Raw genomic sequence first — 55,295 nt, forward strand, 5'->3', positions numbered from 1 at the left:
AAATGAGGTCATCGAGTGTCCGTAGCGTTTCCTCGATCGGTGTGACGGGATCGTTGGCGTGCAACTGGTAGAGGTCGATGTAGTCAAGCTGCAAACGGTCCAGGCTCGCCTCGACCGAATCCATGATGTGTCCGCGCGAGGCGCCCCGGTCGTTCGGGCCAAGGCCGGATGGGTTGAATACCTTCGTGGCGATGACGACATCCTTGCGCGCCACACCGAGGTTCTTCAATGACTGGCCCAGCATGCGTTCGGAATGGCCATGCGTATAGACATCCGCCGTATCGAAGAAATTGACCCCTGCGGCGATGCATTGTTCAACGATGCCATCCGCCGTCGGCTGGTCCATCCCAGCGATATCGTGATACAGGCCTGCCTGTCCTGCGGGGCCAAAGGTCATCGTGCCGAGACATAACTCGGACACGAAGAGCCCGGTGTTACCCAATTGCTTGTAGCGCATCATCGTCTCCTTATTGCGGAGCAGCCTTGCTTGCTGCAGAAGAGTCCAGTATGCGCTGCGAGATTTATGTTATAAAGTACGCCAATAAAAACTCATTGTTACCAAAATAAATCACAATGCAAAATCTTGATTCACTGACGATCTTTGTTCGCATTGCAGAAATGGGCAGCTTCACGCGCGCGGCGGCGAGTCTCGGCATTCAGAAGGGACGGGCATCGAACGTCGTGCGCGAACTGGAGCAACAGGTCGGTGCACGCCTGCTGCACCGCTCAACCCGAACGGTGCAGTTAACGGAGGACGGGCGCAGCTTTTACCTGCGTGCGCGTGCTTTGCTTGCAGATGCCGAGGAGCTCAGTGCGATGTTTGTTGGAGGCGAGGCACCTCTCAGCGGCCGTCTGCGCATCGATTTGCCAACCGAATTCGCGCGCTCCACTGTCTTGCCTGCGCTGCCATCCTTCATGGATGCTTATCCGGACCTCGAGCTGGAAATATCCAGCACCGACCGGCGCGTCGATCTGATTTCCGAAGGCATGGATTGCGTATTGCGCGTTGGCGGAATCGTCGACGAGACGCTGGTTGCGCGCACACTTGGTGCGTTAAGGATGGTCAATGCGGCCAGTCCTGCCTACCTGAAGCGGTATGGTGTGCCCAGGACGCTGGAAGACCTGTCTACTCAGAAACACCGCATGGTTCACTATTGCCCGACATTGGGCAGCCGGCCGTTCGGCTGGGAGTATCCTACAGGTGAAACCTACGCGGTACTGGCACTTGCCGGATCTCTCAGCGTCAATAACGTGCAGACCTATCATGGCGCCGGGCTGGCTGGGCTCGGGCTCATCCAGGCAGGGCTGTTAAGCCTGAAGCCTTTCCTTCTCAGTGGTGAGCTAATCGAAGTTCTCCCGGACTTGCGCCCGAAATCCTTGCCCGTATCTATCGTGGTAGCACACCGACATAACCTGTCGCGCCGGGTCCGTATCTTCATCGAGTGGCTTGAAAACATCCTGTTGCCTTATCTGGACCGTTAGGTGTTGCGACGGCACTGTCAACTTGACGAATCCAAGAGACGAGTTCCGAGGATCCAAGCCCGACTGCCTGGGTTTGGTCAACGAAATTGATGCGATTACAGGATGTTGTCTACGCCGGTGACCTCATTCCACAGAGAAAATGCGTGAGCACGTACGTGCCGGTACCGCGGCGTAGCTCTTCAGCTTGTCGGTGACCAACACCCGTGGGGCGTATCGCAGGCCCTTGAGAAGCTTGCGGAAAAAGCGTTTCGCCGCCTGCTTGTTACGCCGGCTTTGCATGAGAATGTCGAGCACATGGCCATCCCGATCGATTGCGCGCCACAGGTAATGGTGCCTGCCCTTGATGGTTGGCACCACCTCGTCGAGATGCCATTTGTCCCCACGCTGCGGCTGACGCCGGTGCAGTTCGTTGGCATATCGCGGTCCGAACTTCAACGTCCATTGGCGGATCGTCTCGTAGGTAACAATGATGCCGCGACTGGCCACCAGTTCCTCGATGTCGCGAAAACTTAGCGAGAACCGGAAGTAGAGCCACACTACGTGAGTGATGATCTCGGGAGGGTAGCGAAAGCCACGGTAAATTTGAGAATTTTTTGTCCCGTTACTTTACAAAATTTTGCGGGCTGCCGTTAAGTTGACAGTACCGGCTTGCCAAAGCATGTTCGAAATTTCATCTGTAAAAGCCAGGGACTAGCAACGTCCTCCCATGCCGATCAAGTAGCCCACTGCTTTGACACTTGATCCTGCGCTGTGGAAAAAACATCCCAACTGCTGTTGGGCGGCGCTTGATCCGCCGCCTCCACAAGGGCTTCTGCGAGATTGCCACGCTTTATGGTGCTTCCCATGCTTAGGCGGTGCCGGGGTTGGGTCACCATGGTCGGACGTACATCCTCGCCGTCCAATAACCGGGCTGCCCGACAGATCACGAATTCAATCCCACTTATGGCTAAAGCCTGCTCACGTTCCAGGACGTTGGCGCGCATACCGGGCTTCATTGCGTTCAACAGCCACCACACCCATGATCCCTTGTCTGCACCAATTACCGACAAAAGAACGAAACGCTTCACGCCGTTGGCTTTGGCGGCAGCGACTGCATTCGATGCGCCTTCAACCATGACTTTCCGCACCTGATCTCGCTGCAAACCCTTGCCATGTATATCAACGGTGAAGAAAACCGCATCGAAGCCGCCTTCGAGCGCGCGATGCATCTCCGCAGCATCGGTCACGTCGGCAGCCCAAGGTTCAACCAGGTCTTGCGCAGCTTTTGGGGTCCTTGCGATAGCGCGGACGACATCGCCACGGAGAGCCAGGCGTTCGACGATCTCGCGTCCGACACCGCTACTGGCGCCAATCACTGCATAGCGTTTCATGGCGTCACCTTCGATGTCGATGCCAGAGATGCAACAGCAGCAGCGTGCACGCCCGGTGCCGCCAAGAGAATGTCCTCGCTCCCGAAGTGCCACGGCCTCCCTCGCGTATCGGTAACGACGCCGCCTGCCTCGGCAACAAGCAAAACGCCAGCGGCCAATCCGGACCGGACCTGGGTGTATTGCCAGAAGGCGTCCATGCGTCCGCTCGCCACCTCGGCGATCTCGAAGGTCGCAGGCACTGCCATCCGCACGAGTAATGCCGCATTCAGCATTGTTTGCACTGATGCCGATATGGCCTCATGGACTGCTGCCCCCTCACCGGGTCGAGCTTGCCCTGTACCGACCAACGCTGCGCGCAGGTCGCGCTTGTTGGAGACGAGCATTTTCTCCCCATTGCAGCATGCTCCGTCGCCCTGTATCGCTGTGTAAAGCCGATCCCGCAGTGGTTCATACACGACTGCAAGAACCGGCACGCCGTCGCGTACCAGCGCGGCAGTGACGCCCCATACGGCGCCGCCGTGCACATGGTTGACATTGCCTTCCACGGGGTCGGCTACCCACCACTCGCCTGGGGGTAACGCGCCGCCGGCTTCCTCATCGTCAATCCAGCCGCTATCCGGGCGAATGGCAAGAAGAGCGGCACGTAGAGCGTTTTCGACCGAAGCGTCGTTGGCGTCGATTGCTGAAATTAATGTCGGGAAGTCCTGGCGGGCGGCGCCGGCGCTTGAAAAACGCTTTACCAAGATGTGGCCGGCCGCTTTTACGGCGTTAATCACGCCGGGCAACAAGGACTGAAGTTCGTTCTGGTTCATGATGAAAAATCCTTTGCGTTTGGAGAGAAGATGCATCAATAATATGAGCATTCGCTCACTTTTAATACTCGCATTTTCCGTCATGCCGCCATTGCCCACTCCATCCCATCTCTTGCCTCGTAAAACGCCCCGCCAGCAACGTTCAGCCGCTACCGTCGCGGCCATCTTGGAAGCTGCTGCTCACATTCTTGAAGTGGGGGGCTTTGACGGTTACACGACAAATGCCGTCGCGGCGCGTGCTGGTGTCAGCATTGGATCGGTCTACCAGTATTTTCCCAATCGGGATTCGGTTACGCGCGCGCTCATTGAACGTCGCTCGGAAGCACTGCTGGGAGCCATCTTGCTAATCGACCCTGCAGCTAAAGGGCGGGATGGAATTAAGCACGTAGTTCGCATCGCGGTCGCGCAGCAACTGCGGCAAGCCGGCCTTGCGCGCCTGCTTGACCTCGAAGAAGCGCGCATGCCGCCAAGCGACCTAATGCGCAGCCAAGGCACGCGCGCGGCAGAAGTGATTCGTACCTACCTAATTCAGGCTGGTATCCCTGACTTGCAATTCAACACGGTGGTGGGCGACGTCATGGCAATAACGCTGGGTATGGTCGATGCGGCAGGTAGACGCGGCGAAACTGACGAAGATGTGCTGACCACCCGCGTCGTACGGGCTGTGACTGGTTATCTCGATGGAACATCGGACTGATTTTGTAAAGCTGGCGCCTATTTAATCACTTATAGCGGGAGACGTCAGGTGACCCAAATTGCCGCTGGAGCCCAAACACCTCACCGTGAAAAGTGAAATGAAGCAAACGTAATGCTCACGTGCCTGTTTGCGAGATCAATGGGTGCTTTGGGTCAAAAGCGGGTTCTGTCGCGTTGCTGATCAGGGGGCGAAATTTTTCCAGCATTGCACATTGCCCATCAAACTGGACGGACCATTCCTGCCAGCGCAGAAAATTGGCCGGCGAACGACATTGCATCGACGCCGTCGATTGCGAACTGGCCCTTGCGGATCATATGTATAAGTTCGATGCCGGCGAGCACCGAGCTGGCGGAGCGGAACGATTGATGGCGCGATGGTCCTGCTCGACGATGTTGTTGAGGTATTTAACCTGGCGCACCAAGATTGACACGTCGCGCCGGGCGTTGCTCGCATCGATCGCCGCCTTGTTGGCGCTACTCTTGTCCATCGCGACCTTGTCCGGATCGCCGTTCGCCGCCATGGCCTCATCGAAGAAGCGCTGCGCCGCGGCCATGTCGCGCTTCGCCGTCAGCAGGAAGTCGACGGTATTGCCCTGCTTGGCCAGCTGTCGCCGACGGGACGCTTGTGTTTGCGGGCCATCTTCTCGATGTGCGGCAGAAATCGGACCGACCATCGATTGATCGATGAATGGTCGACCAACACGCCGCGCTCCTGCATCATTTCTTCCAAGTGGCGGTAGCTCAGCGGGTATGCCACGTACCAGCGAATGCAGACCAGGATCACCTCGATCGGAAAGCGCACTCCTTTGAAGTTGAGCATATCGGTTCATCCAAGGTTCGGGCGCCGTAGTTTACTTGATCCGCCATCGACGGTTTGCTAATGCGACAGAACCTGCACCGGGGCAGGCTGACGCGGTGCGATCTCGTCCAGTGTGATCTCGCCAAAGCGTTTAACAAAGGCAGCTTCTGCATCAGCCATCGTAGCCACCATAACGGCATTGACGTTCTTCTCCACCAGACAGTCCGAATGGCGGCTGCGATTGCCTATGGCGAAAAGGTTGGGGCGGCCGAGGGCCTCATAGATAGCTAGCAGCGTGATCTGGTGTAACGGACGCGTCAGTTGCCACCCTCCGCCATGTCCCTTGCCGGAGCGAACCAAGTTCGCATTGCGCAGCCCTGCCATGGTGCGCCGAAACACGGCCGGATTGGTACCCATGCTCCGCGCCAGCACCTCGGAAGTGAGCGGCTCGTCGACTTGGCCCATGTGCAGGAGGACGTGCAGTACGTCAGAGAGTCGAGTGTCTCTGTTCATCGTGTGACCTTTAATTTGACTATGCTTGCTTTGCTACGGTGGACGTTGACATGAAATGCCTCGACACGTATCATTAAAAGATACATGACTTGCCACTCGTCATTTAGGTCTTGCTATTCAGCGCCGCAGAAACAAGAGATTATAAAATAGGAGATTATAGTGCGATACGACACGATCATCATCGGGGGCAGTTTCGCTGGGCTGTCGGCCGCCCTCTATCTTGGGCGCGCGAGTCGCTCAGTGTGCGTTCTTGACACGCGCGCGCCCCGCAACCGCTTCGCCAGCGCTTCACACGGTGTGTTTGCCCAGGATGGCAGCGATCCCATGACCATGCTCGCGACCATGCGCGCCCAGGTGGCAGCCTACCCGACAGTACGTTTCGTCGACGAGGCGGCCGTGGACGCGGTGCATGTAAACAACGCTTTCAGCGTCACGTTGACGAAAGGTGAGGTCGTGTCGGGCACCACGCTGCTACTTGCGTTCGGGATTACAGACATCCTGCCCGATCTTCCAGGAGTGGCCGAGCGCTGGGGTAAATCCGTGATTCACTGCCCCTATTGCCATGGCTATGAATTCAACGGGAAACGGCTTGGCGTGCTAAACCTATCGCCTATGTCGGTTCATCAGGCTTCTTTGATTCCTGAATGGGGGCCGACGACTTTCTTTCTCAATGGAGGCGCGATTGAGCAGGACGCGGCTGCGGATCTCGTGCGGCGGGGTGTCACGATCGAACCCGCGCCCATTGAATGTCTAGTGGGGGAGGGCGCGGCGCCGTTTGCAATCAGGCTCAGCAACGGCAATGAGCAACCGCTGGACGCGCTCTTCATCGGCCCACCTTATCGCTTTAGCAGCGACATCGCCGAACGGCTCGGCTGTGCAATCGAAGCTGGGCAGTTGGGATCCTCTGTCACCGTGGACGAGATGAAAGCAACAAATGTCGCCGGCGTCTTCGCCGCTGGCGACATCACACGCTCGGGCCACACTGTTACTTTTGCGTGTGCCGACGGGGTCATGGCCGCACTGGCCATCCATCGCTCGTTAATTTTATGAGGGAACATATAATGACCGGCAAACCTTCGCCCTATGCTAACTCGGGCGCTATCGCGTCCTATACGGATGATGCTCCTCGCAAAGTGCCAGGACTGGTAGATCTCCATCGCATGACGATGTTGCTGCTTGCCGAACAAGCTCCCAATGCAGCACATATTCTTGTCGTCGGCGCCGGAGGCGGAATGGAAACCAAAGCATTGGCCGAAGCGCAACCGGGTTGGCGCTTTACCGGTGTGGATCCTTCGCCGGCTATGCTGAACCTGGCGCGCCAGACGGTAATGCCATTCGCGGACCGGATCGATCTGTTGGACGGGACCGTTGATCAGGCGCCGGCCGGCCCCTTCGACGGCGCAGTATGCCTGCTCACACTCCACCACATCGATCGAAGCGAGCGGCTGAATACGTTGCGTGAAATCCGCCACCGTCTGAAACCTGGCGCTAGCATCGTGATTGCTGGTCACTCGGCACCCGGCCCTGATCCTAGCCGGTGGATGAAGCTCTCTGTTGCGTTCGGCCATCGAGCCGGCTTCGACTGGGCGAGGGCCACAGACACAGGCAGGATGATGACTGAAAGCCTGTCGCTACTCGCTCCCCCCGAGGAAGAAGAGCTGTTGCGTGAGGCCGGTTTTGTAGATGTCGCTTTGTTCTATGCCGCCTTTTCCTTTCGTGGCTGGGTGGGGATCGCCGGTCACCAGAAACCTGACTAAGGGCGTTCGGCACCGACCACGGACTGCGGTGGTCAAGTAATTCCGGACACAACGATAGGTTCACGTTCTGCCATTTTCTTTTCGTAGACAGAGGGCGGCAGATTGCCCAATGCTGAATTGATGCGCTTGCAGTTATAGAAGCCGACGATGTAGTCGGTGATGTCGGCTTTGGCCTCGGCGTGGTTAGCGTATTGACGCTGCCAGACCCGTTCCATCTTGAGGTTCAAGAAGAAGCGTTCAACGACGGCGTTGTCCCAGCAGTTACCTTTGCGGCTCATGCTGCAGACGAAGCCGTGGCTGGCCAGCAGGTCCTGGTAAAGCTCGCTGGCATATTGACTGCCCCGGTCGGAATGGATGATCAGTCCAGTTGCCGGCCGGCGCTGTTGGATGGCCATCGTCAACGCATCGCAGACCAGCTTGGCTGGCATGCTTGGCACCATAGACCAGCCCACCACTTTGCGCGCGTACAGGTCCAGCACGGTTGCCAGATACAGCCAACCGGCACCGGTACGGATGTACGTGACGTCGCTGACGTACGCCAGGTTCGGCGCGCTCGGATTGAACTGCCGGTTCAGCACGTTGACGGCCACTGGCAGGTCGTGCTTGCTGTCCGTTGTATGGACCAACTTGCGCTTCCAGACCGGCTTCAAAGCCTGCTGGCGCATCAAATTGCGCACCTTGTAGCGCGCCCAAGGGAGAACTGCGTCCGGATGGTGAGAAATTGATCAAACCATCCTCTTAAAACCGCTCATTCACGGACTCTTACATTGCCCATTTTATTTGCGCTTGCAGTAGAGTGTTAAGTTGCACTGAAAATTGACCCACTTTCCCCACGAATTTGCAACGGAATCTGACCCACGTTAGTAGCACAATTCCACCTGTCTTATCGGCAGGAGATCGGAGTGATCAACGTGGCTCTACTCGGTATCATTCGACGCTGGCACCTTCGTGACCAGATCCCAATACGAGAAATCGCCAGGCGACTGGATATCTCTCGCAATACCGTCCGACGCTATCTGCGATCGGAAACCACTGAGCCCTCCTATGCGGAGCGGCGATCAGTTAGCGGATTAGACAAATACTCGGTGCAGCTATCCGGGTGGCTCAAGGCCGAGACGACTAAGCCGCGTAAGCAGCGGCGCAATTTGAAGCAGATCCATGAGGACCTGAAAGAGCTGGGCTATGCAGGGTCATACGACCGCGTAGCAGCGTTTGCCAGGCAGTGGAAGGCGGGTCAAACAGAGTGGGTCAATTCTGCGAGCAAACGAACACATCACCACCACCTGCAGCGGCGTCTCATCCAAGAAGTGCAGTAACTGTGATATCCGGTCAGGTATCATCACCATGGGGGCACGTGCCACTATCTCCGGAGCATAAGAAATGAAGGTCTACCTCGATGACGAGCGGAACACACCTGAAGGATGGACTCGAGTGTACTGGCCTGATGAGGCGGTATCACTATTGACCTCCGGTGCGGTTGTCGAGATCAGCCTCGACCATGATCTTGGCGATGATGAACGAGGCACCGGGTATGACGTTATCTTGTGGATAGAGGAAGCGGTCGCGTTGCGCGGCTTTAATCCTCCAATTATCGTCGTTCATTCGGCCAACAGCTCAGCACGTCAAAAGATGGAGGCTGGAATCGCGGCGATCCGGCGGATGGTTATCGAGCGTAAAGTCAGTTGACGGCCAGAGAATGAATTTGGCACGGGAAATTCAGCTTCTATATCCGACAGAGCCGGATTGGTCCGAAGTTGATAACGAGACGCTCGCTACGCTTGTGGAGGACTTTGTGTCTGAGCCTTGCAGCGCAACAACGGCGCTCGGACTGTTGGCAACGCGGCAGGATGTACGTGCAAAGGAACTGGCTAAGTGGTTGCTTGTTCACGAGCAAGCCGACCAATTGCTTAAGGCGGCAGCGCACGATGTACTCGACGGCGAGTGAGGTGTTATTTTGTGTTCGAATCAATCACAAGGTCTGCTTAGGGGTGCGGATTAAAGCGGACATGGACGCTACGGGACTCTAGCTTTGGCTTAGGCTGAGATGTGGGTTTTGGTATTGGTAGTTTCGCAGTGGTGTACTGTGCAAGCTGTACTAGCCTAGCCACTCTCGTTCATCCCAAAGTTCACCGCTGATTAAAAAGTACGACTTGGCCTGCGGGTAGGGCGGCGCCTCCTGTGGCGCGCCGAGTTTACTGATCCAAGTTCGGCCAGTCTCCGTTGGCTTGATGAAAAACTCGTCGTCTGCGACGATGGCGAACATCTTGCTATCGCAATACACACCGTACTCGCCCAACATATTTTTCGCGCTGAGGCTGCCAGCGCCCGCCATCTAGTCGAGCAGAAAATCCACCGTGCCTTGCTGTGATGCCATCATCTTCCGCCGACTGAAAAAATAGTGTAGCGCAAGCCTGATGCCGTGGCACTCATTTTTCCTGCGGCACACCAGATAGCATACTGGCCAGGATGGGCACGGCACAGCTACACTACGTCCATTTATTATTTTGCACAGCATATTTAATCAGAGCGTTAGGGCGGCGCTCGAAATGAACATCCCTAACTTAGGTCGTGGTTTGACATAATATAAATTATGCGAAATTATGTCTATTATTGTGAAATCCTCATTTTTCCAGCTTCCCCAGTCGCATATGCGATTTTGCCACTTTTCACACCGCTTGTTCAGCCCAGCCCCACAGTGTGCGGACCACGCTGCGTTCTCGCTGCATACCGCTGCGTGCTTGTCCGCCAGCGAGTCTCGTGTACCATTGCCGCCCATGATCAACTCTTGCCCTGCTTGGCGCCATCATGACTTCTTCCACTTCCAGCAAACTCGCCCGTCTTGCGCAGGCGCCGGACTTTGAAACCTTGATCGAGGCTGCCGGCGATCTGATTTATACGCTCGATCTGGAAGGACGCTTTACTTTCTTCAACCAGGCCGTCGAGCGCGTTCTCGGCTATTCTGCGGCAGAGATGATGGGTCGGCCGTTCACGGAGCTGCTGACGCCAACCGGCGCGGCCGTGGCGTCGCGGCATTACCAACAAGGTTTGGCTGGCCAGGAACATACGCCGTTTTTCGAGGTCGAGGCGCGGCACCGCAATGGCGCCATCGTGCACCTGGAGATACGCGCCGGCATGCTGATGCGCGACGGCGTGCTGGTTGGACGGCAAGGTATTGCGCGCGATATCAATGAAATCAAGGCGTTGCAGACGATTGTGTATGAAAAGTCTCAACGCATGACCTTGCTGGAAGAACGCACGCGCATCGCCATGGGCATGTATGCCCGCATTGCCGAACTGGTCTATGACGATCTGGGTCCCGCCCATGGCGGCAAGCCGCCCGGCGCCAGCGACGCGGGTTTGCGCGAAATCCAGAGCACCCTGAACCGCGTGGCAGCCGAGAAACATGGTTTGAATGCGGCTGACCTGACCATCTTGCAGCTGCTGGCTGAAGGCCGCTCGAATGGGGAAATTGCGCAAGTCGTCTGTCGCAGCCCGCATACGGTCAAGGATAGCGTCAAGAAGATCATGCAGAAACTGGGCGCCAAGCGGCGCGCCGAGGCTGTGGCCTGCGCCTTGAAGCTGGGCCTGCTGACGGCCGACAGTTGATGTTCTCCGTACATCCACGATGAACTTTCCTCGATGAACCACCCGATTGGGGGTGCTTTCCCCCTGTCGGTGGTCTGGCCGGCAGACGCTGCCCGGCTGATAATCGTTCCCAGTGCCAAGCCCGGCACTCCAAAAACATCATAAAAACAGGAGACAAGCATGACCCAGGCGCATCCACGCACCGCTGTTTCACCGCCCTTTTTACGTCATCCACCGCGCTTGCTGCGACTTGCCGGCACGCTGGCCATCGCCGCGTCCTTGTCCGCTTGCGCCAGCAAGCCTGGTCCATGGCCGTCGCGCGCCCTGCCGCCAGAAGCCGCCGTGACGGTGGATGCCACGCAATTTTTGTCCAATAAGCAACTGGTCGACTGGCAACTGGACCTCGATGAGCGTCATCTGCGCGCAACCGGCTCGCCCCGGCATGAAGCGTACATCGACGCGCTGCATGAACGCCTGCTGCGCGCCGGTGTCAAACAGCTGCGTTTCGAACCCGTCAGCTTCCAGCAGTGGTCGGTGGAACCGGGCCGCTGGAATTTGGAAGTGGACGATGGTGAACGTACTGGCGTGCTCGCGTCGGCCGGCTACATTCCGTATTCGGGCGTGACGCCGCCTTCCGGCATTACGGGACGCATCGTCTACCTGGCCCCCGGCGCCATGCCCGATGCCAGTCTGGCGGGCAAGCTGGTCCTGGTTGACCTGCCGAAAGTGGCGTTGACGGGCAAGTTTTTCCACCAGTCGGCCGTGCATGTGCACGACCCGGAGAACGTCATGGGGCCGGATGCGCCGTATGCGCGTCCGTTTCAGATGCTGGGGCCATTCGTCACCCTGCTGGAACGCTTGCAGGCGGCGGGCGCGGCCGGCGTGATCGCCATCATCGATGCACCCGCCTCGGCGGCGCACGGCCTGTATGCACCCTATGACCGCGAAGTGCGCCAGCTGCCCGGCGTGTTTGTCGATCGCGACATGGGCAAGCGCCTGCGCGAGCGGGTCTTGGCGGGCACGGCGCCGGTGATCAAACTGACCATGGATGCCGAGGTGCGGCAGGTGCAGACGCGCAACCTGATTGGTATCATCCCCGGCAAGTCCGAGGAATTTACGGTGATCAACAGCCACACGGATGGCACGAATGGCCTCGAAGACAATGGCCCGAATGCCATCGTCGATATCGCCCAATACCTGACGCGCTTGCCGCAGGACAGCCTGCCGCGCAGCATCATGCTGATGCTGTCGAGCGGGCACTTCGCCGGTGGCGTAGGCATCGAGCATTTTCTTGACAGCCACAAGGATGATGGCTTGACCCGGCGCATCGCCTCGATTGTGACCATCGAGCACCTTGGCGCGCTGGAATGGCTACCTGACAGCAATGGTTTTGTGCGTCCCACGGGAAAGTTCGAGCCGGCCGGCATGTTTTCCCCGCGCACGCCCGCCTTGATGGATGCCGCGTATGCCATGTTGAAACACGCGAATGCGGCCCCTGCGTTCGTGATGCCGCCCACCAATCCCAAGGGTGACGGCAGTCCGAACGACGCTGTCTGGCCTGGCGAAGGCCAGTATTTCTGGGGCTTGCAGCGCATTCCAACAATCAACTACATCACCGGGCCGACCTATTTGTTGAACTATGGCATGCCGACGACGGACAAGGTCGATTTCCAGCGCCTGCACCGCGAAACCGTGGCATTTACCCAGCTGCTGCTGGATCTGTCGCGCGTGCCGTACGATGAACTGCGCAAGGAAACCACGGCCGCGCCGTGATGCATTGACCTGACTGGGCGCCGCCTGGCGTCCTCCTCCCTTCCCCGCCCTGCTCCCGGCGCCGGTTTTTCCTGCGCTGCGGACTCGTGCACCCGTTTTACGTGTTTTGGAGACGATATTGAGTCATTCCGCCGCCCTGATGGGCAACATGATGAGCCAGCCGCTGCTCATTTCCAGCATTCTGCAACATGCCGCACGCCATTACGGCGCCAATGAAATCGTTTCGCGCCGAGTCGAAGGCGATATGCACCGCTACACCTACCGCGATTGCCATGCGCGGGCGCAACAGCTGGCCAACGCCCTGCAAGCCCTGGGCGTGGACGCTGGCCAGCGCGTCGCCACCCTGGCCTGGAACGGCTATCGCCACCTGGAACTGTATTACGGCGTGTCCGGCAGCGGCAGGGTCATCCATACGCTGAATCCCCGCCTGCATGCCGACCAGATCGCCTATCTGCTGAACCATGCGGAAGACCAATATGTGTTCTTCGACATGACCTTCCTGCCGCTGGTGGAAGCGGTGGCGCCCCACTGCCCTGCCGTCAAGGGCTATGTGATGTTGTGCGGCAGCACCCACATGCCGCCGTCCAGCAGCCTAGACAATCTGCTGTGCTATGAGGAATTGCTTGATGCGCAAGCGGCGCAATATGACTGGCCCGCGCTCGACGAGCACGCGGCGTCCAGCCTGTGCTACACCTCGGGCACCACCGGCCATCCGAAAGGCGTGCTGTACACCCACCGTTCCACCGTGCTGCATGCGTACGCGGCCGCCCTGCCCGACGCCTTGAACATGTCGGCGCGCGAAGTGGCTTTGCCTGTCGTGCCCATGTTCCACGTAAATGCCTGGGGCATGCCGTATGCGGCGCCATTGACGGGCGCCAAGCTGGTGTTGCCGGGTGCGGCCATGGATGGCGCTTCGCTGTATGAACTGTTTGAGCAGGAAGGGGTGACGTTCGCCGCTGGCGTGCCCACCGTCTGGCTGGGCCTGATGAATTACGTCACGCAGCAGCAACTGCGCTTCTCCACCTTCCAGCGCACCATCATCGGTGGCGCCGCCTGTCCGCCCGCCTTGATGGGGCTGATGCGCAGCGCGCATGGCATCGACGTGGTGCATGGCTGGGGCATGACGGAACTGTCGCCGCTGGGCACCACCAGCACCCTGCAAGCCCGGCACCTGGCGCTGGCGCCAGAAGCACAGCAGAAAATCCTGGAAAAACAAGGGCATGCGGTGTTCGGCATCGACATGAAGATCGTCGATGCCGACGGTGGCGAGCTGCCGTGGGACGGCGTGGCGCGCGGCGACCTGCTGGTGCGCGGCCACTGGGTCATGCAGCACTATTACCGCCACGACAACGACGATGCGCTGCAGGATGGCTGGTTCGCCACGGGCGACGTGGCCTCCATCGACGCGGATGGCTATATGCAGATCACGGACCGCAGCAAGGATGTGATCAAGTCGGGCGGTGAATGGATCGGCTCGATCGACCTGGAAAACACCGCCATGGCGCACCCGGCCGTGGCCATGGCCGCCTGCATCGGCGTGCCTCACCCCAAATGGGATGAGCGGCCCTTGCTGCTGGTGGTGCTGAAACCCGGCGCCAGCCTGGAGCGTGCGCAAATGCTGGCTTTTTACGAAGGCAAGATCGCCAAATGGTGGACGCCGGACGATGTGCTGTTCATCGACAGCCTGCCCATCGGTGCCACCGGCAAGATTCTCAAGAACGCGCTGCGGGCCAGTTACCGCGGCTATCAACTGCCTGGCGTCGCCTGACCCCATGCAAGAATAATAATAGCAGGAGACAACAACATGAACAAAATTACCACTCCGGCCTTGCTGCTGGTCGCCTGCTCGCTGGCGGGCGCCGCCCATGGCCAGTCCGGCATCACTGTGTATGGCATCGTCGACGCGGCCGTCACGGCCACCGACCAGGGCGGTCCCGGGTCGGCCAAAGTCATGTCGCTCAGTTCAGGCATCATGAGCGGTTCCCTGTTCGGCTTGCAGGGCAAGGAAGAGCTTGGTGGCGGCATGCGCGCCATTTTCCAGCTGGAAGCGAGCTACGAATCGGACACGGGCGCCATGAAAACGTACTACGGCAATCCATCCACGGCCACGCCAGTCGCCACGGGTGGCGCGCCCGTCACTGGCCTGTTCAACCGGCGCGCCTTTGTGGGGCTGGAAGGCGGCTTCGGCAGTTTGACGCTGGGGCGCGACTACACACCCATCTATTTTACGGTGCTGGACGGCGACAGCCTGAAATTCGGTTCCTACGGCAACATGCAATCCGTGGTGTTGTTGTCTGGCACGGGTTCCGACCGCTTCGGCCGCGCCAGCAATGCCCTGTTCTATACGGCGCCCCGCATCGGCACACTGCAGGCGCGGCTTATGGCCAGCCTGGGCTCGGAAAGCGGCGGCGCGCCGGGCAGCCCACCCCGCGACGCCAACCGCATGTGGGGCGTGTCGCTGAGCCATGCTGCAGGGGGGCTGTTCGTCTCGGGCGCGTACCAGCGCATCGCCCTGCCGCTGGTGGCCGGCACACCGTTGACCTTTACGGGCCTGACGGGCATACGCAGCGATACGAGCGTGGCGGCCAAGTATGTGCTGGACGACTATACGCTGAGCGGCGGCTACTTCCGTACCCTGCTGCCCATGCCGCGCGGCGACGGCGACGCGCTGTGGCTGGGCGGCGCCGTGCGCATGGGCGTGGGAATGCTATCGCTGAACCTGCAGCGCCTGCGCCAGCAAGCCTTGCAGGGCGCTACGAAACAGGGTACGGGCCTGGGCGTCGCCTATATGTATACGCTGTCGAAGCGCACTACCCTGTATGCCTCGTATGGCCAGATGAACAATAACGGTGCGGCCGCGTTTTCCGTGCTTTCCGGCGATACGGCCGTGGCGCCGGCCGGCGCCGGCGCCCTGGTACGCGCCCTGGCGCTGGGGACGCGACACCTGTTCTGAAGCCGTTTCGGGTGACCATACCAGCGGCTTGCAAATACGTCACTGGTATGGTTCAACATGATTGTCCTTGGCTGTGATGGTGCAATTGGTATTGTGATCTTGCGCAAAGAATAAAACCAGTTGACTACCACCTGCAATGCTTGCACTCTGAAAAATCGGACGGTGTCCAGCCGCCCGCCATGAAAAATACACAAGGAGATGCGATGCACCGGACAGTCATGAATAGCCTCATCATTACCCTCTTCGGCGGGACCCTGGCCGCCTGCGGCGGCGGCGGCGGTGGCGACGGCGCCAGCGGGGGCGCGAGCCAGCTGTTGGCCGGCGCCGCCGAAGCGGTGGCCTGCTACACGCCGTGGAGCAGTGGCACCGCCTACAACGGCGGCGGCCAGGCCAGCTACAACAACATCAATTACACGGCCAACTGGTGGACACAAGGCAATAATCCAGCGACCAGCAGCGGCGGCGCCGGCAGCGGCCAGCCCTGGACGGTGGTGGGAGACTGCGGCACGCCGACTCCAACACCGACTCCGACACCCACGCCTACCCCAACTCCTACGCCGACTCCCACCCCGACGCCGACGCCCACTCCTACCCCGACTCCGACTCCGACTCCGACTCCGACGCCTACTCCGACACCGACACCGACACCCACCGGCCTGGCCAGGCACGCGCTGATCGGCTACTGGCACAACTTCACCAATCCCAGCGGCGCCACCTACCCGATCAGCCAGGTCAGCGATGACTGGGATGTGATCGTCGTCTCGTTCGGCGACAATGCGGGCGGCGGCAATGTCAGCCTGACCATCGACCCGGGTGCGGGCACGGAAGCGCAATTCATCGCCGACGTGGCCGCCAAACGGGCCAAGGGCAAGAAAGTCATCCTGTCGCTGGGCGGGCAAAACGGTTCCGTTTCCGTTGGGAACACGGCCGAAGCAACGAATTTCACGAACAGCCTGTACGCCATCATCACCAAATATGGCTTCGACGGCATCGACCTGGACCTGGAAAATGGCGTGGCGCAAGGCGCGGCCATCCAGACCTATCTGCCGATCGCCGTGAAAAACCTGAAAACCAAGGTCGGCAGCAGCTTTTATCTGTCGATGGCACCGGAATGGGTGTACGTGGAAGGGGGATACACGAGCTACGGCAGCATCTGGGGTGCTTACATTCCCATCATCAATGCCTTGCGCAGCGAGCTGACGGTGCTGCACCCGCAGTACTACAACAACGGCGACATCTACACGCCGTATGCCACGGGCGCCATCAAGGCGGGTTCGGCCGACCAGCTGGTGGCCACGGCGCGCATGCTGATCGAGGGATTCAATTATGGCGGCAATACCTTTGCTGGCCTGCGTCCGGACCAGGTGGGCTTCGGCGTGCCGTCGGGTCGCAGCTCGGCCGGCTCGGGTTTCACGACGAATGCCGACGTCAGCAATGCTCTGAATTGCCTGACGCGTCTGCTCAACTGCGGCACCATCAAGCCGTTGCAGGCGTATCCGGACTTCCGCGGCGTGATGACATGGTCGATCAACTGGGACCGCCACGACAACTATAATTTCTCCGTGCCGACCAAGAATGTGCTGAAGACCCTGCCGTAACCGCCTTGGCCCGACTGCGCATGCGAGCTTGGCCGCTCACATGCGCAGCAGCGCCGCGCCCAGCAAGCGTATCTGCAGCGCTATGCCCTGGCGCAACGTCTCCCCTCCCCCTTGCGTGTGCTTGATGCCATCCATGCTGGCCACCAGCAAGGCGGCCACTTGCGCGGCAGTCGCGTCCACCCGCCGCAGCGCGATATCGCCCGCCGCTTCGGCCTGTTCCAGCGCGCCAGCCAATGACGCCACCAGCGTCGCCCGCGCGCTCAAGGTGATGTCGGCGGCCAGGGTCATGTTGGCGTCGAACAACTCCTGCCCGTGGGCGCTGGCTGAAATTTCCGCCATCAAGCCTTGCTGGAATGCCAGCAGCGCCGTTTCGATGCGCGTGAACACGGGGCCGGGTTCGGCCAGCGCTGCTGCCACTTGCACCATGACGCTGGCATGCGCCCGTTCGGAGCCAGCGCGAAACACGTCTTCCTTGTTCTTGAAGTGTAAATACAGCGCGGCGCGCGACATATTGGCCGCCTGCGCGATGTCGAGCATGGAGGTCTTGCGGTAGCCGTAACGGCAAAACACGGCCAGCGCCGCATCGAGTATTCGCTGGGTTTTCAGGGTGTGGAGTGACATGCTTGTATGTTGACACTATGGATATATAGTGTCAATATGACTTTTGGACAAAAACCGTCAAAGTGTCAATCACCTACTCGAACAGGACTGCCATGAACGATTTTAATGCCGCACTGACCGAAGAACAGCAGATGGACCTGCTGCGCCACACTGAACGCAGCCGTCTGCACGCCCTCGTGGCCGCCGATACGCAGGCGGCGCGCGCCCTGCATGCCGATGACTTCCAGCTCATTACTCCCATCGGCAGCATGCTGTCGCGGGAAGAATACCTGGGTGCCATCGCCTCTGGTCACATGCGCTATGTAAGCTGGGAACCGGAAGCGATCAGCGTGCGCCTGTACGGCACGGCCGCCGTCCTGCGTTACTCGGCGCACCTGGAAATCGTCTTCGGTGGCCACGCCGTGCCGCGCGCCCGCTACTGGCATATGGATAGTTACGAATGGCGCGATGGGCGCTGGCAAGCCGTCTGGTCGCAGGCGACGGCAATACGCTGACCTGTGCAAATGCGGCAACATCCAGCCGCTGTGGGCCTGCCCGGACTTGCGCGGCGCTCGTGGCGCCATCGCGGCCCGGCCCCGCAGGGCGTCGCCGGTGCCCGGGAAAGCGTGCTTCATGCCTGCCGCTATTGCGGGCCGCGTGGCTTTGCCCTATTCTGCTGCTCTTATGGCAATTCCTTGGGGCGTCACATTCATGTTCACACTGCGCTCCGCTATCGATGGCCTGCGAACCTGCCTGTCCGCGCGACGCTTGTGCGTGGCCGGGCTGGCTGCGCTATTCGAATTCGCCCTGTTTACCCTGTCATGGGAAGACCCGCTAGGGTACCTGGCGATGGCGGTCTTCCTGCCGGCGCTGGCGGCGTTGCTGGCGTATGGCCTGTTCGAGCGCTGGCCGCGCCGCTTGCCCGGCTGGCTGCCCCACTGGGTGTTGCAGGTGGTGGGCGTGGCGCTGGCGATCGTGCTGACCCTGGCCAGCCTGTATCTGATCAATACCCAGGCCGGTGCGCCGCCGTTCTGGCAGGTGCCGGAGCGGTTGCAGAGCTATATCTCGCTCGCTTTCCTGGGACTGTTGCTCGGCCCATGGACGGCGATGGCCGCGCTGCTGCGCCAGCGCGACGCCCGCGTGCGCGAAGCCGAGCGCAGGCGCGGCGAGCTGGAACGCCAGGCCCGCGATGCGCGCGTGTGGCTGCTGCAGGCCCAGGTCCAGCCGCATTTCCTGTTCAATACGCTGGCCAGCCTGCAAGCCCTGCTCGATGCGGGGTCCAGCCATGCGGCGCCCGTGCTGGCGCATCTGGTCACGTATCTGCGGGCCGCCGTGCCGCGCCTGAGCGAAGCGGCCACCCGCCTGGAACAGGAACTGGAAATGGTGCGCGCCTATCTGGTGCTGATGCAGATGCGCATGCCTGACCGCTTGCAGTTCGGCATAAACGTCGCGCCCGGCTGCGAAAGACTGCAGTGCCCGCCCATGACCCTGATGACCCTGGTCGAGAACGCGGTGCGCCATGGCATCGATCCCTGCATGGATGGCGGGCGCATCGATGTGCTCATTACCGAGGCGCATGGCCGTTGCCATATCGAGGTCAGCGATACCGGAGCTGGCCTGCAAGCGGGCAGCCCCGGCCTGGGCACGGGACTTGGCAGCCTGCGCGAGCGCCTGGCGTTGATGTTTGGCGGCGAAGCGGCCTTGCGCATCAGCGAACTTGCCCCCCACGGTTTCCGTGTTTCCATAGAATGCCCCGCATGGCCATGACACTGACCGCCCTGATTGCCGACGATGAACCCTTGCTGCGCGCCAGCCTGCGGCGCCAGCTGGCCGAGTGCTGGCCGGAGCTGCTGGTCGTGGCCGAAGCGCGCAACGGACCTGAGGCGCTCGCGCTGTTCGAGCGGCACCAGCCGGCGGTCTGCTTCCTCGACGTGCACATGCCGGGCCTGTCCGGCGTGGACGTGGCCAGCCAGATCGGTCGCCGTGCCCACCTGGTCTTTGTCACCGCCTATGACCAGTACGCGGTGCAGGCCTTCGAACAGGGCGCGCTCGACTACCTGGTCAAGCCGGTGCAATTGGCCCGCCTGGCCGGCACCGTGACGCGCTTGCGCGAACGCCTGGCGGCGATCCAGCCCGGCGCGGCCAGCGAGACGCTGTTGCGGCAACTGGCGGCTTACCTGCAGGCCACGCCGGCACCTGCGCCGCAACCAGCGCCAGCTGCGCTGCGCTGGCTGCGCGCCAGCGTGGGCCCGGCCGTGCGGCTGATACCGGTCGATGATGTCGATTACCTGAAGTCCGACGACAAGTACACGCTGGTTGCCTGGCGCGACGGCGGCAAGCCCGCCGAAGCGCTGCTGCGCAATTCCCTCAAGGAATTGCTGGTGCAGCTCGATCCAGAGCAGTTCCAGCAAATCCACCGGGCCGTGGTGGTCAACCTGCATGCCGTGCGCCAGGTCGTGCGCGGCGCGCACGAGACGGCCGAAGTGACCTTGAAGCACCGGCCGGAAGTGCTGCCGGTCAGCCGCTCCTTCCTCCACCTGTTCAAGGCGGAATAGTCCCCGGGCGCGGCACGGCCGCGTCACTCATCGTGCATAGGCGCACTTCGGCCCCCTGGGCGCGTGAGGCGTCGGATCGGCCTTGCCGCGGCGCGCCCGTGTGCCGACACTGCGTTGGCTGGTCCTGCCTCGGCAGGCTGAATCCCACTCCGACAAAGGTGTATCGATGAACCAAACAATATCCGCCGTCACGCGGCAAGCCGCTCCCCTGTTTACCTCGCCGCTGCAGCATGGCGCCGCCGTCCCGCTGGGGCGGTGGCTGGGACTGGGCTTGCTGTTCATTTTCAGCCTGGGCATCTGGTCGAATTTCTGGCTGCAGGAGCAAGTATTTGCCGCGCCGGGCTTCCTCTTGCGGGCGGCAGGCATGCCGCTGCAGGTGGGACTGATCGTCATGCTCGGGCTGCTCATGGCCTTGCTCGGGCTGGCCATCGCGGCAGCCCTGCGCGGCCTGTATGGCGAGCAGCACCCCCTGCTGAGCCGTTGCTACGTGGCGCTGCTGGCGGCGGCGCTGGCAACGAGCCTGTTCGAAAGCACGCTGGTGCTGGCCATGCGCAGCCTGAGCGTCGCCTTCCTCGCCTCGGGCGCCGACGCCAATGCCTATGAGCCGGCGCGCGTCCTGCTGGCGGGACTGCGCAACGGCGTGCACTTTCCGGACAAACTGCTGGGCGGTCTCGGCGTGACCCTGATGTATCTGCTGCTGTACCGCGCCCGGGCGATCCCGCGCCTGCTGGCCCTGGCTGGCATGCTGGCCGGCGTGCTGCAGTGGATCGCCGTCGCGCGCGAACTGTTTGGTCTGGACGTGATGCACGCCTTGCTGATTCCGCTGGGCCTGGTGTACCCGCTGACCGGCCTTTGGCTCTTGCTGCGGGGCCTGCCGGCGGCGGATGAGTCGTTATCGCGGCAGCAGCAATGAGATACAGACTATTAATAGTCTGTATCTATTGATTCGGTTGAAATATTTTACTTCCTTTTGTAAATGAGAATCGTTACTATCTGAATCAAGGATAAGCGAATTCAACAGAAAGGAGCCTCCCTTGTTCACCGCCATCAAAACATTCAGCCAGGTCTGCACGCACATGTCGATCGCCTTCGGCCTCGCCTATTTACTGACGGGGTCGCTCGCGCTCGGTGGCTTGGCCGCCATCATCGAACCGATCATCAATGTGGGCTTGCTGCCATGGCATGAAAAAGCCTGGCACGCGATCCGCCGCCGCTACGCCGCCAGCCGCGTGGGCTTTGCCGCCCTGGCCGGCGAAAAGCTGAGCCAGACGGCCCTGCACATGGGCGTGGCGTTCGGCGTCATGTACTGGGCCACGGGTTCCATGGCCTTCGGCGGCTTGCTGGCCGTGGTGGAGCCGATCTGCAACGTGATCGTCCTGCCCTTCCACGACCGGCTGTGGGAAAAAGCCCGCTTGCGCCTGGAAAACCGGGGCGCGGCGCCGCTGGCTACGTTGCCTACCTGATATTTTTCACCCAAGAACAAGGACTGGGGTCGGACCCGGCGGGTCCGACCCCGGCTTTTTGCCGCTGGCCCAAGCCGGTATAGTGGCTGGTTTCAGCCACCTGCAAGGCATGTTTGTTCCTTGCCTGCCCACACGGGCGGCCGCCTTGGAAGCCACGGCGCCGCCCGCTCCAGCTGACCCGCCAGGCGCAGCAGCGTTCCATCCTGAGCATAGCCCGCCATGAATTGCATGCCGATCGGCAACCCTGCATTCGACATGGCCAGCGGCACGGACATGGCCGGCAAGCCCGCCACGTTGGCCAGCGGCGTGTACGGCGAGTGCTCGAACAGGCGCGCCGTCCAGCCCAGCCCATCAAGCTGTGCCTCGTCTTTGCCATAACGGCCCAGTTGCCATGGCACATCCGGCATGGTGGGTGTCAGCAAGACGTCGTACTGCTCAAACAGGGCGCCGGCGTGGCGCGTGACAGTGTTGCGCACGTCGAGCGCGGCGACGAAATCGACGGCCGACACCGTCTGCCCGTACCGGTAGCAGGCCAAAGTGGCCGGCTCCAGCGTATCGAGCGACACGCCGCGCCCGCTTTCCTGCGCCAGGGCAGCTATCCACGGCACCAGGTTGGCGCACCAGATGCCGGCATTCGCGTGCACGAAGGCTGGCCACGACACGCCCAGCGCGGGTGCTACTTCTTCCACGTGGTGGCCCAGGCTTTCCAGCAGGCGCACGGTGTCTTGCAGGGCGATATCGACAGCAGCCACGGGATGGGCGCCATTGCTGGCGGCGCGCTGTACGCCGATGCGCAGCTTGCCCGGCGCCACGTCCACCTGCGACAGCCAGGTGAAATTGGGCGCATGCGTCACATACGGTTCACCTGCCATCACGCCCTGCACGCAGTCGAGCAAGGCGGCGCTGTCGCGCACCGTGCGGCTCACGCCCAGTTGCACGCCCAGGCCGCTGAAGATCTCATCCATGGCGGGGCCATTCGAGACGCGGCCCCGGCTCGGTTTCAGGCCGAACAGGCCCGTCGAGGCGGCCGGCACGCGGATGGAACCGGCCGCGTCCGTCGCATGCGCCAGGGGTACGATGCCGGCGGCCACGGCCGCCGCCGCGCCGCCGCTGGAGCCGCCCGCGCTCAAGCTGACGTTCCACGGGTTGCGCGTGGCGCCATATAAAACGGGTTCCGTGGTGGTGGCAAAGGCCATTTCCGGCGTGCTGGTGCGGCCAAAGGTTGTCAGCCCGGCGGCGCGGAACTGCGTCATCAGGTGGGAATCGAGCGTAGCGACATGGCCGGCGCCCAGGCGGCTGCCCGCTTCGCTGCGCTGGCCCGCTATGGTGACGGCCACGTCCTTGATCAAAAACGGTACGCCGGCAAACGGCGCCGTATGGTCCAGGGTGGAAAAATCGGCCGGCCACAGCTCGACCACGGCATTGATCTGCGGGTTGACGGCGGCGCAGGCGCGTTGGGCGGCGTCGTGCAGCTCGGCCGCCGAGACGGCGCCAGTGCGCAGCAGCTGGGCCAGTCCCAAGCCATCAAAGCTTGTATATTCATGGAGTTGCATCAGTTAGCTCCTGTAAAAGATGAAGAGTGGGGATCACAGGAACAACTGTAGGGCTTGCGCTATCATAGTGGAAATGAATAGTTGATATACAAGGTATAGCCATGAACAATTTGCACAAGCTGGACTTGAACCTGCTGCTGACCCTGAACGCGCTGTTGATTGAACGCAACGTCACGCGGGCGGCGGCGCGGCTGCACCTGAGCCAGCCTTCCGTCAGCGTGCAATTGGGCAAGCTGCGCACGGCCTTCGACGATCCGCTGCTCTTGCCCGGTCCGCGCGGCATGCTGCCCACGGCGCGCGCGCTGGCGCTGTTTGCACCCTTGCAAGCCGTGCTGGCCCAGCTGGAGCAAGTCTTGCAGCCGGAATCGGCCTTCGATCCGGCCACGGCCGAAGTGCGCTGGAACCTGGCAGCGGCCGACGCCGCCGAATATGCGATCTTGCTGCCCATGCTGACCGCCCTGCGCGCGCAGGCGCCCCTGTCGCGCATGGCGGTGTTCGAAGCCGTGCCGGCGCGCATGGCGCACGACCTGGAAAGCGGCCAGGTTGACCTGGGCTTTTTGGCGCAGGAAGAAGCGCCGCCTGGTTTGCGCCACCGCACCCTGTTTACCGAGCACTACGTGCTGGCGGGCCGGCGCGACCACCCGCTGCTGCAGGCACCGCCCGACCTCGACCAGTTTTGCGCGCTGGAATTCATCGTCGTCTCGCCGAACGGCGGCGGTTTCCGCAGCAATGTCGACACGGCCCTGGAACAGCTGGGGCGCACGCGCAAGGTGGTGCTGTCCGTGCCGCATTTCCTGATCGTGCCGTCGTTGCTGGCCGCATCCGACATGGTGGCCCTGCTGCCGTCGCGCCTGCTGAAGAATGCGCTGGGCGCGCTGCGCACGTGGGAGCCGCCCGTCACCTTGCCCGATTACGAGATGGCCATGGTCTGGCACGAACGCATGCACCTGGACGCGGCGCACCGCTGGCTGCGCGAGCGCATCATGGCCAGCTTGCAGGCTGCCGTACACGATTTTCCAGTGTAAAACACTAGGGAAGATTACCTAGTCGATCGAAAGAAGCTCCCAATTTTCGCCGTGGTGACGAATGCGTAAGCTGACGCGTAATAATTAAGGGTCACCATGAACGCCATTTCTAGCCTGCATCGCGGTTCGCGCCGCCCTCCCGCCTTCTTCTTTTCCAGATGGCTACTGCTTCTGGGCATGCTGGCTTGCTGCGCCAGCGCCTGGGCCGCGCCCAGCAACATGCCCACGGCGTCGGCCGAACTGATCAAGCGCGGCGAATATGTCGCCCGCCTGGGCGACTGCGTGGCCTGCCACACCAGCCCGAACGGCGCCGCCATGGCCGGCGGCCTGGAACTGAAAACGCCGTTCGGCACCATTTACAGCACGAATATCACGCCCGATACGAAGACCGGCTTGGGCAGTTACTCGTTCGCGCAATTCGACCGCGCCATGCGCAAGGGCGTGGCGGCCGATGGCCACAATCTGTATCCGGCCATGCCCTACCCTTCCTACGCCAAGATCACGCCCGACGACATGCAGGCGCTGTACGCCTATTTGCAGCGCGGCGTGGCGCCCGTGGCGCAGCAAAACCGCGAAACGGACATGAAATGGCCGTTCAGCATGCGCTGGGGCTTGTCGCTGTGGAACGCCGTCTTCCTCGACGATGCGCCGTTCAAGCCCGACAGCGCCAAGTCTGCCATGTGGAACCGGGGCAGCTACATCGCCCAGGGTCTCGGTCATTGCGGCTCCTGCCACACGCCGCGCGGCGTGGCCTTCCAGGAAAAAACCATGGGCCAGGATGGCGGCAGCGGCAAGCTCTACCTGTCCGGTTTTACTTTTGACGGCTGGCATGCGGTGAACTTGCGCAATCTGTGGACGCCGGGCGACATCGTGCAATTGCTCAAGACAGGCCGCAACAGCTTCGGCACGGCGGCCGGCAGCATGACGGAAGTCATCACGCACAGCACGCAATACTTCACGGATGGCGACCTCGATGCGCTGGCCCATTACCTGCATGGCTTGCCGGCCAAGGACGGGGCAGCAGCGCCAGCAAGGAAAACGGCGCCCGTCGTGGCCGCCAGCAACGACGCCTTGTACAACACGCGCGGCGGCCTTGGCTACCTGCAGTTTTGCGCCACCTGCCACCGCCGCGACGGCCGTGGCGTGGAAAACATCTTCCCGCCGCTGGCGCAAAACGACTCGGTACAATCGAAAGATGCCACTTCCGTCATTCATATTGCGCTGACGGGCTGGCAGTCGGCCGTCACGCAGCACTCGCCCCGTTCCTTCGGCATGCCGTCGTATGACCGCCTGTCGGACACGGAACTGGCGGAAATCCTCACCTTTGTGCGCGGCAAGTGGGGTAATCAGGGTGCGCCCGTGACCACGGCGCAAATCGCCAAAGTGCGCAAGGAGCTCAAGCTCAAGGCGCCGGATGCGGGCGGCTTCGTCACGCCCCGCTTCGCCGCCCTGACGGCCGATCCGAATGCCAATCAATTGATTCACGGCATGCAGTTGATGACGGAAACGCGTGCCCGCCTGCCGCACAACGTGGGCAACGACCTCAATTGCAGCAGCTGCCACCTGAATGGCGGCACCGTGGCCAACGGTTCGCCCTTCCTCGGCATCTCCGCATTCTTTCCGGCGGAAGCGCCGCGCGCCGGCAAGGTGATTAACTTGGGCGAGCGTATCAACGGCTGCTTCCGCCGCTCCATGCACGGCAAGCCGCTGCCCGTGGACGGTCCCGACCTGCAGGCGATGGTCGCCTACATCGACTGGATGAAGGGCGCCACGCAAGCGAACGACAAGGTGGCGGGACGCGGCGTGGCGAAGATAGCCCGCAACCTGCTGCCCGATCCCGTGCATGGCAAAAAAGTGTATGCGGAGCAATGCGCCGTCTGCCATGGCGCGAATGGCGAGGGCATCAAGGGCGCCAACGGCGTGGTGGCTTTCCCGCCGCTGTGGGGCGAGCGTTCCTTCAATATCGGCGCCGGCATGGCCCGCACTTATACGGCGGCGGGCTTCGTCAAGGCCAACATGGTGATGGGCCATGGCCAGAAATTCCCGCTGGGACAAGGCAACCTGTCCGACCAGGACGCCGTCGACGTGGCCGAGTATTTTACGCACATGCCGCGTCCGGACTTCCCCGACAAGGTCAAGGATTGGCCGAAGGGCGGCAAGCCCAGGGATGCGCGCTACTGAAGCGCGTGTTTCTCGGGCGGCGTCCCTTCTTGACGCCGCCCGCCTGTGCTACGCTGCTCGCTTCATCACACAGGAGCGACGCATGCAGACCGACAGTGACCACGCGGACCCCTCCGACACCTGGCTGGGCAAGCTGGGGCCGGGCCTGATCACGGGCGCGGCCGACGACGACCCCAGCGGCATCGCCACGTATTCGCAGGCTGGCGCCCAGTTCGGCTTCGGCATGCTGTGGACCGTGTGCCTGACCTTCCCGCTGATGCTGGGCATCCAGGTCATCAGCGCCAAGATTGGCAGGGTCAGCGGCCATGGGCTGGCGACGAATATCCGCCGCCATTATCCGAAATCCTTGCTGTATGCCATCGTCGGCTTGCTGCTGCTGGCCAATGTCATCAATATCGCCGCCGACGTGGCCGCCATGGGCGATGCCTTGACGCTGATTATTGGCGGCCCCACGCACCTATACGCCGTGGGCTTCGGCTTGCTGTCCCTGCTGCTGCAAGTGTTCATTCCGTATCAACAGTATGTGCGTATCCTGAAATGGCTGACCCTGGGCTTGCTGGCCTATGTTGCCACCGTGCTGACCGTGCACATTCCCTGGGGCGAAGTGGCGCTGCGCACCGTCTGGCCCCAGTTCGCCTGGTCGGCCGCCTCGGTGACCATGATCGTGGCCGTGTTCGGCACGACGATCAGTCCCTATCTGTTTTTCTGGCAAGCATCGCAGGAAGTGGAAGACTTGCAAGCCGATTCCAGCGCGCAAGCCCTGCGCCGCACGCCCGAGCAGGCGCCCCGGCAATTCCAGCGCATCAAGATGGACACGGCCATCGGCATGGGCTTTTCCAACCTGGTGGCCTTCTTCATCATGCTGACCACGGCCGTGACCCTGGGCGCGCAAGGCATCACGCATATCGATACCTCGGCGCAAGCCGCCTCCGCCCTGCGTCCCATCGCGGGCGAGTTCGCGTTTGCCCTGTTCAGCCTGGGCATCATCGGCACGGGCTTGCTGGCCATTCCCGTGCTGGCCGGCTCGGCCGCCTACGCCATGGCGGGTGCCTTTCACTGGAAAAACAGCCTGGAACTGGCGCCCAGGGCTGCCAAGAAGTTCTACGGCATCATCGTCACGGCCACCGTGATCGGCGCCGCCCTGTGCTTTTCGCCGCTCGACCCCATCAAGGCCCTGTACTGGAGCGCCGTCATCAATGGCGTCATTTCCGTGCCCATCATGGCCCTGATGATGCTGATGGCGTCGCGTCCCGCCATCATGGGCAGCTTGACCATTTCGCGCCGCCTGCGGGCGCTGGGCTGGCTATCGACCATCGTCATGGCGACAGCCGTACTGGCCATGTTCGCCAGCATGGCCTTCTGAATCCTACGCCGCCTTCGGCTTGAGCATGCCTTCCACGATGCCCAGCACGGTCTGGCGCGGCAACAAGCGCGGCAGCCAGGCCAGCAGCCGGTTCGGCCGGCCCGCCACGTGGCTGCTGCGGCCACGGTCCAGCGCCAGCAGCGCTTCATCGACGACGTCCTGCGGCGCCATGCGCTTGCCCACGGCCGCTTCGGGCGCGGCTACCACGTCGAAAAAGGCCGTTGCCGTGGCACCCGGGCACAGGGCCAGCACCCGCACGCCGCGCTGGCGGTTTTCCGCCCACAGCGCTTCCGAAAACGACAGCACGAAAGCCTTGCTGGCGCCATAGACCGCCATGTAGGGATCGGGCTGCAGGGCCGCCGTGGAGGCCACGTTGATGATGGCGCCCCGCCCTTGCGCCAGCATGTGCGGCAAGGCGCAGTGCGTCAGTTCCATCAGGGCCGTGCAATTGACGGTCACCTCGGCCGCCTGGCGCGCGAGCGGGATGGTATCGAACCTGCCATGCGTGGCGAAACCCGCGTTATTGATCAGTACGTCGGGCGGCATGTCCAGCGCGCAGGCCTGTGCATGGGCTTGTGCAGCGGCGCCGGGCAGGCTCAAGTCGGCCACCAGCGCATGCGCGCGGATGCCGTGGCGTTGGGAAAGTTCCTTGGCCAGGCTGTCGAGCACGGCGCCCGAGCGCGCCAGCAGCAGCAAATGCGCGCCGCGCGCGGCCAGGGTTTCCGCAAAGACGCGGCCGATGCCGGACGAGGCGCCCGTGATCAGCACGGTTTGATTGGTATAGTTGAAGGCGGTCATGGCAATTGAGTCGTAGTGAAGAGAATTTCACTGTAAACTGTGGTCTTTAGTCCACGGTCAATAGAAAAACTATGCGCATCGGAGAAATCACCCGCCTGACGGGCGTCAGCAAGGACACGGTGCGCTTCTACGAGCGCCAGGGGCTGCTGGACGAAGCGCCGAAGCTGGGCATGACGAACAACTATAAAGAGTACTCGGCGCAAGCCTTGCGCCGGATCGAGTTGATCGGCCACGCCAAGGCGCTGGGTTTTACCCTGAAAGAAATCGCTGAAGTCATTGCCGTCTGGCAGGAAAATGCGCTCGATGCGGCCACCAAGCGGGTCATGCTGGAAACGAAAATCGCGCAGATCGACGACAAGGCCCGCTCGATGGCCGTGCTGCGCGCCGGACTCGTCGATGCGCTGGCGAAGGTGGAGACGGGCTGCGAGGATGGCGTCGCGGTCACAAGAAACTTACAAGGATAATCAATGACCTATTACACGCAATACCGCCATCTGGCGCTCGAGGGCGGCAAGCCTGCCCCCACGGCGCAGCAGATCGCCGCCATCGAAACCTTGCTGGAAGCACCGTTGCCGCCCGCCTTCCTGGCTTTCTTGCAAGTGGCCAACGGCGCCTGGTTCGACTACACCACGGATGTGCCAGACGGCAATGGCGGCGTGGAAAAAATGGGTTTCAATACCTTCTTCAGCGCCGACGAGGGCGATTTCTGCGATGAAACCCTGGTGGGCGAGATCCGCGCCGCGCGCCAGCATACGGATATGCCGGTGCGCATCCTGCCCTTCGCCCGCGATGGCGGCAATTCCATGGTCTATCTGGACTTGACGGAAGACGGCGGCGGCCGCGTGCTGGCCTATGTACAGGAGTTGCCGGAGTGGACGGGCAAGCGCGCCCACGGTTTCATCGAACTGGCGCCCTCTTTCGATGCCTGGCTGGACAGCCTGTATATCGACCGCGACACGGTGCTCGACGAACTCGAACACAGCGTCTCGGAACCCTCGCACCTGGATGCGATGGAGGAGTGGCTCGACATCGGCATGCCCGCCTGGCGCCGCGATGCCGGCATCGCCGCCCTATTTGCGCTGAAACAAGTCGAATTGTGCGCTAACGAACAGGACTAGTCCTACGGGAATCATCGTGCCTGTCCTATGGGTGTGCGCAGGCTGCGGGCTTAACATTGCCATCAGCTTGCAGAAAAAACCACGCATGCACTCATGATATGAAAGGAATCCCATGCGCATCTCCACCACCAGTTCCCGCACGCCCTCCTTGAAAAGCGTGGCCATCGGCGCCGCCGTGGCGCTCTTGAGCGGCATCGCCATCAACAGCATTGCCGCAGCCGCACCGGGCGCGTACGACAAGCAATTCCTCGGCAAGGCCGCCGACGCGGGCAGCACGGAAATTGCCGCCAGCAAAGTGGCGCAAAGCAAGAGCAGCAATCCCGAGGTGAAGAAATTCGCCGACGCCATGCTTGCCGATCACACGAAAGTGGCGGACGAGCTGAAACAGCTGGCCAGCAGCAAGCAGATCGAAGTCAGCGACCAGCCCGGCGCCCGGCACAAGGCGCAGATCGACAAGCTGGGCCGCCTGGAAGGCCAGCAGTTCGACAAGGAATATGCGGCCAGCATCGGCGTGGCCACGCACAAGGAGGCCGTGAAACTGTTTACGGATGCCAGCCAGAAGGCCAGTGATCCCGACATCAAGGCCTTTGCCGTCAAGACCTTGCCAGCGTTGCAACATCATCTGGACATGGCGAACGCCTTGCAGGCGGCATTGGCGAAATAGACAGCAGTACGCGGGTAAATGCTTGCTGTACGTGCTGTACAGCAAGCATTTCCGCTCTTGACATACAATGCGGCAACTTCGTTTTCGGCCATGCCATGACCTCATGCAGCTACTCAAGAAAACCGGCCTGATCGCCGCCGCCCTCCTGTTCCTCATCCTGCTGGCAGGCTGGCTCTTCATCAAGGTGGCGGCCGCCCGCAACGCCACCGTGTACGCGCAGCAATGGAACGACCAGCGCACGTGCGTGATCAAGACCTATGTGCCGCACTACGGCAACGGCGTGCCGCACAATATCGTGCGCGCCCTCAGCACTTCCAGCTTCTTCCGCGTGTTCCACAAGGATGGCTCCTTACTGGAAAGCACGGAATGGGTGCTGGACATGCATGAAGACGGCATCCTCGACCATGCCCGCTGGGGCCAGAACCAGACCCGCGCCATCTATCCGACGGACATGGGCTACGAAGGCTGGACCTTGCCGGAATGCGCGTGATCCGCGAGCCTTGATGCCGAAACCTGCACCATCAGGCCTGCGCAGCCCCTGGGGCGATATGCCATATGAACCCACGCTATACCATTTCCTGGGCCCCTTCGACGTGTATGACCGCGAACACACGCTGGGCTTGGAACTGGACGCCTGGGACATGAACGATTCCGACCAGCGCGCGGCGCTGATACGGCGCGACATCACGGGCCAGTACAAGGAACTGGGCTACCGCCACCGCCATGCGCTGGTGGCCGTGCTGGCGCAGGCGCTGCAAGACCCCGCCTATGACTTCCAGCTCATCCTCGAACATGACCCCGAAAGTAGCTACGCCCTGCCCGCCCGCTGGGATGAGATGGACGACCCGCGCGCCTTCTTTGCCGATATCTACCGCCTGGTGCAGCAAGACTGGCGCGATGACCTGGCGCGCGCGGCTGCGGAAGACCCGTCCGGCTGGTAGCGTGGTGCGTATGCCAGGTTATCGTATCGATAGCTGGTGACACCGTTTCCGTTCTGAATACTGCATTTTTTCAATTTGCACGCGGCGTTGCAAAAACGCCCGTTTTGAAAAAATATTTGTTGCACCAGTGCATGTGTGCTGGCATCGCGCTACTATGAATCAACAGCACTTCCCCCACCGTACCGGTTCTCTGCCGGCTTTCCCTGCCGCAATGTGAAGGAGATTTTCATGTCCAAGTTCGCCCCTGCCGTTTGCCTGTCGCTCATGCTTGCCGCCGCCACCCTGCCATCCATCTCCAGCGCGGCCGAAGGCGGCGCCACGCGCCCCGATGCCGAAGCCATGGTCAAGAAAGGCGTGTCCTATATCAAGAGCGCCGGCGATGCCAAGGCGTATGGCGAGATCACGGCCAAGTCGCCGCAATTCATCCTGCATGACCTGTACCTGGTCGTCTACAAGCTCGACGGCACGGTGGTCGCGCATGGCGCCAACCCGAAAATGGTGGGCAAGAACTTGATCGAATTGAAGGATATCGATGGCAAGGCCTTCGTCAAGGAGCGCGTCGATCTGGCCAAGAGCAAGGGCACGTTCTGGCAGGAATACAAATTCACGAATCCGGAAACCAAGAAGATCGAGCCGAAGGTAATGTATTGCGAAAAGCTGGCCGAGACCGTCGTCTGCGGCGGCATCTACCTGTAGCCAGCCGCCGCGCCGCCAGCGCCGGGATGGCACACCGATCTCTCAACAGATCTCTCAACAAATTTCTCAACGAATTTTTCAACGACATGGGCCCCAATGAAAATCGCACAGAAGATGTTGATCGTCCCGGTGGTGGCGCTGGCTTGCCTGCTGGCCATGGGGGCCATGTCCTACTTCGCCATGCAGCAGAACGAGCAGCGCATGCGCGAGCTGAAAGATGTCACCCTGACAGCCGAGCGGCTTGCCAGCCAGCAAGCTATTGCCCTGGGTCAGGTGCATGCCGACGTGTATGCGAAGATTGCCATCGCCGCCAGCCTGACGGACGAGCAGTTCAAGCAATTCGGCGCGCAAACGGATGGCCAGCTGAACGCCATCGCACAAGGCTTGACGGAACTCAAGAAATTCTCGGGTGCCGCCACGGAAGCGGCCCAGGCCCTGCCCGGCGTCGAACGCTACCGGGCCAGCGTGGCGCAGGCGCTGGACCTGGCCTCGATGGACCCGAACACGGGCGTGGCGGCGATGCAAAATGCCGCCGGACACTACCAGCAAGTGCGCGGACAGCTGCGCCAAGTATTGCTCAACCTCGACCTTCGCACCGCCGACGCCTTGCAGGAAACAAAAAATGCGGGCCAGCGCGCCGGCTGGCTGTCGCTCGGCACCATGGCCATCGGCTTTGCCTTGCTGGCCCTGATCGCCACCTGGGTGGCGCGCTCCGTCGTGGGGCCCATCGACGAGGCGTGCCGCGCCGCCGAAAGCCTGGCCGCCGGCGACTTGACCATGCGCATCGATGCGCGTGGTGACGACGAGGTGGGCAAGCTGTCGCGGGCGCTGGCCACCGTGGTGAAAAACTGGAATACTTTATTGGGCGAGATACGCCAGGCCGGCTCCACCATCACGGTGGAAGCGAGTGAAATCGCGCTGGGCAATGCGGATTTGTCGGCCCGCACGGAGTCGCAAGCCCATTCCTTGCAGGAAACGGCAACGTCCATGCATGCCTTGACCGATACCGTGCGAGAAAACGCCAGCCATGCGCACCAGGCCAACCAGATGGTGCTGTCGACCTCGAACGTGGCGCTGGAAGGCGGCCGCGTGGTGGGCCAGGTGGTCGAAACGATGGGCTCGATCAAGGCCAGTTCCGGGCGCATCGTCGATATCATCGCCGTTATCGACGGCATTGCCTTCCAGACCAATATCCTGGCCTTGAATGCGGCCGTGGAAGCGGCGCGCGCGGGCGAACAGGGACGCGGCTTTGCCGTCGTCGCCACGGAAGTGCGGGGCCTGGCACAGCGTTCGGCCACGGCGGCGCGCGAAATCAAGCAGTTGATCGAGGATTCCGTGGCCCGGATAGAAACGGGCAGCGAGCTGGCCGACAGCGCCGGGCGCACCATGGGCGACATCGTCGCCTCTGTCAAGCAAGTGACGGAAATCATGAACGACATCACGGCGGCCAGCCAGCGCCAGAGCAAAGGCATCGAGGAAGTCAACAATGCCATCACGGAAATGGACGAATTGACCCAGCGCAATGCCGCCCTGGTCGAGCAATCGGCCGCCGCCGCGCAAAGCATGCAAGACCAGGCGCATGATTTATTGCGTGTGGTCGACGCCTTCCGCCTGGGCGATGGCGGCCCGCCGTTGCTGCCGCGTTAGTGACGTTGCGGCAATGCGGCCTTGGCACAGGCCAGCATTTTCCTGCCCGCCTCGGCCAGCGCCGGATCAGGGTCCGCCTGCAAGCCGCTGCCCCGGCTGTTCTGATCGTCGTAACTGCCCAGCATGGCCGCATACAGCGAGGCCTGATTCTGCTTGCTCCAGGTGGAGCTGGGGAGATTGCCGGGGGTGACAGGTATGCCGGCGCTGAAGTAGCCATACAGGCCGCCAACCTGTTTCTTGTGTAGCCATTCCATCAACTGCACGATGCGGTACTGTTCCAGCAGGCTCAGCTCGCTGACATTCACGCTGGACAAGGTGTAATACAGTTCCAGCCGGGCCATCCAGTTGCCTTTTTCGCCGGCCGCCACCAGCGCATCCCAGGCGGAACCGGAGCGTACGCTGCGCACGGCACGCGGCGCGCCTATCCAGGCATTAACAGCGGCCTGGTCCGGCACGGGGCCATACTCGGCGGGCGCGCGGCAGACGAACTGGCGCGCATCTGGCTCGCCATCCTTGAGCGCGTTGCCTATCTGTTTGGCTACCTTGTCGCCGCTGCGCAGCAGGCGCGTGCCATAGCTTTCCAGGGTCCAGCTCGAAGGCACGCGCCCCAGCCAGGCCAGCGCATCGTCGTTGGCCCTGGCCGCCACGGCATAGGCGGCGATTTTGGCCTGCATCTTGACGTCTTTTTGCTGCTCCGCCAACTTGAGCGCATCCTGCTCTTCATCATAGCGGCTGGTGGTTTTGGCCAGTTGCATGCATTGCTGGAAGGCTTCCGGCGCACCCTGCCAGCATTGCGGGGGCACCTTCAGTTGCCAGCGCATGCTGACGGTTTTCAAAATATAGTTTTCTTCGCCCTCTTCCCCCTTGACATAGGCGCGGCCGTCCGCCTTGGTCACGCCCTTGGTCAGCTGCTTGCCGCCAGCCGTGCTCCAGGTATACGGGTCATCGTCTTGCGGCACGCCGGGTACGGCGTACAGGGTCAGATAGTGGCCGGCGGTGGCCGGCGCATCGGCCGCATGGCTCAGCGGTGACAGCAGGGACAAAGTCAGTAAAGTTTTTTTAGGCAACAGTTTCAGCATGTAGCAATCGGTTCAATGAAGTTCGGTATGGCAGGCGCAGTCGTGGCCGCTGGCCGCCTCGGACAGGTTTTGCAAAATCGCGCAGTCTTGCGACGGCTGCGGCTGGTCACACTGGTGGCGCAGGGTCACCAGTTGCTGCTGCAGGGTTTGCAAGTTCGCCATCTGCTCGGCGATGCGCAAGATATGGTGGTCGAGCAACTCATTGACGCTTTGGCAGCCTTCGGCCGGGTTGTTCTTAAATTCCAGCAAGGCGCGGATATCGGTCAAGCCGATCTGCAGCGAGCGGCAATGGCGGATGAATTGCAGCCGTTCCTGGTGTTCTTCGCGGTATTCGCGGTAGCCGGCGCTGTTGCGGCCCGGTTCCTGCAGCAAGCCCGCCTTTTCATAGTAACGCACGGTTTCCACGTCACAATCTGTCCGTTTGGCCAGTTCTCCGATACGCATGGCATCCCCTTTTCATTCTTTCGCGCAAATTCCGCTTGACCCTGTAGCGGCTACAGGGTTTCTAATGGAAGCATACACCAATCCAGAAGGATGATGCGATGCCACACGATAGCCATAACCACGCGCATGAGCACGATCATGAGCACGACCACAAGCATGAGCATGCGCCCAAGGCGGCCGGCTGCTGTTCCAGCCAGCATGCGTGCTCGTCCACGCCTGCCGCCCCATCCGGTCCAGCGTTGCCCAGCACCCCCATCGCCGGCGCGAGCACGGCCAAATACCGCATCGCCAACATGGATTGCCCCACGGAAGAACGCTTGATCCGCAACAAGCTGGCCACGATGGCCGGCGTGGTGGGCCTCGATTTCAACCTGATGAACCGCGTGCTCGACGTGCACCACACCCTGCCTACACTGGCCACGGTGGAAGCGGCGCTGCACGGCATCGGCATGCAGGCGATTCCCATGCAGGCGGACGCGGTCGTCGCGCGCGATCCGAACGAAGGCAGTCTGAGCAGCCTGCAAAAAGGCTTGCTGGTGGTTTCCGGCCTGGCCGCTGCCGGCGCCGAGGCGCTGGCGTGGACCACGCACGAAGACAGTTCGCCCCTCGTCATCGCCCTGGCCCTGCTGTCGATCGCCACGGGCGGCTGGCCGACCCTGAAAAAGGGCTGGATCGCCCTGAAAACGTTCACCTTGAACATCAACTTCCTGATGAGCCTGGCAGTCTTCGGCGCCATCGCCATCGGCCAGTGGCCGGAAGCGGCCATGGTCATCTTCCTGTTCGCCATCGCCGAGCTGATCGAAGGCTTGTCGCTGAACCGCGCGCGTAACGCTGTGCACAGCCTGATGCAGCTGGCGCCCGACACGGCCACAGTCGCCGACGCCAGCGGCGTCTGGCAGCCAGTACCCGTCGCCACGGTGGCCATCGGCACGCTGATGCGCGTGAAACCGGGCGAGCGCATCGCGCTCGACGGCATCGTGCAAAGCGGCGCATCGTCCGTCAACCAGGCGCCGATCACGGGCGAAAGCATGCCGGTGGACAAGGCCGTGGGCGACGTCGTGTATGCGGGCACCATCAATGAACGGGGCTTGCTCGACGTCACCGTGACGGCCAACAGCGGCAACAGCACGCTGGCAAAAATCGTCAAGGTGATCGAGGAAACCCAGGGCAAGCAGGCGCCCACGCAGCGCTTTGTCGACAATTTTGCCCGCTACTACACACCCGCCGTGGTGGTGTTTGCCATCCTGGTGGCCGTGCTGCCGCCGCTGCTGCTGGGCGCACCCTTCATGGCCTGGGTCTACAAGGCGCTGGTGATGCTGGTGATCGCCTGCCCTTGCGCGCTGGTCATTTCCACGCCGGTGACGGTGGTGAGCGGCCTGACGGCGGCCGCGCGGCGCGGCATCCTGGTCAAAGGCGGGCAATTCCTGGAAACGGGTTATCGGATCAAGGCCATCGCCGTCGACAAGACGGGCACCCTGACCATGGGCAAACCGGCCGTCACGGACGTGGTGGCCTTGGAAAGCAGCGACCGCGACGCCATCCTGCTGCTGGCCGCCAGCCTGGACGCGAACTCCGCCCACCCGCTGGCCGCCGCCATCGTCAAGGCGGGTCCACCCGCCGGCAGCCACCTGCCCGTGACCCAGTTTGCCGCCCTGCATGGACGCGGCGTGCAAGGCGATATCGATGGCCAGACGTATTACCTGGGCAATGCGCGTCTGATGACGGAATTGAAGCTCTTGACGCCGGAGCTGCAAGCCATCCTGGCGCGGCTGGAACAGCAAGCGTACACGGCCATGGTGCTGGCCAGCCCGGCCGGCGCGCTGGGCGTCATCGCCGTGGCCGACGTGCTGCGCCCCACGGCAGCGGCGGCCATCGCCAGATTGAATGCGCTGGGCGTGACCACCGTGATGTTGACGGGAGACAATTTGCTGACGGCGCAGCGTATCGCGGCCGAGGTGGGTGTCAGCCTGGTCAAGGCGGAATTGCTGCCGGAAAATAAACTCGATGAAATCAAGGCCTTGCAGCAACAGTTCGGCGTGGTGGCCATGCTGGGCGACGGCGTCAACGACGCCCCGGCCCTGGCGCAGGCCGACATCGGCTTTGCCATGGGCGCGGCCGGCAGCGACACAGCCATCGAGACGGCGGACGTGGCCTTGATGGATGATGAACTGGGCAAGTTGCCCGAATTCATCAGCCTGAGCCAGCGCACGCGCAGCATCCTCGTGCAAAACATCAGCTTTGCCATCGGCATCAAGGCCGTCTTCTTCGGCCTGGCCCTGGCCGGCATGGCGACCCTGTGGATGGCCGTGTTCGCCGACGTGGGCGCCAGCTTGCTGGTGGTGGCCAACGGGCTGCGCTTGCTGCGTAACAGCAAACAAGCATAGTCCCACGTAGAAATATTTCCATCTGGACAATTGCTGTAAAAAACGCTACTTTGGCGGCTGTTCCCCACCGCCGCCAAAGTAGCCGATGACCTTCCTGCCCCGCCTGACCCTGCTGGCCACTCTGCTGGCTGGCAGCTCCCTGCACGCCGAACCGATGTTTTTCACGCCCTGCTCCGATACGGCCGCTCCCGGCAGCCTGTGCTCGGGCTTGAACGTGCCCGGCAGCTATGATGCCCAGGGCCGCGCCGTCGGCGAGGCGGACGCCATGCACGTCTTCGTGCGCAAGTTTGCCACCGATGTGCCTGCAGGCAAGCCCGCCAAGGGTACCCTGTGGCTGGTGGCGGGCGGTCCCGGCGAATCGGGCGCCTCGTTCTACAGCCTGCTGCCCACCTTGCGCCGCAGCTTTCCCGGCTTTGAATTCCTCATCCCCGACCATCGCGGTACGGGCCACTCTTCGCGCCTGTGCAAGGTGGAGGAATCCGAACAAAGCCCGGGCGGCCGCGCGCTGGCCGGCGCGGAATGGGCCAGCTGCTTTACGGGCATCAATCTGATGCCGGAATATGTGGCGCAGTTTTCCATCACGACGGCCGCGCACGACTTGAAAGCCTTGATCGAAGGCGAACGGAGCACGGGGCACAAGCGCACCAAGCCGCCAGTGTATGTATACAGTGTGTCGTACGGCACGCAACTGGTCTTGCGCACCTTGCAGCTGGGGCCGCTGCCCGTCCAGGGCGTCATTTTCGATTCGCTGGTGCCGCCGCAAACGGATGCGCGCTGGGACTTGAACCAGCGCTCGCAGGTGGTCAACCATGTCGGCATGCAGGTGCTGGCCCGCTGCGACGCGGATGCATCTTGCCACGCGGCACTGGGCGAGCCAGCCGAAACCTTGTACCGGCGCGTGCTGGAGAAAATGCAAGCGGATCCCGCCCTGCTGGCGAAAATCCCCGGCAAGAACCTGAAAAACTTCCTGGGTGGCATGCTCGACGTGCCGGCCGCGCGCGTCCGCATCCCGTATCTGCTGCAGGAGCTGGACCAGGGCAAGGATGGCGAACTGGCGGCCGTGCGCGCCACCTTGACGCAGGCGGCGGCAGGGCTGGGCAATTACCCCCAGTCGCCGCTGTCGATTCCGCTGGTCAGCATCATCAGCAATTCAGAAAACAACCTGCAACCATCGTTGCGCCCCGGCTGGACCGCCGCCGACATCGACCGTGACGAGGCGGACTTGCTGTTTACCAGCCCCCTGCCGCGCATCCTGCTCGGCGGCGGCTTGCCCACCTACCCGCGCGATAGCTATTTCGGCGCTTTGCCGGCAAAAGTGCCGCCGATGCTGGTGCTGCAGGGAACCCTGGACCCGAAAACGCCGTACGCGGGCGCGCAGGCGCAAGTGCAGGCTTTGACACAGAGCAAGGCCGGCAGGGTGGCCCTGTCCACCGTGCACAACGCCCCGCATTTCATTTTATGGACGGCGCCCGCCTGCTTTGAACAGGCCAGCGCCCGCTTTATTGCCGGCAAGATGGAGCAGGATTGCACATTGTAAGTATTAAACCCCAAGGCAAGGTCTGGGGTCGGACCCTCAGGGTCCGACCCCAGTTTCTGCTTTCGGGTTGAACGTTTTCCCGATGCATCGTCGTTATGGAACATTCTGTCAGGATAATATGCGCAAAATCTGTTCAGTACTTTCACTACTGTCCGGCCTGGGGCTTGTCCAGGCAGCCGAACCCGCTTTTTCCGCTGGCACCATCTGCGCCTCGCCCGCGCAGCCCGTGCGCGAACAAGGTTACGTGCCCATCAACGGCATCGAGCAATGGATCACGCTCACGGGCGCCGCCTGCGGCAATCCCGTGATCCTGTTCATCCATGGCGGCCCCGGCAATGCGCTGAGTCCCTACGCGGATGCCATCTATGCGGGCTGGGAAAGCCACTACACGCTGGTGCAGTGGGACCAGCGCGGCGCGGGCATGACGTATGCGAAACAGCGCCCGACGGACGATGTGCCCTTGACAGTGGAACAGATGCGCGACGACGGCATTGCCGTGGCGCGCTATATCGAGCAGCATCTGGGCCAGCCAAAAGTCATTTTGATGGGCAGTTCCTGGGGATCGATTCTGGGCGTGCACATGGCCAAGGCGCGCCCCGACCTGTTCCACGCGTATGTCGGCACGGCGCAGGTGGTCAATGCGCGGGACAATGAGAGCGGCATGTACCGGGAAGTGATGGCGCTGGCGCAGGCGGCCGGCGATACCAGCACGGTGGACAAGCTGACGGCGCTCGGTGCGCCGCCATGGACGGACCCGCGCAACTTCGGCATTTTGCGCCGTTTCGACCGCAAATATGAAGGATTGGCAACGGATGCGCCGCCCAGGCACTGGTGGCAGCCGGCGCCGTTCTACGCCACGCCGCAAGCGCTGGCCGATGCCGAGGCGGCCGATGATTATTCGTACATCCAGTTCATCGGCCTGCGCGGCGACGGCATGTTTGCCAAGGTTGACCTGCCCGCGCTGGGCACGCGCTTTGACTTGCCCGTGTTTTTCATCATGGGCGAAGCAGACTTGCTGACCTCGCCCGCCATCGCGCGCACGTATTTCGACAGCATCACGGCGCCGTACAAGAGTTTTACCCTGGTGAAACGCGCCGGGCACGACCCCAACCAGGCCGTGCTCGACGCGCAATGGACCGTCTTGCGCGACAAGGTGGCGCCACTGCTGAAGCGCTGATCCATTAAACCGAGATCGCCCTGCGCGCCCGCAGGTGCAAGTGACGAATCGCCATGGCCGAGACCATCAAAATGCCCGACGCTGTGGCCAGCACGACAATAAACGCCTTGTCGAAGGCTGAACGGGCCAGTTCCGACACTTGCAAGCCCAGTTCGGCCGGCAATTGCTCGGCGGCCAGCAGCGCCGCATCGAGGGTGTCATGGGCATTCGGCAGCAGGCCCGCGCTTTCCGGGATCACCAGGGTGGCGCTGTAGACGGCCGACAGAATCGTGCCCAGCACGGTGACGCCGATGACGGCGCCCAGTTCATACGACACTTCCTCGATCGAGGCGGCCATGCCGGCCTGTTGCGGCGCTACGTTGAGCATCACGGCGCTCGACGCAGCCGTCATGACGGCGCCCAGGCCCAGGCCCAGGATCACCAGGCTGGCCACTTGCGCCGAGACGGCGGCGTCATGCAGCACCAGATACGATGCCATGCCGATGCCGGACAGCAGCAGCGAACCCCACAGGACCTTGGCCTTGTCGGCGCGCGGCAGCATGAAACCCGTCAGCGGGCCGGCAAAGACGGACGCCAGCGGCAGCGGCAACAGCAGCAAGCCCGCTTCCAGCGGCGACAGTTCCCGCACCAGCTGCATGTGCTGGCTCAGCGCCAGTTCCATGCCGATCAGGGCGGCCGAGGCCACCATGGCGGCGGCCACGGCGCTGGAAAACGGCAGTTCGCGGAACAGGGCGAAGTCGATCAGCGGCTTGGCTTGCCGCTTCTGGCGGCGCACGAATTTGAGCATGAAGAAGGCGCCCACGGAGAACGAGGCGGCGGCCAGCGCATACGAGGGCTGCGACTTGCCCAGTTCCTTGATCGCGTACACGCCACCAAGCAGACCCATCATGATTTGCAGGGAACTCTTCAAGTCCCACGGCTTGTCGCGGTTACCGGCCCGTTTCGGCAGGACGACGGCAGCCAGCACCAGGGTCAGCAACACGATGGGCACGTTGATCAGGAAGACGGAACCCCACCAGTAGTGTTCCATCAGGAAACCACCGAGCACGGGGCCAAACGCGGCGCCGCCCGAGGCAATCGCCGCCCACACGCCGATGGCGAACGAGCGCTCGCGGTTATCCGTAAACGTCAGGCGGATGATGGACAAGGTGGCCGGCATCATCAGCGCGGCGCCGATGGCCAGCAGGATGCGGGCAAAAATCAGCCATTCCGGCGCGGGCGAAAATGCGGCGCACAGCGAGGCGATACCGAACACGGCCAGGCCGGCAAGGAAAACGGGTTTGTGGCTCAAGCGGTCACCAAGGGTGCCGAGGCCGGGCAGCAGACCGGAGACGACCAGCGCGTACACGTTGATGATCCACAGTTTTTGTGAAGAGGATGCCTGCAAGTCGCGCGTCAGCGCGGGCAAGGCGGTGTAGAGCACGGTCATGTCGACCACGATCAGAAATAAGGCGCTGGAGACGATGGCCAGCGTCAGCCATTTTTTCATTGGATGCATAAACAACTCATGGATTTTAGTGTAATTTTTAACAACTATCGGTTTGGATAAAGCGGGTGCTGCGCAAATATTTACGTTCCAGGCTGCCACGGGCCTGGCCTTGTCGGGGGCGGCGGGCGTCAGCCACGGTCGCCATCCTTGTCATCCACTGTGGCGGACATTGCGTCAAGTTCGCGCAGCATGACGACGGACACTTGCTTGAAACCGCGGCCCTGGAAGAATTGTTGCGCCGTCAGGTTGTGCGCGCCGCATTCGAGGAACAGGCGGGCGATGCCGTGGTTGCGCAGCTCGTCGGCTACCCACTCCACCAGCTGGCTGCCGATGCCGCTGCCGCGCACGGCGGGCAGCAAGACCAGGTCGTCCAGCGCGGCGAACGATTTCGAGGCGCGCTGGCGCGTGTCGATAGAAACAAGGGCCATGCCGATGATGGCGTCACCGGACATGGCGACAGCCAGCAGGGTCGAATCGCCATGCGCCCAGTCATGCGACAGGGCTGCACGGATTTCACCACGGATGACCTCAGGCAAGTCCGCGCGCCAGTTGCCGGGCGCGTCGGCGCGTTCGCCCTGCAGCTCAGAATGGGAGATATAGTCGGCGCTGACGTTATCAAGATATAACTTGCACAGCGCATCTTCGGCGGTGGCGTCGTGACACCAGCTGAAGCTGATGGCGGGGGAATTGGCTTGGGCGTTTTTCATGGCGGATCTCATGTTATTGAATTAGTAAAGGCATTTTATGTCGCCCCTGAATGGCATTCAAGTTAAAATCCATCTGTAAAACAGATAGGTGGATGCCATGCACTGGACTTTGGAACAAATGCGCTACTTTGAAGCGGCCGTCGCGGCCGGTTCTTTCTCGGGCGCGGCGCGCCGGTTGGGCCGCGCGCAATCGGTGGTCAGCACCTCGATTGGCTTGCTGGAAGCGGAATTTGGCGTGGAACTGTTCGACCGTTCGCGCCGCAGCGCCGTGCTGACGGAAGCGGGCAAGGTGATGCACCTGGAAGCGTGTGAACTGCTGCGCCAGGCCGAGCGCTTGCAGCTGCGCGCCCAACTGCTGAGCGAAGCGCCCGAAGCGCAGCTGACCCTGGCGCTGGACGAAGCCCTGCCCTACCTGGCCATCAGCAAGCTGGTCAAGGAACTGGCGGCGCGCTACCCGGCGCTGGAACTGGTGATGCTCAACGCCACGGCCTCGGAAGTGGCGCAATACGTGGAGCAGCAGCAAGCCGACGTGGCTTTTCACTTCGACCGCGGCCCCATCTCGCCCATATTGGAACAGCAGCACATCGGCAGCGTGGCGCAAGGCGTGTTCGTGGCCAAAGGCCACCCGATGGCGCACGGCCAGGAAGTCAGCCGCAACGAGCTGACCCGCTACCGCCAGTTGATCATGGATTCCGAGCTGAACCGCGAACACGCCTTCAGCCCCGCCGTCTGGTTTTCCGACAGTTTTTACAGCATCGCGGAAATGGTGGCCGACGAGCTTGGCTGGGCCATTTTGCCGCTGAATATCGCCAATTACGACAACTACAAGGGATACTTGCAGGAAGTGCCTTGCCCGGCGCTGGCCTTGTCGCGCTTGCCGGTGCGGCGGCTATCGATCCACGGCAAGAAGCTGAGCGAGACGAGTTTGTGGCTGACGACCAGGCTGGCGGAGTTGTTGTTGGATGGGCCGAGGGGCTGAGACGGCTGGACAGTCGCCGAGCTGGCGCCCATGATCTAAAATGGCACGCTCTGGACATTCAATGGAGTACAGCATGGATTTCGATTGGCACGGCGGCGTCATTACCCGGCACACAGTCGTTGATGCCAACTACAGGAGCACGCAAAACGTCAGGCGCTTCCTGTTGCATCAGTGCGGCTCCGAATTCAAGCTTGACCGCGATTTCATGGCCTGGATACGCGATGGTGCGGTTAAAACCATGGGTGATGTCGCGGATGAATGGCTGCGTCGGCATAATCAAGCCGGTGATGCGTAAATAAATAATTAATAGGTATTGAAAGCTTTGCATGATTCACTCAACCGTCATCAACAACTGGCTCACCATGGCAAAAGACGATGCCGTGGAGATTGATCCCGACGACATCAATCACGAAGCGACGAGCAATATGTGGAGCTTCTCGCCCACGGATGAGGAAACGCCGCAGATTCATGCGGCCGAGATCGTCGAGTTCATCGGTGAAGTGATTGCGGCCCGGCGCAGCGCGCTCGCTGGTGAGGATATGCTGTTTTATTGCTGGCACGATGCGCAATGCCGCCAGCTGCGCTACAGCCTGGTGTCGCGCTCGCATGGCCGGTTGCCGTTTCGCTGCGCGCTGCGTGAAACGCAGGATTTATCTCTGATCGCCGACCGCGTGGTGAACGGGGACTGGCGCAACGAGCACTATATGCAGGCCCCGTCGGAGCAAGGCGATGAGCAGGAGCCGGCGCCGTTCGTCCTGCCCGTGTTTGTCGTGCCTGTTCCCTAGGAATCAGCGCGCCACGATCAGGCCGGGAAGCGCGCGGGCCGGCAAGCCGCCAGAGCGGACGCTGGCGTGCCATCGACGATTTCCTCGCTGGCAAGCTCGCCCACAATGGCCGCCAGCACCACGCCCGGATGCATGGCGCACACGTATGCGCCTGCCACCTGCGGCAGATAGCCGATGACGGGCACGCCGTCAATGGGCATGGGGCGCAGGCCGATGCCGGCGAATGCCGACGCGATGGCTTCGGCGCCCTCAAGTTCTTCCCGGATCGCGCTGGCCGTGCGCAGCGCGATGGCGGCAGGCTGGTTTTCCGGCGCGTCGTCCACGTAGTCCTCCGCTGCCAGTATGGTCCCGTCCTCGGCTTGCCGCACTTCCATTGCATGGCTGGAAATGATGCCGCGCACCAGGCCGGGCGGCGCCTGGTAGCGCAGGAAGATGGCGGGCGAGGCGTGAATCGGCAGGCTGCCGCCCAGTTTTTGCGCCAGCGCGGCAGTACCGGTACCTGCCGCCAGTACGATCAGATCCGCCTCGATGACTCCCGTGGCCGTTTCCACGCCCGTCACCTTCGCGTCCAGGATTGTAAAGCCCAGCACGGGCGTGTGCGTGCGGACTGTCGCGCCCAGCGCCCGGGCCGCTGCCAGCAAGGCATGCGTGGCGGCAACGGCGTCGAGGGCACCCTGCTCTGGCTCGTAGACGGCCTGTTGCGGCGGCTGCCGCAGATGCGGTTCCAGCTGGGCGATGCGCGCGCGGTCAATCAAGATGGATTCGGGTGACACCCGCCCATCCTGCGTGCCATACGACAAGGCGCCATGCCAGCGCAGCGTCAATCCGGGTACCTGCGTTTCCAGCTGGCGCCAGGCGGCGATGGCGCCGCCGCGCAGAGCCGCTATAGGGTCCGGTCCGGCACAGGACGTGTTAATCCACGCAAACGAGGTGCCCGTCACGCCGGAAGCGATACCGCCCGCCTCGACCACGGTGACTTTTGCACCCTTGCTGGCCAGGTGGTAGGCCAGCGACGCGCCAACGATGCCGGCGCCGATGACGACGATGCGTTGGGGGGCTGCCCGCAGCTCCAGCGCATAGGCATGGCCATCGACGGCCGTGCCTTCCACGATGGCAATATCGGGCACGGCCATTCCCTGCACGAAACCGCAGCGCTCCAGCACGCGGATCGACGCCGCATTGCCGTCGATGGCGCAGGCGCACAGGCGTTGCAGCTGCCACTCGTCTTGCGCCAGAGCGATCAGGTGGTGCAGCGCGGCCGTGGCCAGGCCCTTACCCGCCTGCTGCTCGCCGATGCGGTAGCCGACTTCGGCCACGCCTTGCTGCCGGTCGATGTCCTTGAGGTTGGCGCGCCCGATCAATTCTCCGTGTTCGCCCACGATGACGCAGGGGTGCATGCGTCCCTGTGCGTGCTGGTCCAGGAATTGCGCGACGTGCGCGTGGATGCCGTCAATGCTGTAAAAATCGTCGGGGCGCCGGTCGATATGGCGCTCGAACCAGGCCCGGTTGGCTTGCTCGAACGCCAGCAAGGGTGCTGCGTCGTCGGGGCGCAGGGTGCGTATGGTGTGTGTTCTCATGCAGACTCCTGGAAAGGCATGAGTCTAGTGACACGCCACCCGGCCCGTCAATCTTGATTCCATCAATCAATATAAAGTGACAAACGCTACAATGGCCGCCATGAACAACGATCTGTCCGCTGCCGAAGCTGCGCGCCTCTTGAACGTCAGCCTGCCCACCCTGTATTCCTACGTAAGCCGGGGCTTGCTGAGCTCCGTCAGCAACGGGCAATCGCGCCGCAAGCGCTATCCGCAGGAAGATGTGCTGCGCCTGGCAGCGCGCAAAAGCGATGCCAAGCGCGGTGGCCAGACGGCCGTGGCCGCCATGCACTGGGGCTTGCCCGTGCTGGAGACGCAGATTTCGCATATTGCTGACGGACGATTGCTGTACCGGGGCTGCGATGCGACGACATTGGCCGCGTCCGCGACGCTGGAGGCGGCCGCCAGCCTGCTATGGGACGATGGCGCGAGTGACTATTTTCGGCAGGATGCGCCTGTCCAGCAGCAGGAGCTGGCCAGCGCGCCGGATGCGCCGCCGCTGGCGCGCGCCATGCTGGCCATGGCCATGCTGACGCCAGCGGACATTGCGCACTCGCTGCAGTCCGGTCCCGCCTTGATGCGCATCCTGGCAGCCGCCCTGCTGCAGACGGCGCCGTCCGCCTTGCCGCTGCATCAGCAACTGGCCCAGGCGTGGCAAGCCGATGCGGAGCAAACTGAACTGCTGCGCGCGGCGCTGGTGTTGCTGGCCGACCATGAATTGAATACGTCGACCTTTGCCGTGCGCTGCGTCGCCTCGACGGGTGCCAGCCTGCCCGCCGCATTGGGCGCGGGCTTGGCGGCCTTGTCCGGAAACAAGCACGGCGGCGGCAGCGCGGCGGCGCGGCGCATGTTGACGCAGGCGCTGGCCGCGCCAGACGCCAGGGATGCCATCCGCGCCTTTTACAAGATGTTCGCGCCGGAATTTGCCGGCTTTGGCCACCCGCTGTATCCAGGCGGCGATCCGCGCGCCGCGTATCTGCTGGGAATTCTGTCGACGCTAGCGCACGAGAACCCGCAACTGGCCGCCATCCTGGCGGTGTGCGTGGCGGCGGGCGAGCTGCTCGATGCCAAGCCGAATGCCGACCTGGCGCTGGCGGCCATGGAACTGGCGTTTGATTGGCCCGAGGGCGCAGCACTGAGCGTGTTTGCGCTGGCCCGCTCGGCCGGCTGGATCGCGCATGCAGCCGAGCAAGCCGCCAGCGCAGCGCTGATCCGTCCGCGAGCGCGCTACATCGGACGCCACCAGCGCGACTAGCAATTTACGCTTGATTTATTACGCATACGTAGTAGTATACTCCGCATGCGTACCAATACTTCCCCCACCCCAGACATTCCCGATGCCGCCGCCTGCCCGCTGGGCGAGCGTTCGCCGCGCCTGTTCAATCTGCTCAACCTGGCGCGCCAGAACCTGTTTCGCTCTGCCGATGCCGTGTTTACCAGCGAACTGGGATTCTCCGGCACGCAAGTCGTCGCTCTATTTGCCCTGAAGGGCGAGGAAGGCTGCCAGTTGAAGGATCTGGGGCGGGCGCTGCAGCTGAAAAACTCGGCCGTGACGGGGCTGGTGGCGCGCATGGAAGAAAACGGCCTGATCGTGCGCGGCCAGTCGGCGCTCGATGCGCGCGCCGGCACCCTGCACATGTCGCCCAGGGGCGGCGAGGTGCTGGCCGCCGCCCTGCCCCTGCTCGACAGCCTGAATGCACAACTGAAGCAAGGTTTCAGCGAGGAAGAACTGGCCGTCGTCGCCCGCTTCCTGTTACACGCCTCGCGCCTGCGTTTTACGCAGGACGTCTGAGCATCCCCACATCACCACCACAGGAGTTACCCATGCACCCCAACGACATGACCGGCTTGCAACTGATGCAAGCTTTCGCGCAAGGCCTGTTCCCCCGGCCCGGCATTTCCAAAACCATGCCCATGGATGCGCACACGGTGGAGCATGGCCGCGTGATCTTCACGGCCACGGCGAATGAAACGCACACCAATCCCATGGGCGGCGTGCACGGTGGTTTCGCCGCCACCGTGCTCGACACGGTCACGGGCTGCGCAACGCACACGGTCTTGCCGGCCGGCGAAAGCTACGGCACGACGGACCTGAACATCAAGATGTGCCGTCCCCTGCCCTTCAATGTGACGGTCTACGCCGAAGGCAAGGTCATCAATGCAGGACGCAACCTGGTCATTTCCGAAGGCACGATCCGCGACGAAGCCGGTAAAGTGTACGCGCACGCGACCGCCACCTGCATGATCATCCGCCCTCGGGAGCAGGCGGCCGCATGATATGGCCCGGCATGAGTTTGTGCAGTTTTTAGCTGTATCGACATTCAGAAAGATTGGAATTTTGCATGAGAGGCACCATCCTATGGATTTCCATGTAAACGCTAAATCCTATAATTGCTACGGCGGACACACAACGTTGTCGCCGATCGGGGATTTTCTTCTGGCGGGAGGTGGCAATTTTGGAGACGCGATCAAGGAAATTGCCGTCACGCTTCACTTTAGAGACTCTGGTCCGGCAAAGAAGACCTTGGAATCGCTCTTGCAGACGCACAACAATTTCCGCTCAACGCTACCTAAGATCACTTATCGAAGAGCAAAGGGCAAGGTCGAGATCGAGATCGCCAGCGAATTGATGGAAGGTCGGGACTGGACACGTTCTTCAACATTGTCTTTGCCACTTTTTAAAGCAGGTGTTGATGAAGTCATCAATGCACTAGGGCTATTGAGAGCGCGATTGAAGCGCACTGATGATTTTAGCCTGGAGAAATTTCTAGACCATTGTGAAGCTGCCAAGAAACGCATCCCGAATTCGGAGGAAGCTCTGCAACACCTTGCATCTGGGCTGGAGGCAGCAGCACAAGCCAAGCGTGATGGAATGTCACCTTGGGAGAAGTTGGGAATTGATTGGGAGGACTTTCATCCCAAAGCACGCGAAATTTTGGATGATCCATTTTTTTGGAACTGCGCGGATGATTTCTCGCCGAACGGCAATGATACTGGAGCCGATCTTCTGGAGAGCTATCGCGATTGGCACAAGGCGCACAAGGACGTCATGCCAATTCGATTCCTTGAGAAACTGGCAAGGCAGTGGGGATACTCCGACATCGACGCCATGGACGATGATGTTCGCTGCGAAGCGTCGATTGCTCTCGCATTTGCGGATATCAAGTTAAGAGCGGCATGCAACCAACAGGCGCGACAACTGGCATTGGACTGTATCGGGCAGCAAAGAGCTCAGGCACTGGCCGCTGGGAACTGGTCTCATCGGGAAGAAAAGCTCAATGCTTTGAATCAGATCGAAGCAAAGTTGAAGCAAATGGATAACGCCATGGTGCATTTGACGCGCTGAAGCGCACCGATCACTTCTGCGAGCGGCAGCAATGGGCACAAGCCGCCAGAAGTTGAGCTTGACGAACATCAGCCTCCCCCGGGCGAAGCTCGCATATTTTCTACAACATATTGCGCAATATATTGTATGATCGGGGCTCACTGTGGGGGGAACACTAGAATGCGCTATCACTTATGTCTGCTTCAAACGCTGTCGGCGCTGTCCATCGTTTGCGCATCTGGCGCTTTTGCCGAGGCACCGGGCATCTCGCGAGACGAAAAGGGCGCGGTCATCGCCTCCCTCGATAGCGCCTTGAATGCGAACTACCCGTTTCCGGACATCGCAAGAAAAATTGCGCCGGTGCTTCAGGAAAGGCTGAAAAAGGGAGATTATGACTCGGCGACCACGAAGGCAGAGTTTGCGAGCAAGCTGACCGACGATCTCCTCAAAGTCAGCGGCGACCTGCATTTCCTCGTGGGTGTCGACGCGAAGTGGATCGCGGAATTCAAGGCGAAGGCCAATCCGGCGCTCAAGTCCAAGATACGAAAAGAAGAATCGAGCACGCTGGAGGAAACGAATTTCGGTTTCGATGAGGTCGCTCGTCTGAAGGGAAATATCGGTTATATACGATTCAGCTATTTTGCCGATCCGGAACTTGCCTATGATACGGCGGCGTCCGTTATGCGCTTCGTCGGCAATACGGATGCCGTTATCATTGATTTGCGCTATAACAATGGCGGACATCTGGAAATGGCGCAATTTTTAGCGAGCTATTTCTTCTCCAGCGAGAAAGACCAGTTGCTCTTCGACTATTATTACAATGAGGATGGCAAGCGTATCCAGCGCGGGCAATGGGTGCTGCCGGGCTTGCCGGGCAAGCGTATGGTGGACAAGCCGGTGTATATCCTGACCGGCTCCACCTCGTTTTCCTCCGCAGAATGGTTTTCCTATGCGATGAAGAAGCTCGGGCGAGCGACCCTGATCGGGGAGCGGACCGCCGGCGGTGCACATCCGGTTGCACGCAAGCCGCTCAACGACGATTTTTTCGTGCAAGTGCCGATCGGCCAGATCCAGGATCCCGTGGACCATGGCGATTTCGAAGGAGTTGGCGTGCAACCCGATATCCCCAGCCCCTCTATTCGCGCGCTGCCTTTGGCGCACAAGCTGGCGCTTGAGAATCTGGCGAAGACCGATGACGCCAGGCAAACCGAATTTGCCTGGCTGCTGCCGAGCTTGACGGCAGCTATCGAGCGCCCGCACGTCGATGCCGGGATGTTGGCGAAAGCGGCCGGAAAATATGAAGGCCGCCAGATCATCCTGGACAATGGCACGCTCTACTATATCTGGCGCGACCGGTTTCGGGTCGCGCTTGAGCCGATCGGTCCCGACCTGTTCGCGGTGGAAGGCGTGTCAGATTTTCGATACCGTTTGAATGTTTCGCGCGGGAAAGTGACGGTGCTGGAGCGCGTGAACAAGGACGGCAGCATCCAGAGGTACAAGCGCCTTGACTAAGCAGATACCTCACCCGGCCGCGGTCGATGACGCCGTGTTTCTTGGCCGCGCTGTCGAACGGCTGAGCGTCCTGATCGCCGAGCAATCCAAGACGGTCTTCGATACGATGGGGATCGTCATCCCGGTTCGTTCCTGTTCGCTGATGACTGTTCTTGCAACGCTCGGCACGGCCTGCGCCTCGGATCTGGCGCGCGAACTCGGACATTCGCACCAGCTGGTCATGCAAAAGATACCAAAGCTGCTCCGCCTGGGCCTCATACAGTATCGGAACGATGACAATGATGCGCGACGACGGATATTGATGCCCACGGATGAAGGCTTGTTGCAGCTGGCGAAATTCGAGCAGTGCACGGTACTGATACGGGCGGCCTATGCCGGCTTGTTTGCCGAGGTGGGAGACGTCAGGCAATTCGTGGATCGGGCCGCCGATGCGCTCAACGAAAGGCCGCTGGACAAACGCATCAGTTCCCCTGGCTGACGGAGACAGTGTCCATGTCTGCCTGGTTTGCTCAGGATGTCTGAAATGGAGCTGCCTGTGTCGCCGCTGTAGCAGTCGTCCGACTGCTACAGCATGTGCCTGTACGTGGGCCCTTGTGTCTTGTCCCTGCCGTGCCGCGCTTCTAGACTGGGGCCTTCTCCACACTGCGACTGCCTGCCATGACCGACCTCCTGCCCCTGATGAGCTATTGCTTTGTGATGTCCGCCACGCCCGGGCCGAATAACGTCATGCTGGCCACCACCGGCGCCAATTTCGGCTATCGCGGCGCGCTGCCGGTCATCCTCGGCATCCAGGCCGGCATCTTTGTACAGACCATGCTCATGTGCGTGGGGCTGGGCAGCGTGTTCGTCGCGTACCCGATGGCGCAGCAGGTACTGCGCATCGCGGGCGCGCTGTACCTGATGTTTTTGGCCTGGAAGCTGGCCGGCGCCTCTGTGGCGGGAAGCAGCGCACCGAAGGCCGTATCGTTTGGGCAGGCGGCGCTGTTTCAGGCGCTGAACCCCAAGAGCTGGCTCAAGGCGATCACCATGGCGTCCGTCTTCATGCCTGCGCACAGCAACATGCTCGCCAGCGCGCTGCTGGTGACCGTGATCGGCACCGTGGTGGGCATGCCGTGCAACGCCATGTGGGCACTGTTCGGCGTGTCGATCCGCAGCGTGCTGAAAGCGCCCCGCAACCAGCGCATCTTCAATCTGGTGATGGGTGGCATCCTGCTGCTCCTCGCAGTGATGTTTTTACGTTAAACTTCCGCCCATGTTCGCCATCGACCGCTCCTCCCCCATCGCCCTGTTCAAGCAGATCGAGGCCGCATTGCGCCAGCAGATCGCGCAACGCGTCCTGCCTGGCGGGACCAGGCTGCCGTCGATCCGCCAGCTCGCCACGCAGCTCGCGGTCAGCACCAACACCGTGGTGGTGGCGTATGACAGGCTGGTGGCCGCCGGCGTCATCGATACGCACGGCACGACAGGCTTCTTCGTCTGCGCGCCAATTGACGCCAGCCGCGCCATTCCCGACGAGGTGGCGCTGGAGGCGGGCCAGGAGCAGGAGCCGGTTTGGCTGAGCCAGCAAGTGAACGACCAGCGGCCGGGCGTGCTGCTGGCCAGCAGCGGCGCCCTGCCACCCACCTGGCTGCACGATGCGTTGCCGGCGGCAGCCGTGCAACGTGGCCTGGCGCGCAGCGCGGCCGGCATGGCTTCGCGCTGTCCGCCGCAAGGGCTGGCCGAACTGCGCGAGCAAATCGCGTTGCTGTTGCGCGGCATCGGCATCGCTGCGGACGCCAGCCACATCCTCACCACCTTCGGCGGCACCCATGCCATCGATCTGATCTGCCGCACCTTCCTGCAGCCCGGCGATACGGTGCTGGTGGAAGACCCCGGATACTTTCTGATGTTCGGCCGGCTGCGCCAGGACGGCGTGCGCCTGGTGCCCATTCAGCGCCGCCCCGATGGCCTCGACCTGGACGAACTGGAAGCGGCCTGCCGCGTGCACCGTCCGCGCCTGCTGTTCATGCAGACGGCGTTGCACAATCCCACCGGGTGGAGCAGCAGCGCCGCCAACCTGCACAAGGTGCTGATCATGGCGCAGCAGTATGGCTTCCTGATCGCCGAAGACGACGTGCACGGCCATTTCCAGCCGGGCCACAGCACGCGGCTGGCGTCGCTGTCCGGACTGGACGGCGTGATTTACTACTCCAGCCTGTGCAAGGCGCTGAGCCCTGCCCTGCGCATGGGCTACCTGGCTGCGGCGCCCGCCCTGCTCAAGCTGCTGATGCGCACCAAGATCCACTCCATCATGACGTTGCCTGCGCTGAACGAATACGTGTTGCTGGAAGTGCTCAAGGCCGGCAACCTGCGCAAGCACCTGGAGCGGCTGCAACGCAAGATCATGGTGGCGCGCAACGCCAGCACGCGGCAATTGAGCGCGGCCGGCGTGCTGTTCGAGCAGCCCGGCGACGCAGGCATTTTCCTGTGGGGCAGCATGCCCGAAGGGTTGGACGTGGACTTGCTGGTGCAGGACGCCTACCGCAACAAGATCCTGCTGATGCGCGGCGCCGCGTTCTCGGCCAACGACACGCCCGACCAGCACATTCGCTTCAACGTCGCCTTCAGCCAGCATCCGCGCGTGAGCGCCTACCTGGAAGAACGCCTGCGCGCGGTGGCTGGCGCGCGCTCAAGCCTGGCCCGCGCCAGTGCCGCCGCCAGCATCGCGCGCAAGGATGCTTAAAAGGATTGCTTTTAACGTCTTGCAAAACCACTCGCCTGCCTTCTTATTGCCAAAGAAGTAACAACACCATACACTGAAGCATTCAGGGCGTCCGTTATCGGCTGCGGATTCAATCGGTGGTCGCTCCGCAAAGGCAGCCGGCTGAGTTCGGCCAAAAGCAGACCTATTGCGAGGCTACGCCTTAACTCGTCATGTAGTCGTTACATCGCATTCTCATTGTTCGTTGTTCGACTTCAGAGATAATCATCAGTAACCCCAGATTCAGCATTCTCCAAACGTAGCAAGAAAGGATTCAATGCGCCGTCTCGTCGTCTTAATTCCCCTGATGTTTTGCACGCCTATGGCCTTTGCAGCCGTACCAGTGAATATTCACGTTCCACCTAATGTGCAAGCGTGCACTCGTGCGCAACCATGTCCAGTTGCAATCCTTAGCCCAGGATATGGGCTTTCCGGTTCAGACTACTCATTCGTCACACAAAATCTCAACCGAATGGGTTACTTGGTTGTCGCGTTGCAAGATAGCTCTGGCGGCATAGAGTTAGATCGAGGCGCGCCGATTAGGAGGCAACTGCAGGCGATGGCCCGCGTAGCTTCACGGTCGATCTCCACCGTGATCGACGGGACCGCAGTACGCTATCCTCAGTTCGATTGGCGACACTTGCTTCTCGTCGGGCACTCCCTTGGTGGCGACAGTTCGGCTCAGTTTGCCGCTGACAACCCGAGCCGCGTATCCGGCTTTATCAGCCTCGACAGCCGTCGGGTCGCGTTGCCCCGCTCAGCTGGTATCCACGTCCTGACAATTCGTGCCAGTGACACCACTGCCGACCCCGGTGTACTGCCGAATAAGAAGGAGCGCGGCCACTACGGTACATGCGTGGTCCACATCAAAGGCTCGCGCCACAAGGATATGCAAGATGCTGGTAGTGAACAATTGAAGGCCAAAATTGTATCCGCTATCGATACTTTCCTCGTTCCAGCGCAGCACCCTAAATACGCTTGCGACCGAGACTCAAAGCTCGAATAATGGATCATTTTGATATTGCAAAGTCCGCTATGGGGCGGAATCTGCCGATGACGGCAACCGGCCAACTCCGGACATTCATGCTCTCGTTCGTCAATTTTTGAAAACTTATGCAAGAACGATTTCACACTGACATGCTCGCTAACTACAACAACCGCGCAATCCTTGACCGTTCGGACACCTTACCATTTCTTTACTGGCGACTTTATGCAGGCCGTCGAGGTGATCCGTGCGGGGCAGGTGCTGGGTTGGTCGCTTAAGGACATCGCGGTGCTCGATACGAGGCGCCGCGAACAGGGCAATCCGCCTGCGCGAGCCGTGGCCATCCTGCGCGGGCAATTGGCGGAGATCGAAGCGAAAGCCGCCGAGCTGAACTGGATCTGCGCGCAGTGGCGTGATAAGTTCGACTTGCTCGACTTGCTCGACTGGCTCGCTCACGGCGCGCAGGCGGGATTCGGGGCATACGGCTACCGGGTCGCCGCGCCGGGCAGCGTATAGTCGAAGGCATCGCGGGGAAGCGTTCTCTGCGATGAACTACTATGCGATGATGTGCGGCGCTTTCGATTTTTTTACGGGCCTCGGCCCATAACGCAGTTA

The 55,295-nt window shown here is 61.8% G+C and carries 55 protein-coding genes and 3 pseudogenes (1 of these 58 cut by a window edge); 42 read left to right on the forward strand and 16 right to left on the reverse strand.

The window, feature by feature from the left end; all coding sequences use genetic code 11:
• Positions 1-457: the beginning of an aldo/keto reductase gene (locus tag ACP7EG_RS16325; RefSeq protein ID WP_426088510.1), read on the reverse strand. It extends 620 nt beyond the left edge of the window; the window shows 457 of its 1,077 coding nt (coding positions 1-457); the start codon lies at positions 455-457; the stop codon falls past the left edge of the window.
• 116 nt (positions 458-573) lie between these two features.
• On the opposite strand from ACP7EG_RS16325, the gene ACP7EG_RS16330 reads away from it, so the two are divergent.
• The gene (locus tag ACP7EG_RS16330) at positions 574-1,482 is read left to right on the forward strand and encodes a LysR family transcriptional regulator (protein WP_426088446.1); all 909 of its coding nucleotides are present in this window, start codon (positions 574-576) and stop codon (positions 1,480-1,482) included.
• A gap of 123 nt (positions 1,483-1,605) precedes the next feature.
• Here ACP7EG_RS16330 and ACP7EG_RS16335 read toward each other — a convergent pair whose 3' ends face one another.
• From ACP7EG_RS16335 to ACP7EG_RS16345, 3 genes are all read right to left on the reverse strand, one after another.
• Positions 1,606-2,064 carry an IS6 family transposase gene (locus tag ACP7EG_RS16335; RefSeq protein ID WP_426088511.1) on the reverse strand — a complete coding sequence of 153 codons (459 nt, stop codon included), beginning with the start codon at positions 2,062-2,064 and terminating at the stop codon, positions 1,606-1,608.
• A gap of 131 nt (positions 2,065-2,195) precedes the next feature.
• Entirely contained in the window at positions 2,196-2,852 is a 657-nt protein-coding gene (locus ACP7EG_RS16340; protein WP_426088447.1) for an NAD(P)-binding oxidoreductase, read from the reverse strand.
• On the reverse strand, positions 2,849-3,664 hold the full coding sequence (locus tag ACP7EG_RS16345) for an inositol monophosphatase family protein (protein WP_426088448.1): 816 nt from the start codon (positions 3,662-3,664) through the stop codon (positions 2,849-2,851). Before ACP7EG_RS16345 ends, ACP7EG_RS16340 begins: the two co-directional genes overlap by 4 nt.
• 82 nt (positions 3,665-3,746) lie before the next feature.
• Here ACP7EG_RS16345 and ACP7EG_RS16350 point away from each other — a divergent pair, with 82 nt between their 5' ends.
• Positions 3,747-4,361, forward strand: a complete 615-nt coding sequence (locus tag ACP7EG_RS16350) for a TetR/AcrR family transcriptional regulator (protein ID WP_426088512.1) — start codon at positions 3,747-3,749, stop codon at positions 4,359-4,361.
• A gap of 218 nt (positions 4,362-4,579) precedes the next feature.
• Here the strand turns inward: ACP7EG_RS16350 and ACP7EG_RS16355 are convergent.
• Both ACP7EG_RS16355 and ACP7EG_RS16360 read right to left on the reverse strand, forming a co-directional pair.
• Positions 4,580-5,180, reverse strand: a pseudogene (locus tag ACP7EG_RS16355) (IS6 family transposase).
• Positions 5,181-5,237: 57 nt separating this feature from the next.
• Entirely contained in the window at positions 5,238-5,672 is a 435-nt protein-coding gene (locus tag ACP7EG_RS16360) for an Rrf2 family transcriptional regulator (RefSeq protein WP_426088449.1), read from the reverse strand.
• A 159-nt stretch (positions 5,673-5,831) separates the two neighbouring features.
• Here ACP7EG_RS16360 and ACP7EG_RS16365 point away from each other — a divergent pair, with 159 nt between their 5' ends.
• Both ACP7EG_RS16365 and ACP7EG_RS16370 read left to right on the forward strand, forming a co-directional pair.
• The gene (locus tag ACP7EG_RS16365; RefSeq protein ID WP_426088450.1) at positions 5,832-6,722 is read left to right on the forward strand and encodes an NAD(P)/FAD-dependent oxidoreductase; all 891 of its coding nucleotides are present in this window, start codon (positions 5,832-5,834) and stop codon (positions 6,720-6,722) included.
• A gap of 11 nt (positions 6,723-6,733) precedes the next feature.
• Positions 6,734-7,429, forward strand: coding sequence for a class I SAM-dependent methyltransferase (locus ACP7EG_RS16370; RefSeq protein ID WP_426088451.1), 696 nt, complete (start codon positions 6,734-6,736; stop codon positions 7,427-7,429).
• A gap of 32 nt (positions 7,430-7,461) precedes the next feature.
• On the opposite strand, the pseudogene ACP7EG_RS16375 reads toward ACP7EG_RS16370, so the two are convergent.
• Positions 7,462-8,115: pseudogene (locus tag ACP7EG_RS16375) on the reverse strand (IS3 family transposase); the annotation flags it as partial.
• A gap of 216 nt (positions 8,116-8,331) precedes the next feature.
• On the opposite strand from ACP7EG_RS16375, the pseudogene ACP7EG_RS16380 reads away from it, so the two are divergent.
• Positions 8,332-8,658 (forward strand): annotated as a pseudogene (locus ACP7EG_RS16380) (helix-turn-helix domain-containing protein); the annotation flags it as partial.
• 151 nt (positions 8,659-8,809) lie between these two features.
• On the forward strand, positions 8,810-9,115 hold the full coding sequence (locus ACP7EG_RS16385) for a cyclic-phosphate processing receiver domain-containing protein (protein ID WP_426088452.1): 306 nt from the start codon (positions 8,810-8,812) through the stop codon (positions 9,113-9,115).
• 409 nt (positions 9,116-9,524) lie between these two features.
• Here ACP7EG_RS16385 and ACP7EG_RS16390 read toward each other — a convergent pair whose 3' ends face one another.
• A complete protein-coding gene (locus ACP7EG_RS16390) occupies positions 9,525-9,761 on the reverse strand; it encodes a TfoX/Sxy family protein (RefSeq protein ID WP_426088453.1) in 237 nt (78 codons plus the stop codon).
• Between the two features lie 473 nt (positions 9,762-10,234).
• Here ACP7EG_RS16390 and ACP7EG_RS16395 point away from each other — a divergent pair, with 473 nt between their 5' ends.
• From ACP7EG_RS16395 to ACP7EG_RS16415, 5 genes are all read left to right on the forward strand, one after another.
• Entirely contained in the window at positions 10,235-11,035 is an 801-nt protein-coding gene (locus ACP7EG_RS16395) for a PAS domain S-box protein (protein ID WP_426088454.1), read from the forward strand.
• Positions 11,036-11,194: 159 nt separating this feature from the next.
• The gene (locus ACP7EG_RS16400) at positions 11,195-12,787 is read left to right on the forward strand and encodes a PA domain protein (protein WP_426088455.1); all 1,593 of its coding nucleotides are present in this window, start codon (positions 11,195-11,197) and stop codon (positions 12,785-12,787) included.
• A gap of 139 nt (positions 12,788-12,926) precedes the next feature.
• The gene (locus tag ACP7EG_RS16405) at positions 12,927-14,555 is read left to right on the forward strand and encodes a 3-(methylthio)propionyl-CoA ligase (protein WP_426088513.1); all 1,629 of its coding nucleotides are present in this window, start codon (positions 12,927-12,929) and stop codon (positions 14,553-14,555) included.
• 36 nt (positions 14,556-14,591) lie between these two features.
• The gene (locus ACP7EG_RS16410; protein WP_426088456.1) at positions 14,592-15,740 is read left to right on the forward strand and encodes a porin; all 1,149 of its coding nucleotides are present in this window, start codon (positions 14,592-14,594) and stop codon (positions 15,738-15,740) included.
• Positions 15,741-15,958: 218 nt separating this feature from the next.
• Positions 15,959-17,338, forward strand: a complete 1,380-nt coding sequence (locus ACP7EG_RS16415; protein WP_426088457.1) for a chitinase — start codon at positions 15,959-15,961, stop codon at positions 17,336-17,338.
• A gap of 36 nt (positions 17,339-17,374) precedes the next feature.
• On the opposite strand, the gene ACP7EG_RS16420 is transcribed toward ACP7EG_RS16415, so the two are convergent.
• On the reverse strand, positions 17,375-17,959 hold the full coding sequence (locus ACP7EG_RS16420) for a TetR family transcriptional regulator (RefSeq protein ID WP_426088458.1): 585 nt from the start codon (positions 17,957-17,959) through the stop codon (positions 17,375-17,377).
• Positions 17,960-18,051: 92 nt separating this feature from the next.
• On the opposite strand from ACP7EG_RS16420, the gene ACP7EG_RS16425 reads away from it, so the two are divergent.
• From ACP7EG_RS16425 to ACP7EG_RS16445, 5 genes are all read left to right on the forward strand, one after another.
• The gene (locus tag ACP7EG_RS16425) at positions 18,052-18,453 is read left to right on the forward strand and encodes a nuclear transport factor 2 family protein (protein ID WP_426088459.1); all 402 of its coding nucleotides are present in this window, start codon (positions 18,052-18,054) and stop codon (positions 18,451-18,453) included.
• Positions 18,454-18,649: 196 nt separating this feature from the next.
• Complete coding sequence (locus tag ACP7EG_RS16430) at positions 18,650-19,705, forward strand: sensor histidine kinase (protein ID WP_426088460.1); 1,056 nt, start codon at positions 18,650-18,652, stop codon at positions 19,703-19,705.
• Positions 19,696-20,493 (forward strand): LytR/AlgR family response regulator transcription factor, encoded by a 798-nt coding sequence (locus ACP7EG_RS16435; RefSeq protein WP_426088461.1) that lies wholly within the window; start codon positions 19,696-19,698, stop codon positions 20,491-20,493. Before ACP7EG_RS16430 ends, ACP7EG_RS16435 begins: the two co-directional genes overlap by 10 nt.
• Before the next feature lie 166 nt (positions 20,494-20,659).
• Positions 20,660-21,406 carry a DUF4386 family protein gene (locus ACP7EG_RS16440; RefSeq protein WP_426088462.1) on the forward strand — a complete coding sequence of 249 codons (747 nt, stop codon included), beginning with the start codon at positions 20,660-20,662 and terminating at the stop codon, positions 21,404-21,406.
• A 121-nt stretch (positions 21,407-21,527) separates the two neighbouring features.
• Positions 21,528-21,956 (forward strand): DUF2061 domain-containing protein, encoded by a 429-nt coding sequence (locus tag ACP7EG_RS16445; protein ID WP_426088463.1) that lies wholly within the window; start codon positions 21,528-21,530, stop codon positions 21,954-21,956.
• Between the two features lie 92 nt (positions 21,957-22,048).
• Here the strand turns inward: ACP7EG_RS16445 and ACP7EG_RS16450 are convergent, their stop codons facing one another.
• Positions 22,049-23,509, reverse strand: coding sequence for an amidase (locus ACP7EG_RS16450; RefSeq protein ID WP_426088464.1), 1,461 nt, complete (start codon positions 23,507-23,509; stop codon positions 22,049-22,051).
• Positions 23,510-23,610: 101 nt separating this feature from the next.
• On the opposite strand from ACP7EG_RS16450, the gene ACP7EG_RS16455 reads away from it, so the two are divergent.
• The 3 genes from ACP7EG_RS16455 (at position 23,611) to ACP7EG_RS16465 (ending at position 28,078) form a co-directional block, all read left to right on the forward strand.
• The gene (locus ACP7EG_RS16455; RefSeq protein ID WP_426088465.1) at positions 23,611-24,534 is read left to right on the forward strand and encodes a LysR family transcriptional regulator; all 924 of its coding nucleotides are present in this window, start codon (positions 23,611-23,613) and stop codon (positions 24,532-24,534) included.
• Positions 24,535-24,711: 177 nt separating this feature from the next.
• Complete coding sequence (locus ACP7EG_RS16460; RefSeq protein ID WP_426088514.1) at positions 24,712-26,715, forward strand: c-type cytochrome; 2,004 nt, start codon at positions 24,712-24,714, stop codon at positions 26,713-26,715.
• Positions 26,716-26,797: 82 nt separating this feature from the next.
• Positions 26,798-28,078 carry an NRAMP family divalent metal transporter gene (locus tag ACP7EG_RS16465; RefSeq protein ID WP_426088466.1) on the forward strand — a complete coding sequence of 427 codons (1,281 nt, stop codon included), beginning with the start codon at positions 26,798-26,800 and terminating at the stop codon, positions 28,076-28,078.
• A 3-nt stretch (positions 28,079-28,081) separates the two neighbouring features.
• Here the strand turns inward: ACP7EG_RS16465 and ACP7EG_RS16470 are convergent, their stop codons facing one another.
• The gene (locus ACP7EG_RS16470) at positions 28,082-28,876 is read right to left on the reverse strand and encodes an SDR family NAD(P)-dependent oxidoreductase (RefSeq protein ID WP_426088467.1); all 795 of its coding nucleotides are present in this window, start codon (positions 28,874-28,876) and stop codon (positions 28,082-28,084) included.
• 71 nt (positions 28,877-28,947) lie between these two features.
• On the opposite strand from ACP7EG_RS16470, the gene ACP7EG_RS16475 reads away from it, so the two are divergent.
• From ACP7EG_RS16475 to ACP7EG_RS16505, 7 genes are all read left to right on the forward strand, one after another.
• Positions 28,948-29,340 carry a MerR family transcriptional regulator gene (locus ACP7EG_RS16475; RefSeq protein ID WP_426088468.1) on the forward strand — a complete coding sequence of 131 codons (393 nt, stop codon included), beginning with the start codon at positions 28,948-28,950 and terminating at the stop codon, positions 29,338-29,340.
• Positions 29,341-29,343: 3 nt separating this feature from the next.
• The gene (locus ACP7EG_RS16480; protein ID WP_426088469.1) at positions 29,344-29,994 is read left to right on the forward strand and encodes an SMI1/KNR4 family protein; all 651 of its coding nucleotides are present in this window, start codon (positions 29,344-29,346) and stop codon (positions 29,992-29,994) included.
• Positions 29,995-30,106: 112 nt separating this feature from the next.
• Complete coding sequence (locus ACP7EG_RS16485) at positions 30,107-30,658, forward strand: DUF4142 domain-containing protein (protein WP_426088470.1); 552 nt, start codon at positions 30,107-30,109, stop codon at positions 30,656-30,658.
• Positions 30,659-30,761: 103 nt separating this feature from the next.
• Positions 30,762-31,148, forward strand: coding sequence for a hypothetical protein (locus ACP7EG_RS16490; protein ID WP_426088471.1), 387 nt, complete (start codon positions 30,762-30,764; stop codon positions 31,146-31,148).
• A gap of 58 nt (positions 31,149-31,206) precedes the next feature.
• On the forward strand, positions 31,207-31,599 hold the full coding sequence (locus ACP7EG_RS16495) for a hypothetical protein (RefSeq protein ID WP_426088472.1): 393 nt from the start codon (positions 31,207-31,209) through the stop codon (positions 31,597-31,599).
• Positions 31,600-31,827: 228 nt separating this feature from the next.
• Positions 31,828-32,295 carry a cache domain-containing protein gene (locus ACP7EG_RS16500; RefSeq protein WP_141169236.1) on the forward strand — a complete coding sequence of 156 codons (468 nt, stop codon included), beginning with the start codon at positions 31,828-31,830 and terminating at the stop codon, positions 32,293-32,295.
• A 96-nt stretch (positions 32,296-32,391) separates the two neighbouring features.
• Positions 32,392-33,942, forward strand: a complete 1,551-nt coding sequence (locus ACP7EG_RS16505; RefSeq protein WP_426088473.1) for a methyl-accepting chemotaxis protein — start codon at positions 32,392-32,394, stop codon at positions 33,940-33,942.
• Here ACP7EG_RS16505 and ACP7EG_RS16510 read toward each other — a convergent pair.
• Positions 33,939-35,021: a hypothetical protein gene (locus tag ACP7EG_RS16510; protein ID WP_426088474.1), complete on the reverse strand. Its 1,083-nt coding sequence runs from the start codon at positions 35,019-35,021 to the stop codon at positions 33,939-33,941. The genes ACP7EG_RS16505 and ACP7EG_RS16510 overlap by 4 nt on opposite strands.
• A gap of 12 nt (positions 35,022-35,033) precedes the next feature.
• Entirely contained in the window at positions 35,034-35,465 is a 432-nt protein-coding gene (cadR, locus tag ACP7EG_RS16515) for a Cd(II)/Pb(II)-responsive transcriptional regulator (protein WP_034787498.1), read from the reverse strand.
• Positions 35,466-35,563: 98 nt separating this feature from the next.
• Here cadR and ACP7EG_RS16520 point away from each other — a divergent pair, with 98 nt between their 5' ends.
• From ACP7EG_RS16520 to ACP7EG_RS16530, 3 genes are all read left to right on the forward strand, one after another.
• The gene (locus tag ACP7EG_RS16520) at positions 35,564-37,849 is read left to right on the forward strand and encodes a heavy metal translocating P-type ATPase (protein WP_426088475.1); all 2,286 of its coding nucleotides are present in this window, start codon (positions 35,564-35,566) and stop codon (positions 37,847-37,849) included.
• 85 nt (positions 37,850-37,934) lie between these two features.
• Positions 37,935-39,386 carry an alpha/beta fold hydrolase gene (locus ACP7EG_RS16525; protein WP_426088476.1) on the forward strand — a complete coding sequence of 484 codons (1,452 nt, stop codon included), beginning with the start codon at positions 37,935-37,937 and terminating at the stop codon, positions 39,384-39,386.
• Positions 39,387-39,504: 118 nt separating this feature from the next.
• A complete protein-coding gene (locus tag ACP7EG_RS16530; protein WP_426088477.1) occupies positions 39,505-40,563 on the forward strand; it encodes an alpha/beta fold hydrolase in 1,059 nt (352 codons plus the stop codon).
• A gap of 4 nt (positions 40,564-40,567) precedes the next feature.
• Here the strand turns inward: ACP7EG_RS16530 and ACP7EG_RS16535 are convergent, their stop codons facing one another.
• Positions 40,568-42,052, reverse strand: coding sequence for an MFS transporter (locus ACP7EG_RS16535; protein WP_426088515.1), 1,485 nt, complete (start codon positions 42,050-42,052; stop codon positions 40,568-40,570).
• Between the two features lie 128 nt (positions 42,053-42,180).
• Positions 42,181-42,759 carry a GNAT family N-acetyltransferase gene (locus ACP7EG_RS16540; RefSeq protein WP_426088478.1) on the reverse strand — a complete coding sequence of 193 codons (579 nt, stop codon included), beginning with the start codon at positions 42,757-42,759 and terminating at the stop codon, positions 42,181-42,183.
• Between the two features lie 97 nt (positions 42,760-42,856).
• Between ACP7EG_RS16540 and ACP7EG_RS16545 the strand changes: the two genes are divergently transcribed.
• From ACP7EG_RS16545 to ACP7EG_RS16555, 3 genes are all read left to right on the forward strand, one after another.
• Positions 42,857-43,738, forward strand: coding sequence for a LysR family transcriptional regulator (locus ACP7EG_RS16545; protein ID WP_426088479.1), 882 nt, complete (start codon positions 42,857-42,859; stop codon positions 43,736-43,738).
• A 73-nt stretch (positions 43,739-43,811) separates the two neighbouring features.
• Positions 43,812-44,033 (forward strand): DUF6434 domain-containing protein, encoded by a 222-nt coding sequence (locus ACP7EG_RS16550; protein WP_426088480.1) that lies wholly within the window; start codon positions 43,812-43,814, stop codon positions 44,031-44,033.
• A gap of 31 nt (positions 44,034-44,064) precedes the next feature.
• Positions 44,065-44,523 carry a hypothetical protein gene (locus tag ACP7EG_RS16555; protein WP_426088481.1) on the forward strand — a complete coding sequence of 153 codons (459 nt, stop codon included), beginning with the start codon at positions 44,065-44,067 and terminating at the stop codon, positions 44,521-44,523.
• Positions 44,524-44,540: 17 nt separating this feature from the next.
• Here ACP7EG_RS16555 and ACP7EG_RS16560 read toward each other — a convergent pair whose 3' ends face one another.
• Positions 44,541-46,100 (reverse strand): FAD-dependent oxidoreductase, encoded by a 1,560-nt coding sequence (locus tag ACP7EG_RS16560; protein WP_426088482.1) that lies wholly within the window; start codon positions 46,098-46,100, stop codon positions 44,541-44,543.
• 76 nt (positions 46,101-46,176) lie between these two features.
• On the opposite strand from ACP7EG_RS16560, the gene ACP7EG_RS16565 reads away from it, so the two are divergent.
• From ACP7EG_RS16565 to ACP7EG_RS16610, 10 genes are all read left to right on the forward strand, one after another.
• Positions 46,177-47,373 (forward strand): citrate synthase, encoded by a 1,197-nt coding sequence (locus ACP7EG_RS16565; RefSeq protein WP_426088483.1) that lies wholly within the window; start codon positions 46,177-46,179, stop codon positions 47,371-47,373.
• A gap of 45 nt (positions 47,374-47,418) precedes the next feature.
• Positions 47,419-47,910 carry a MarR family winged helix-turn-helix transcriptional regulator gene (locus ACP7EG_RS16570; protein ID WP_426088484.1) on the forward strand — a complete coding sequence of 164 codons (492 nt, stop codon included), beginning with the start codon at positions 47,419-47,421 and terminating at the stop codon, positions 47,908-47,910.
• 32 nt (positions 47,911-47,942) lie between these two features.
• A complete protein-coding gene (locus ACP7EG_RS16575; RefSeq protein WP_034748275.1) occupies positions 47,943-48,395 on the forward strand; it encodes a PaaI family thioesterase in 453 nt (150 codons plus the stop codon).
• An 82-nt stretch (positions 48,396-48,477) separates the two neighbouring features.
• A complete protein-coding gene (locus ACP7EG_RS16580) occupies positions 48,478-49,464 on the forward strand; it encodes a hypothetical protein (RefSeq protein ID WP_426088485.1) in 987 nt (328 codons plus the stop codon).
• Positions 49,465-49,623: 159 nt separating this feature from the next.
• Positions 49,624-50,955 (forward strand): S41 family peptidase, encoded by a 1,332-nt coding sequence (locus ACP7EG_RS16585; protein ID WP_426088486.1) that lies wholly within the window; start codon positions 49,624-49,626, stop codon positions 50,953-50,955.
• Complete coding sequence (locus ACP7EG_RS16590) at positions 50,948-51,433, forward strand: MarR family winged helix-turn-helix transcriptional regulator (protein WP_426088487.1); 486 nt, start codon at positions 50,948-50,950, stop codon at positions 51,431-51,433. Before ACP7EG_RS16585 ends, ACP7EG_RS16590 begins: the two co-directional genes overlap by 8 nt.
• 179 nt (positions 51,434-51,612) lie before the next feature.
• Entirely contained in the window at positions 51,613-52,197 is a 585-nt protein-coding gene (locus ACP7EG_RS16595; protein ID WP_426088488.1) for a LysE family translocator, read from the forward strand.
• Between the two features lie 10 nt (positions 52,198-52,207).
• Positions 52,208-53,677, forward strand: coding sequence for a PLP-dependent aminotransferase family protein (locus ACP7EG_RS16600; protein ID WP_426088489.1), 1,470 nt, complete (start codon positions 52,208-52,210; stop codon positions 53,675-53,677).
• A gap of 295 nt (positions 53,678-53,972) precedes the next feature.
• Positions 53,973-54,701: a hypothetical protein gene (locus tag ACP7EG_RS16605; protein WP_426088490.1), complete on the forward strand. Its 729-nt coding sequence runs from the start codon at positions 53,973-53,975 to the stop codon at positions 54,699-54,701.
• A gap of 204 nt (positions 54,702-54,905) precedes the next feature.
• Positions 54,906-55,196, forward strand: a complete 291-nt coding sequence (locus ACP7EG_RS16610; RefSeq protein WP_426088491.1) for a MerR family DNA-binding protein — start codon at positions 54,906-54,908, stop codon at positions 55,194-55,196.
• Positions 55,197-55,295: the final 99 nt, after the last annotated feature.

It is taken from the genome of Janthinobacterium sp. PSPC1-1, assembly GCF_049897625.1.
GTDB classification, from domain to species: Bacteria; Pseudomonadota; Gammaproteobacteria; order Burkholderiales; family Burkholderiaceae_D; genus Janthinobacterium; species Janthinobacterium tructae.

What these genes read in the sequence shown, in the direction of transcription:
- ACP7EG_RS16330 (WP_426088446.1), top strand. Translation starts at nt 574, where the DNA reads ATGCAAAATCTTGATTCACTGACGATCTTTGTTCGCATTGCAGAAATG.
- ACP7EG_RS16340 (WP_426088447.1), bottom strand. Translation starts at nt 2,852, where the DNA reads ATGAAACGCTATGCAGTGATTGGCGCCAGTAGCGGTGTCGGACGCGAG.
- ACP7EG_RS16345 (WP_426088448.1), bottom strand. Translation starts at nt 3,664, where the DNA reads ATGAACCAGAACGAACTTCAGTCCTTGTTGCCCGGCGTGATTAACGCC.
- ACP7EG_RS16350 (WP_426088512.1), top strand. Translation starts at nt 3,747, where the DNA reads ATGCCGCCATTGCCCACTCCATCCCATCTCTTGCCTCGTAAAACGCCC.
- ACP7EG_RS16360 (WP_426088449.1), bottom strand. Translation starts at nt 5,672, where the DNA reads ATGAACAGAGACACTCGACTCTCTGACGTACTGCACGTCCTCCTGCAC.
- ACP7EG_RS16370 (WP_426088451.1), top strand. Translation starts at nt 6,734, where the DNA reads ATGACCGGCAAACCTTCGCCCTATGCTAACTCGGGCGCTATCGCGTCC.
- ACP7EG_RS16385 (WP_426088452.1), top strand. Translation starts at nt 8,810, where the DNA reads ATGAAGGTCTACCTCGATGACGAGCGGAACACACCTGAAGGATGGACT.
- ACP7EG_RS16390 (WP_426088453.1), bottom strand. Translation starts at nt 9,761, where the DNA reads ATGGCGGGCGCTGGCAGCCTCAGCGCGAAAAATATGTTGGGCGAGTAC.
- ACP7EG_RS16395 (WP_426088454.1), top strand. Translation starts at nt 10,235, where the DNA reads ATGACTTCTTCCACTTCCAGCAAACTCGCCCGTCTTGCGCAGGCGCCG.
- ACP7EG_RS16400 (WP_426088455.1), top strand. Translation starts at nt 11,195, where the DNA reads ATGACCCAGGCGCATCCACGCACCGCTGTTTCACCGCCCTTTTTACGT.
- ACP7EG_RS16405 (WP_426088513.1), top strand. Translation starts at nt 12,927, where the DNA reads ATGGGCAACATGATGAGCCAGCCGCTGCTCATTTCCAGCATTCTGCAA.
- ACP7EG_RS16410 (WP_426088456.1), top strand. Translation starts at nt 14,592, where the DNA reads ATGAACAAAATTACCACTCCGGCCTTGCTGCTGGTCGCCTGCTCGCTG.
- ACP7EG_RS16415 (WP_426088457.1), top strand. Translation starts at nt 15,959, where the DNA reads ATGAATAGCCTCATCATTACCCTCTTCGGCGGGACCCTGGCCGCCTGC.
- ACP7EG_RS16420 (WP_426088458.1), bottom strand. Translation starts at nt 17,959, where the DNA reads ATGTCACTCCACACCCTGAAAACCCAGCGAATACTCGATGCGGCGCTG.
- ACP7EG_RS16425 (WP_426088459.1), top strand. Translation starts at nt 18,052, where the DNA reads ATGAACGATTTTAATGCCGCACTGACCGAAGAACAGCAGATGGACCTG.
- ACP7EG_RS16430 (WP_426088460.1), top strand. Translation starts at nt 18,650, where the DNA reads ATGTTCACACTGCGCTCCGCTATCGATGGCCTGCGAACCTGCCTGTCC.
- ACP7EG_RS16435 (WP_426088461.1), top strand. Translation starts at nt 19,696, where the DNA reads ATGGCCATGACACTGACCGCCCTGATTGCCGACGATGAACCCTTGCTG.
- ACP7EG_RS16440 (WP_426088462.1), top strand. Translation starts at nt 20,660, where the DNA reads ATGAACCAAACAATATCCGCCGTCACGCGGCAAGCCGCTCCCCTGTTT.
- ACP7EG_RS16450 (WP_426088464.1), bottom strand. Translation starts at nt 23,509, where the DNA reads ATGCAACTCCATGAATATACAAGCTTTGATGGCTTGGGACTGGCCCAG.
- ACP7EG_RS16455 (WP_426088465.1), top strand. Translation starts at nt 23,611, where the DNA reads ATGAACAATTTGCACAAGCTGGACTTGAACCTGCTGCTGACCCTGAAC.
- ACP7EG_RS16460 (WP_426088514.1), top strand. Translation starts at nt 24,712, where the DNA reads ATGCTGGCTTGCTGCGCCAGCGCCTGGGCCGCGCCCAGCAACATGCCC.
- ACP7EG_RS16465 (WP_426088466.1), top strand. Translation starts at nt 26,798, where the DNA reads ATGCAGACCGACAGTGACCACGCGGACCCCTCCGACACCTGGCTGGGC.
- ACP7EG_RS16470 (WP_426088467.1), bottom strand. Translation starts at nt 28,876, where the DNA reads ATGACCGCCTTCAACTATACCAATCAAACCGTGCTGATCACGGGCGCC.
- ACP7EG_RS16475 (WP_426088468.1), top strand. Translation starts at nt 28,948, where the DNA reads ATGCGCATCGGAGAAATCACCCGCCTGACGGGCGTCAGCAAGGACACG.
- ACP7EG_RS16480 (WP_426088469.1), top strand. Translation starts at nt 29,344, where the DNA reads ATGACCTATTACACGCAATACCGCCATCTGGCGCTCGAGGGCGGCAAG.
- ACP7EG_RS16485 (WP_426088470.1), top strand. Translation starts at nt 30,107, where the DNA reads ATGCGCATCTCCACCACCAGTTCCCGCACGCCCTCCTTGAAAAGCGTG.
- ACP7EG_RS16490 (WP_426088471.1), top strand. Translation starts at nt 30,762, where the DNA reads ATGCAGCTACTCAAGAAAACCGGCCTGATCGCCGCCGCCCTCCTGTTC.
- ACP7EG_RS16495 (WP_426088472.1), top strand. Translation starts at nt 31,207, where the DNA reads ATGCCATATGAACCCACGCTATACCATTTCCTGGGCCCCTTCGACGTG.
- ACP7EG_RS16500 (WP_141169236.1), top strand. Translation starts at nt 31,828, where the DNA reads ATGTCCAAGTTCGCCCCTGCCGTTTGCCTGTCGCTCATGCTTGCCGCC.
- ACP7EG_RS16505 (WP_426088473.1), top strand. Translation starts at nt 32,392, where the DNA reads ATGAAAATCGCACAGAAGATGTTGATCGTCCCGGTGGTGGCGCTGGCT.
- ACP7EG_RS16510 (WP_426088474.1), bottom strand. Translation starts at nt 35,021, where the DNA reads ATGCTGAAACTGTTGCCTAAAAAAACTTTACTGACTTTGTCCCTGCTG.
- cadR (WP_034787498.1), bottom strand. Translation starts at nt 35,465, where the DNA reads ATGCGTATCGGAGAACTGGCCAAACGGACAGATTGTGACGTGGAAACC.
- ACP7EG_RS16520 (WP_426088475.1), top strand. Translation starts at nt 35,564, where the DNA reads ATGCCACACGATAGCCATAACCACGCGCATGAGCACGATCATGAGCAC.
- ACP7EG_RS16525 (WP_426088476.1), top strand. Translation starts at nt 37,935, where the DNA reads ATGACCTTCCTGCCCCGCCTGACCCTGCTGGCCACTCTGCTGGCTGGC.
- ACP7EG_RS16530 (WP_426088477.1), top strand. Translation starts at nt 39,505, where the DNA reads ATGCGCAAAATCTGTTCAGTACTTTCACTACTGTCCGGCCTGGGGCTT.
- ACP7EG_RS16535 (WP_426088515.1), bottom strand. Translation starts at nt 42,052, where the DNA reads ATGAAAAAATGGCTGACGCTGGCCATCGTCTCCAGCGCCTTATTTCTG.
- ACP7EG_RS16540 (WP_426088478.1), bottom strand. Translation starts at nt 42,759, where the DNA reads ATGAAAAACGCCCAAGCCAATTCCCCCGCCATCAGCTTCAGCTGGTGT.
- ACP7EG_RS16545 (WP_426088479.1), top strand. Translation starts at nt 42,857, where the DNA reads ATGCACTGGACTTTGGAACAAATGCGCTACTTTGAAGCGGCCGTCGCG.
- ACP7EG_RS16550 (WP_426088480.1), top strand. Translation starts at nt 43,812, where the DNA reads ATGGATTTCGATTGGCACGGCGGCGTCATTACCCGGCACACAGTCGTT.
- ACP7EG_RS16555 (WP_426088481.1), top strand. Translation starts at nt 44,065, where the DNA reads ATGATTCACTCAACCGTCATCAACAACTGGCTCACCATGGCAAAAGAC.
- ACP7EG_RS16560 (WP_426088482.1), bottom strand. Translation starts at nt 46,100, where the DNA reads ATGAGAACACACACCATACGCACCCTGCGCCCCGACGACGCAGCACCC.
- ACP7EG_RS16570 (WP_426088484.1), top strand. Translation starts at nt 47,419, where the DNA reads ATGCGTACCAATACTTCCCCCACCCCAGACATTCCCGATGCCGCCGCC.
- ACP7EG_RS16575 (WP_034748275.1), top strand. Translation starts at nt 47,943, where the DNA reads ATGCACCCCAACGACATGACCGGCTTGCAACTGATGCAAGCTTTCGCG.
- ACP7EG_RS16580 (WP_426088485.1), top strand. Translation starts at nt 48,478, where the DNA reads ATGGATTTCCATGTAAACGCTAAATCCTATAATTGCTACGGCGGACAC.
- ACP7EG_RS16585 (WP_426088486.1), top strand. Translation starts at nt 49,624, where the DNA reads ATGCGCTATCACTTATGTCTGCTTCAAACGCTGTCGGCGCTGTCCATC.
- ACP7EG_RS16595 (WP_426088488.1), top strand. Translation starts at nt 51,613, where the DNA reads ATGACCGACCTCCTGCCCCTGATGAGCTATTGCTTTGTGATGTCCGCC.
- ACP7EG_RS16600 (WP_426088489.1), top strand. Translation starts at nt 52,208, where the DNA reads ATGTTCGCCATCGACCGCTCCTCCCCCATCGCCCTGTTCAAGCAGATC.
- ACP7EG_RS16605 (WP_426088490.1), top strand. Translation starts at nt 53,973, where the DNA reads ATGCGCCGTCTCGTCGTCTTAATTCCCCTGATGTTTTGCACGCCTATG.
- ACP7EG_RS16610 (WP_426088491.1), top strand. Translation starts at nt 54,906, where the DNA reads ATGCAGGCCGTCGAGGTGATCCGTGCGGGGCAGGTGCTGGGTTGGTCG.